Genomic DNA, 57,671 nt, shown 5'->3' on the forward strand with positions numbered 1-57,671 from the left:
CGTACAGGAAGGTCTGGGTCATAATTTTAAATGGCTGGCTATTCTTTTTGCTATATCCGGATTAATGGGATTCGTACCATCCTTTCAAATTAACCAGTTATCTGCCGTTATTCAGACTCAGTTGTTTCCGGATGTCAGCTGGCTTGAAAGTCAGACATTTTCCTGGGCGTTGGGTATTGTCCTTGCTGTATTTGTTGGCTGTGTGATCTGGGGTGGTTTAAAGCGTGTTGCGGATGTCGCCAGTGCCTTAGTCCCATTCATGGCAGGTAGTTATTTTGTAATGGCGGTTTTGGCGCTTTTACTGAACGCCGATAAAGTCCCGGTGGTTTTTGCTTCAATCTTTCAGAGTGCATTCGCGCCGGAAGCTGCTTTAGGTGGTGTGCTGAGTGTGATCATCATCGGAGTCAGCCGTGGTGCTTTCTCAAATGAGGCTGGGATCGGTACAGAGGTCATGGCACATAGTGCAGCAAAAACGGATGAGGCTGTTCGTGAAGGGCTGGTCGCCAGCCTCGGCCCTATCATAGATACCTTAATCATCTGCAGTTGTACTGCGCTGGTCATCCTGGTCACAGGTGTGCTGGAACAAAGTGAGGGGATGCAGGGCGTCAGCCTGACAATGGCGGCATTCAAAGCAGCATTTGGCTCAGCCGGTACCTGGCTACTGGCAGCACAAGTCCTGATCCTGTCGTTTACTACGGTTTTCACCTTCTGGTATTACGGTTATAAATGTTTCGTATACCTGTTTGGTGAGAAAGCAGGCGAATACTACAAGTATCTTTATTTGGTTCTTGTTGTTCTGGGTGCCGTTCTGTCTGTAGACGTCGTTTTTCTGTTCCTGATTGGTACCTATGGTTTAATGGCGATTCCAACCATGGTCTCGGGTATTCTGCTTGCACCAAAAGTGAATCAGGAAGTGAAGCGATACTTTGGAGAGGAGAAACATCGGCTGTCCGCTGACACAGCAACTCAACAGACAGACTGAATCAAACAGCCCCTTCTGATGTTTCCGATGGGGCTGCTCTTGATTTCCCGGGGTGCATTACGGCCATTCGTTGCAATTATCCCCGGCAATGGGGAGAAGCAACGACACTTCTACACGCCTCCCAAGCCATTTCGAAATAAGAGCTAAGACTCAAAGCGACTCCTGAACGACCTTGACTTTCGCTTTGAACCACCGCCCCCCCAGCACACATACGGCCAGACCAAGAAATATCAATCCGGCTCCCAGAATTTCTGATTCTGCCATTCGCTCCCCAAGTACCAGGGCCGCGGTGATCATGCCAACCACAGGAATCAGCAATGCAAAAGGCGTCACTGTGGCAGCAGGATAGCTTTTAAGTAAATACCCCCACAAAGCAAACGCCAAAAGTGTTGAGATATAACTGACATAAGATAACGCCAGCCAGGTTTCAATCGTTGAACTCATAAACAGTGAAATGGGATCGGTTGTCTCAGTCAGATAAGAAATGATCAGCAAGGGAGTCGGAGGAATCAGGCTAACCCAGACCATAAAATGCAGCAGGTTCACCCCCTGCATTCGTTTCATGATGCTATTAGAAATTGCCCAACAGAATGCAGCGGCGAGGATCATCATGAGGCCCAAGGCCGTGATATTTTCGCCACTCTCTATAAAAAAGAAGCCGAATCCAATACTTGCAATCAAAATCCCTACCGCATGATGTTTACCAATCGCTTCTTTATAGAGCAGAACACTCAGGCCAATCGTAAAAAACACCTGTGCCTGTAACACCAGCGAAGATAATCCAGCCGAAGCATCTGCTTTCATGGCTATAAACAGCAGTCCAAACTTCAAAACACCAAGAAAAATCCCGACCCCCAGCACGTTGAATACAGACGTTTTCGGGAATGGGACAAAGAAAACGGCCGGAATCGCTACCACAGCGAAGCGTAGTGCTGAGAACAAAATTGGCGGTAACGTTTCAAAGCCGATTTTAATCGCTGAGAAATTCACGCCCCAGATCAGCACAACGAACAGCGCGACAGCAATATCTTTAGACTTCATGCATCCATCCCTTGATTGAACGGCTTTATGAACAACAGCATCAGGCTTTATGAACTACAAACTCACCCTTTCCGACGGGTAACAAACAGGATGTCAATGTGTCTTTATTGCTTAAATATGCCATAAAGTCCTCCAATTCATGACGGTGAGAAATGGCGTTATCACACACCAGCACCCCACCAGAAGACAGTTTGCTCAAAAGCACATCGATATACGATAAATACGCAGTACGATCGGCATCCAGGAAAATAAAATCAAATATCTGTTGGCTGTCCCGAATGAAGTCCTCAGCGTCAGCCTGCACCTGCACGATTCGATCCTGAAGTTCTGCACGAACAAAATTTTCTGCTGCCATTTCCGCTTTATCTGAAAGCTTCTCCACCGTCACAACTTTTCCCGATTCCGGAATCGCAGAGGCCAGCCAGAGTGTTGAATAGCCATTTGAAGTGCCAATTTCCAAAATCTGTTCAGCCTTGGCAGACTTCACCAGTACCGCCAGAAACTCCCCCGTATCACGGGTGATATTGAGCAGTTTTTTCGATTTTTCGTTTTCAGTTGCATCGTGCTGAACACCCAGCGCTTCTAGCTCTTGAAGTAGTTCTTCTAACGGCATAATTCCTCCTGAAAGCTCAACCCTGACGAGGGTGACCTGATAAAGCGACCCCGATATGAATGAAAGACCATATCAGGTGAATGCATTCAGAGCAATGCAGAGCAATCGTATGAGAGATAAGTGCACGCGGCGAATTGGCTGCACCAATTCAGTCGAAATGATCCGGAGAGGTTCAACACTAACGGAATCGTTCGTATCAATGATATGGCATCATTGTATTGACTTGAACAGTTAAAAACCTTCACTCGAAGCCAGCTTCAGCATCACAAGGCAAAAGACAAGAGAGCTTGAACATAAACCGCCATTGAACCTCCTCACATAGAACCGCAAAGCGTTAGCCAATTAACATTGAAAAACAATGTGTTATGAGAAAATCACAGCAGAAATCACAGCCCTTCAAGTTTTCAGCAGGTAGCGCCTGCTGAAGTAAAAAACTGAAAAATATATCTCACAATAACAAATTTATATCTATTAACCTCAATCAATATCATTATATAAATTCAAAAAGATGAAATCATATTATATTTATCACTATTATAATCAAAACTCCCAGTTGATTACGGGCATTCATTGATTATCATGTAAATAACATGTTTAATAATAACGACCATTACAGCTTTAGATCTCATTTCCAAATGATTAAAGTTAAACATATTGATTCAGCTCATTGATTAATTGAATATCAGGCCTCTGAAACACAACTGCATCAACATTCATTTTTGGAGATCATCCCAATGACAACCACCGAACTATTTATAGCATGGTTTGCTGTAATGTTCCCGCTTGTAATCAGCCCAGGCCCCGCAAATATCGTATTTGCAATATCTGGCGCAAAATCAGGATTAAAACGCTCTCTACCTTTGGTTGCTGGGATTGACCTGATTTTTCTCGTCTATTCAATCATCATCGGATTTGGCTTTGGGTTAACATTACAAAAATACCCACAATACTTCCAAATCATTCAACTTGCAGGTGCAACTTATTTAATTTATTTATCATATAAATTCATCAAACCGACACAAAAAAAAGATACAGATAAAAAGGATGAGAGTCAGAAAACTTTTTTCAGCTTCTGGGATGGCATTGTCATTCAACTGCTAAACCCGAAAGGTTTAGTCATGCTCGTACTGATGTTTTCTCTGTTTACGACACCAGAATCGTCCATGCATACAACCTTATCTTTGATCGTTTGGTTGTGTATTTTAAATGTGTCTGCACACATTCTTTGGGTCATTTTCGGTTCTCATATTTTATCCAGATGGAGCAGTGGCAGAAGTGAGAAACTTCAGTCTTTTTTCTACGCTTTCAGTCTGATTTCGGTTGCTGTCTGGATCATATTCGATGCTATCAATAAATAGGGAGAATCAAGTGAGCATTATAAAAGTTGCAATTGTGGGAATGGGCTCAAGAGGCCTCACATTACTGAGCAGATTTATCTCTGCTTCTCTTGAGGACCAGTCCATCAATCTAGAAATCACGGTCTTCGATCATAAAACAATCGGTGTCGGTGAACATGATATCACTCAACCCGATCACCTGCTGCTCAATACTGTTGCAGGTCAGTTAACGATGTTTCCGGAGTTGGACAGCGAGATCTATGGCACCCGGCTTCAAGGCCATAGTTTTCTCGAATGGTGCCACCGGAACGACATTCGAATTGATTTAAACAGCCACCAGAATCAAACTCAAGGTCAGCCAGTCTCAAAAGGCGACTTTCTCCCAAGAAGACTTTTGGGAAGTTACTTGCATGACTCATATCAACAAATGATTCAGCAAGTTCCAGATAACTTAAAACTCACGGTTATTCATGAAGCAGTCGTGGATATCGAAGTATTCAACGACCGCTATCTTGTGATCACAGAAAATGAACAGATAGAGACTGATGCGGTTTGTTTAACGCTTGGCCATACGGGTAGCCAAAAAATCAATCACAATATTGGGTACAGAGACAGAGACGCTTTAAAATCAATTCAAGCAAATGAAACAGTTCTGGTAAACGGTCTTGGCTTAACCGCAATGGACTTAATCGCAGAGTTGACCTTAGGTAAAGGCGGAAAAATTATTCGTGAAAACCGAGGTTCTTCTGTTATCTATCAACCTTCTGGTCATGAACCCAATATTATCGTCACTTCGAACAATGGCATCCCCTTTCGAGTCAGACCTGAAATTCGACAAGATGACTCTCCGAATGAAAGCTATTTTTTGAAAGATAGAATTAGCCAGCTCAAAGAAAGTCATCAAGACATTGATTTCTATCGTGACATTTTCCCTTATCTCAAACTCGAGATGAGAGTTTCTTATGTCATGTGCCAAATGTCATCTTCAGACAAGATATCGTTCAAACAAACGCTCAACACTTTACATGAAAAAAATTATCTTGAGATCAACAGTTTGATTGAGTCCATTGAAAGTGATTTTGAGCCTCTGAACTTTAATGATGTATTTACACAAAAACCGGAACATTGCCAAACACAAGATGAGTACCAGGCATGGTTCTGTCATTTCATTGAGCAAGATTTAGAACAAGCCTGGCAAGGTTTCAATGTCAGCCCTCTGAAAACAGCCATTGAAACCTTGAGAGATCTACGGGATTTAATTCGTAACGTCGTGAACTTCAACGGCTTGAGTCAAGAATCAGAGAAAGAGTTTTATACCCGATTCTACCCATTGTGTAACAAATTAGTGGGTGGCCCACAACGAGAGCGACATGAAGATATTCTTGCGCTTATCAACCATGGTGTTGTCAAGGTCACGCAATCGAACCATTATCAAGATAATGTTTTAACAACAGCATTTGGCCAAACCATTCACATTGATCATGTGATAGATGCCTATGTCAGTCAGAGTGGTCTTGAATCTTCAAGCTCGCCTTTGCTTCAGAATCTGAATCGAAAAGGTTTAGTGACTGCGAGAAATATAGGCAATAGTATGAGTCCAGTTCAAGTCAATCATCAATATAAAGTCACAACTTCAAATGGAGAAAAAATTCATAGGCTTTGGTGTATCGGTCCGAATATAGAGGGTGTCACTTTTTATAATCATTATGTTCCAACAGTAGGGAAATTAAACAGACCATTTTCCGAAGCAGATATGGTCGTAAAGAGCATTCTCTCAGAATTGTCTAATATTTAACGGTCATTATGTGAGGAAACATGATCATTAACAATCCCATGGAGTTGGTTTTTGACGATCTATATTTAGAGAATAAAACCATTATCGATGATTCAAAACTATTTATTAAGCTTGAAGGCCACAATATTGGTGGTTCTATCAAAATTAAGCCTGCAATTAAAATGATTGAGAAATTTGAAATGCAAGGTTTAATCAATGAAAACACTGAATTTATTGAAAGCTCATCTGGAAACCTGGGCGTCGCATTAAGTATCGTTTGCGCAATCAAGGGCTACAAGTTTAATTGTGTTGTTGACCCGAACATACAACCAACCACAGAGAACCTCATCAAATCATACGGGACTCATTTGATTAAAGTCACTGAAAAAGATTCGAATGGTGGTTACCTGAGTTCCAGAATCAACCTGATCAAAAGTATTTGCAGGGACAAACCAAATTATATCTGGGTGAATCAATACGAAAACATTGATAATGTTGAAGCGCATTATCAGCTCACAGCTAAGAGCATCTACAACAACATCAAAGATGTGGATTATATTTTCGTTGGTTCTGGCACGACAGGAACGCTGGGTGGCATCAGTCGATTTTTTAAACAAAAGAAACCGAATGTAAAAATCATTGCTGTCGATTCAATTGGATCTGTCACATTTGGTTTTCCATCTGGCTCCAGAAAAATACCGGGGTTGGGCACAAGTCTTGAACCGCCCATTGCGAAATTCTCATTGTTTGATGAAATCATACATGTACCAGAAGTCGATACGATCCGTATGTGTAATAACATGGCAAAACAAGGCCTTCTTTTCGGTGGTTCAACTGGCACCATTCTCAGTGGTGTCGAGAAATATAAAGATTTCATCCCAAAAAACAGCACTGTTGTTGCCTTATCGCCGGACTATGGTGAGCGGTATCTGGACACCATCTATAGCAACAATTGGGTTTCGAAACATTATCAATAAGGAGTTCCCATGAATTTACCAACATTTAAAGTGATTGACTCAGCAACCATCGGAAACTGGTTATCGGATAACAGTCAGAAGATCCTTGATATCGTCGCAAATAGCTATCTCGATTTCTCTAATGGTGATACCACCTGCCCTGACAGCTATTTCTTAAGATTTCCAGACAACAAGAATAACCGCATCATCGCCATGCCGGTGTCAATCAATACTGGCGAGAAATATTCAGGAATCAAATGGATTGCCAGCTACCCTGAGAATGTCAATCAAGGATTGGACAGAGCGTCCGCTGTTTTTATTCTCAATTGTGGTGAGACAGGATACCCGCTTGCCTGTTTAGAGGGGTCTCAAATTTCGTCATACCGGACAGCAGCTTCTGCAATTTTAGGCGCTAAATTTCTTCACAAAACGCCGGGCGTTATCGAGCAATTAACCATTGTGGGTACTGGTTTAATTGCGCACTCAACCGTCAAACTGTTTACTGAATTAGGCTGGCAGATCAAGTCGCTGAATCTTGTTGATCTCAATACTGACAGAGCAAAATTATTCTCAAACAAGGTCGATATCGAAAACATCACCATCAACACCGACATCAACAGTGGAAAAGGTTCTGATATGTGGCTGTTCACAACATCAGCGACTGTGCCTTATGTAGAAGACTTTTCCTTATTTGAGAACAACCCAACTATTTTACACATGTCTTTAAGAGATTTGTCGACGAATATTGTGTTCAATAGCCAGAACTGTACTGACAACATTGACCATGCTTTAAAAGCAAATACTTCTTTACATCTCGCAGAACAAGAATCTGGAAATCGGGATTTCATTCAGCATGATATCGTGGATATGATGAATGGTTCTGCAAGTCCTGACTTTTCAAAACCCAGAATCCATGCGCCTTTCGGGATGGGAATTCTGGATTTAAACGTGGCCAAAAATATATACCTCGATACGGATGACTGTGTACAGATTGAAAACTTCTGTCCAACCCCTTATGTCCTTTAATTTCTGGATGTGCGAAATCAAAATCAGCTGAATCATCAATCGGGCAGCGTATCATCTGAACATTGACATTCGATCAGATAACCCGGTTAAGTGACGCCCATCAGTCTGTAATTGTCAACACTTTACTTCAGACTCGTAGATACCGATCAAGGCTCAGACAGTTGGCAGACTGACTGAGCCTTGCGCTTTCAATGTTCACGCTTGATCTTCTCTGATGAATAGAAATTTCATCGCAATCGCTGAAATTTCAGAGAATAACCGGATAAAAAAAGGCTGCACAAGGCAGCCAAGCATCACAACTCATTGGGCTTATCAGCCCATTCTTATACCGTTCAACATCTATCTGCACTGGCAGATGAATGTATCAGAGAGATCTAACGACCAGATGAGTGATTTAATTAAATTTAGTGCTGAAATAAATTGATTTAATTTATCTTTTTACACGGTGTCACGGACTTTTCCTGATAACCACACATCACCGGATAAGTGTTCGCATGACGGATATCCGGCGCTTCAGTCAGTACATGTGACTTATAATGTCGCCATGTATATTCAGCCATTCGAACACAATAGTCCGGAGTCGAATCGGCATGACATAACGCTCTGGCCCGAAACAAAGCTGTCATTTCGACCCTGCACTGATGAACCTGTGTCTCCCCCTGATACAACTGCGTACATAACAGCAATTGATCGTCTTTCGCAGAGACAGACGCTGCCCCGACTTCGCGGATAATATCCCGCCAATAAATTTTGGATGATGCGCAAGCACTGAGAAAGCAACAAAGCTGCAAAACCAGTAACCACCGAACCCACATGACCATTCCTTCCTTTCGCTTTAACCCTTTAAAAAAGCGACCGTTAAGGAAAGGTTCATAAATGCTGAACGCCGTAAAAAAGCCATGCTTCCTGCATGGCTACTCTGAAACTCAAATACTTCATCTCTTTCAGGAATGACGCATCACAATATGGCTCTGATCTAATTCGCCATATGCTTTTTTGAATTCTTTCCAGGCTGTTTTCGGACCAAGAATGAAAGATAAAAAAGAAACACCACCCACCAATAAGACGCCCCCGACAACCGGCCCGACAATGAAACAATAGAACGCCAAAAAAGGCAGATAAATGGTGTAACGGAGTGCCATCAACAATAAAGCTCTGATGGCGAAGATTGTGTTCATCATAATGATTACTCCTGACATTAAAATTGAGCGCGCTCATTTATGCTAATTTGAGCGCGCTCAATTTTCAAGTCTCCCACTGATACTTTTTTGCCAATGCGTTATCATGGTGGCAAAGCAAAGATCTCAGTTGAGCACAGTCAGAGATGAATAAAAGAGAGCAGACCCGTCTTAGAGTTCTTGATGCAGCCTGGCAACTGTTTCGTCAGAATGGATATCACGACACAACCACCCGACATATTGCTGAGCAAGCTGGCGTTGCTGCCGGAACCGTGTTCAGCCACTTCCCGACCAAACTGTCGCTGCTCAAAGCAGGTCTGATGCAGCAAATAGAAACAGTGCTCATGACAGCAAAAGCAGAAGAACCCAATACCCATCCACAAGGCAAGCTGCTCCATTACGCCAGTCACCTGTACGTGTTTTACTGTAATGAAGCAAACTTCAGTCGGGAGTTATTTCGGGAATTAATCTGGCAACAGGATGAATTTGAGCAACAGCTGAACGCTTTTCGTCATCAGCTTTTTGCACAGACAGAAAATCACAATCCGGAACTGTCGGCTGTCATGATGGACTGTTACTTCATGACTTTAATTACCGGGCTGAACGCAAATCAACCCGACGCATCTGTGATGCTGAACCAGTTGCAACGCAAATTACAGGTGTTGCAGATTAACGAAGGGCCTGACGGCGCGCATGCGCCACCGCAATAAGGCGCTTTTCCAGCACAGATTGCTTCGCAGCGGGCGCTTTCTCAAGTTCACGCAATAACCGGGTGATTTCAGTATCCAGATAACGGGCATTTTTCGTTCTGACCAGGGAGCGAATCACTTTTTCAGCATTATCCGGTAACGGCTGTTCGAGCGCCCAGCGATAGCTGTAACCGGCCATGCCCGGCTTCACCGAAGACCCGCTTTCAGCACGGCGAGCTGTCTTGGTTTTTTGCGGAGCCTGCGCATCCCCTGAACGGCCTACCCGAGCATAATATTTTTCTGTCACAGGTGAACCAGCAGCCGGAAGTTTCCCTGTCTGATATAACAGTGGCCCGATGGTTCCTGCCTGTTCAATGGCCGCTTCTCTTACAAAGGCGCTGGCATTTCGTTTGCCCTTTTTCTCGATATCCGTGTAATAAACAGCGGCATAATCTTTCGCACGGGTCAGCGCCACATAGGCAAGGCGTCGTTCTTCTTCCTGATCGGTTCTCATATCCGTCGCAGCAGGATTTCGGTATGGGAACGTATCTTTATCCCAGAACGGCAAATACACCTGCGCGTACTCACATCCTTTTGCTCGGAAAATTGTCGTGACCTGAATACTGTCGGCTGTGGCCGACTGAGTCGTTCGCTCCGCACTGACATGCTTCGACTGAGCTGAATAAAATTCGAAATACTGCAACGCTTTTTCACAGGGCTGATCCATGGTTTCCAAGACGGTAGAAACCGCATCCAGCCGATCGATCGCCTCTTCGATTTCACTGGCTGTCGCTTCCGTTTTCCAGATCCAGCTGTCCAGGCCACTTTCCCGTCGGTACTGCTCAAAGACATCAAAAGCCTTCTGGCTTCCTTTGCGTTGCAGGCGCTTCATCAGATCCAACCGCTCCGTCAGATGATCCAGCTTGAGGTTCGGATTGGCTTGACCATGACGCTCAGTAAACCCGACCCAGGCTGAGCTGTCCATTTTGGCCAACTGGTCACACAATGGCTTCAGCGCCTTATTCGGTACATAACAATGAGGGAAAGATAGCAGGCTGAACATCAGTGCAGCTCGTTCCTGCGCCGACATCTGTCCAAATCGCCCGACGGCCAGTTGCATCACTTCCATCAATAAGCGGACTTCCCGGCTGTTTGCCAGCACAGACGGCACCGGCATCTGGTATGGAATTTGTTTACTGAGAAACGCCAATTCAAACAGCAGTGTCTGCGACCAGCGCCGGACCAGAATTGCCACGTCGCTGGGTTGACCGCCTTGTTCAAGATGGGCCTGTATCGCTGTCACGATTTCTCCGACCTGACGGGGTGAACCAATCAGATTGACCTGAGTATCTGTAACCGCATCCGCCGGAACCGTCAGAAAGTCAGAAAAACGCGCCTGGTTGTGAGCAATCAAATGACTGGCAGCCAGTGCCAGACTGTGTCCAAAACGGAATGTCTGCGACAGGGTGTACACTGTCGCTGGTGCGAAATCCCGTTCAAAATTGAGCATAAACTGGGGCGCACTGCCCCGCCAGGTGTAGATGCACTGGTCCACATCGCCAACGGCCACCAGCTGGCAACCTGTGCCCAGTAACAGTTTCAGTAGCCGGTACTGTGCATTGTTGATGTCCTGAAATTCATCCACCACGAGAAGACGGCACTGATACTGATACCGCGCTCTCAGTCCGCTATTTTGCTCCAATAAACCAACCACGGTCACCAGCCAGTCATCAAAAAACAGCAACCGTTGTGCCTGCCGGAGTTGCTCGAAGGCTTGATAAGCTTGCAGAATAAAGCGGTAATCATTGTTAATCCCGGCCATCGCAAAGATTTCTGCCGGGGGCAACATATGCGCTTTCACCAGACCGACGAAACTCAGCAACAGCTCCAAGGTCTTCGGCTCTTTCAATTGCTGCTGTTTACTGAATGCCGTTTCTTTTCCGGCCATCTGACGCAGCACCTGTTTCGCCAGACTTTTATCGTTCTCCCCCGGGTGGAAGTCAATCCTATACCCGGATTCCGCCAGAAAACCCGACTTGTTCAGAACACTCAGACAAAAACTATGGAAGGTATGAACTGGTACAGACTGCTCAACACCCACCTGTGCCAGCTTACGCTGAAAGTCACGCCGGATATCACTGTTAAACATCAGCACCAGCATTTCATGAGCAGGTCGCTTGATCAGCTGTGCCTGAATCAGGCCAACCAGCGTTGTAGTTTTACCCGTACCTGCACCGGCAATACATAAGGCATTTCCTTCTTCATGCTGAATAAAACGCTGCTGTTCAGAAGTAAAATGCATGATGAATACGCCATGGCCAGAAAGATGAAGGGACGCGATTTTGCCATAATTTCATGCCAGACACGAACCCCTGCACCGTCTTTGCGATTTCTGCTGAATTTTCAGGGATTGCCGGAATATCCATCAGTCAGAAAAACACCAAGGCAAACGTTTGCTTTTTTGCTGAAAGGCAAAATGACTTCTGCTATTATCTGCCTCGCTAACAGGAGGTTTCGCCCCCTGCCCGTAATTTTCATCGAATTGACTCTTGAAATAGGAACTTCACCATGAGCCTTGCTGATCAAGTTCTCGCTGTAAATGATGATCTCCCAATCCGTACCGACCAGCCGGTCCACAGCGGTAAAGTACGCTCTGTTTACTGGTTGACAGAAGCTGACAGCCAACGCCTGATCCAGGAGAAAGGTTATGATGTCAGCCCGGATGCGCCACTGGCTATCATGGTGATCAGCGATCGCATTTCCGCTTTCGATTGCATCTGGCACGGTGAAGGGGGCCTGAAGGGCGTCCCGGGCAAAGGTGCTGCCCTGAATGCCATTTCAAACCATTGGTTCCGTCTGTTCCGCGAGCAGGGTCTGGCTGACAGCCATATTCTGGATATCCCGCATCCGTTTGTCTGGATTGTCCAGAAAGCACGCCCCATCAAAGTTGAAGCCATTTGTCGTCAGTATATTACCGGTTCGATGTGGCGTGCGTATGCCAATGGCGATCGTGAATTTTGCGGTATCGAAGTGCCGGATGGTCTGCAAAAAGATCAGAAACTGCCAGAGTTACTGATCACACCTTCCACAAAAGGCATCCTGCACGGTATTCCGGGCGTACCTGCAGTTGATGATGTGAATGTCACCCGCACCGATCTGCTGAACAATTTCGAAGCTTTCAACTTCAGCAAACCTGAAGACATTGACCACTATGAAACCCTGCTGAAACAAGGTTTTGGCGTGATCAGCGATGCACTGAGCAAACTGGATCAAATTTTTGTCGATACCAAGTTCGAATTCGGTTATGTCACTGATGCCAGTGGCAACGAAAAAATGATCTACATGGACGAAGTCGGCACCCCGGACTCTTCCCGCATCTGGGATGGCCCTGCCTATCGAGCAGGCAAAATTGTTGAAAACTCAAAAGAAGATTTCCGTCAGCTACTGCTGAACCACTTCCCTGATCCGGATATTCTGCTAAACAAAGATCGTATGGATGAACGTGAGGCACTGGCCCGCGATAACGCTTTACCGGAAGACGTGCTGATGCAGGTGTCCCGTATCTATACCGGGATCGCAGAAAAAATTACCGGTGAAAAAATTGTGCTGGGTGGAAACCCGAAAGCAGAAATCATCACCGTACTGCGCAATGAATATGACCTCATTGACTAACAATATTCCTCTCGTTGTATACCTTCAGGGCAGCTTCGGCTGCCCTTTTTAATTCCCGCAATATTCTTCACTGGCGACAAATGTATTCCTCCTCACAAAACTATTCTTTAAAAACATTCATGCATCACAAATACAAATTTTTGCTATTAAGGCTTTTTTGCTGTGGCACGACAATAGAGAGACAAAAACATTCAAAGCAGTAGTTGAGGGACCCCATGAAGTTTAGCCACAAGATCGTTGCCACTTCGTCGGCAATACTGTTCGCCGCGTTAGTGTTACTTTCAGGTATCCAGTACGTTCACACCAGGGATGATGTCAACAAGCTGGTCAGCAGCAGCATCAATGAGATCGTTTCCGGGGTCAACCAAACGCTGGTGACCGAAATTGCCAGCCGGACCAAGTTAGCCAATATCACAACCAGTCTCATCGAACACGACTTCTCGCCAGAGAACATTCGCACCGTCATTACGCAATCCGTTTTAGCGAACACTTTTGAACTGACGGGTGTCGGATTTGAGAAAGATGGTTCATACATCATCAGCGATCCAAGCTGGCAGCCTTCCGCCGGTTGGGATCCTCGCAAACGTCCTTGGTATACACAGGCCAGAGACGCCGGACAGATGATTATCACATCTGCCTATCGTGACTCGGTGACTAACGAGATTCTGGTGTCGTTTGCTGCACCCATCAAACACCGTGGCGAGTTTGTGGGGGCCATTTTCTTTGACGTCAGCATGAGTAAACTGGCTGGTCTCATCAACCAGGCATCCCTGTTTGATGCTGGCTATCTCTTCCTGATGTCCGGGAAAGACACCATCATTGCCCACCCGGATAAAAAGAATAACGGAAAGACACTTTCTGAAACCTATCCAGGATTACAAGTCACAGGTAAACCACTTGATACCCAGTTGGATAATGAATCGGTGAACGTCAGCTTCCATAAAGTCGATGATCAAAATCTTTACATTGGTGCTGTGCTGAAAAATGACATCGCCTTTGCTGCCGTCAACCAAATTAAACAAAATGCAATTATCTACTCTTTGCTATTCATGGCTTTTGGTTGTGTTGCGGTGTTCCTGATGGTGAAACGCCTGATGCGTCCACTGGATGTGATTAACCAGGCCATGAGAAGCATCTCTTCCGGTCAGGCTGATTTAACACAGCGTCTCAATACCAATGCAGAACCCGAATTTGCCACGCTGGCACAAAGCTTTAATCAGTTTGCAGAACGGATGCAGCAACAGATCATTCGCTCACAAGCCTTAAGCCGTGACATCATGCAAGGCACAGAATTAACTGCCGAGGGTGCGAACCGTTCCGCTGAAGCGATGAACCGTCAGCTACAGCAACTGGAGCAACTGGCCACCGCCATGAATGAAATGGCATCCACTTCCGCCAATGTCGCAGATAATGCACAAAGTGCCGCTTCTGCGGCTTCTGCTGCCGAAGAAGCTGCGCAACAAGGCAGCAATGTTGTCTCCCGTACATCCGTCTCCATTCACGATTTGTCAGATCAGATTGATCAGGCTGTTGATGTGGTCAAAGAGCTGGAATCAGCAACCGGAAATATTGAACGAATTCTTCAAGTGATTAACGATATTGCCGACCAGACCAACCTGCTGGCACTGAACGCGGCCATTGAAGCAGCAAGGGCCGGTGATTCAGGTCGCGGCTTTGCCGTGGTCGCAGACGAAGTCCGTACACTGGCACAGCGCACACAACAGTCTACAACTGAAATCCGTCAGATGATTGAACAGCTTCAGGCGGGCGCAAGTTCTGCAACCAGCACCATGGCACTGAGTAAAAACACCGCCAGCAGCACGGTTGCCATGGCACAGGAAGCCGATGAAGCCCTTTCAAGCATTCGAGAAGCCATTCAGCAAATCAATGATATGAATATACAAATTGCTTCTGCGGCTGAGGAGCAGAGTCTGGTGGCTGAAGACATCAATGGCAATACCATCAACATTAAAGATCTGTCGGTTCAGGTTGCTGAAACTGCCAGTGAAACCAGTGTTGCCATGGAAACGCAGATTCAGAATGTTCGTGAACAGAATGAGCTGATGAGACAGTTTACGGTTTAAGCTGTTCTTTGCCGCCAGATAAAACATCTGGCGGCATCATTGTTCTAGTCAGGACTGGCCAAGATAGGAATTCAGAAATTATTTCACTTCAGCCTCTTTGGTAAATATATGATCCGCATACTTTTTACCGCCGATTTCATAAGCGTCAGGAATTTTCTCCTGTAACGTGAAACCACATTTTTCCAGCACTCGTTCTGATGCAATATTGCCTGCCGTGACGACCGCTTTAAATATATCGATCCCGCATTCATCTTTCGCCCAGTTGATTACAGCACGCAGAGACTCTGTCCCATACCCTTTGCCATAAAACTCAGGCATGAACAGGTAGCCCACTTCTGCAATGCCATCGTCGAGAAAGAAACCGGTAATTCCAACTTTTTGATGCGTCTGCTTTTCTGTGATCACCAGTGTCAGCCAGTTATCACTCTCTGGCGTCCAGCCCTTCAGTCGTGCTTCAAACTTGGTTTTCAATTCTTCTTCAGAAGGTGCATCAAAACATTTTTCAATCACAACAGGGGTTACATGCAACGCATAAAAAAGTGACCAGTCCGCCTGTGTGATTGGTGTCATGATCAGTTGCGGGGTTTCTAGTTTCATCCGTGACTTCCTCACCTATTGTTTCAACTTTGTTTTATTTTTCATTCAGAATACTTATCATAGAAACACAAGTTCCTACCAGAGCATCAAAGTAAAGAAAGTTAATATAATCAAAGAGCTGATTAGAGAAAATATAGAGAGCTTTTTGCAAAGCAACTGGATGTAATACAAAGGTGACTCAAAAGACAGACGTCATGAGATTCACATCTGTCTTAAACAGATCACGCTTCAGCAATCGTTTGAGTGATCAGTGTATCGAATAGCTCAGACTGCCCCGCAGGAATGAGTTGCCGATGCGTCGCTCGACGTTTATCAGCATCGTACAAACGCTCAATCAGCCAGCCCGTCAGGTACATTTGAGATAAACATCCGCCGGCTGTTGCCACATTCCCATTCACAACCAGTGGCTTATCCAACACACAAATACCTTCCGCTTCCAGGGCTGGCTTCGCATCTGGGTGGGTTGTTGCCGGAACATCATCCAGAAGACCCAGTTTAGCCAGAAAGAAAGCGCCAGCACAGATCGAACCAATCAATTGCTGATTCGGATTCAGTTTTAAAGCCGACATGAATTCAGTATCGTTCAGTGCTGCAGGCACACCTTGATAGCCGCTGCTGAATAAAACCGCATCAGCTTCAGTCACTTCACGAACATGGCCATCTGTTTTAACTTCCATGCCCAACGTAGATGTATGAACTGACTTCGTACCCAAAACTTTGACCGTCCAGTCAGATGATTTTCTCCCCAGAATATCGCGCAACAAGAAAAAATCGACATCGGTAAAATGATCAAAAATCACAATCGCTATCTGATACATCGCATTCCTCCAGACTCAAATGGTGACTCATATTCTTCGGTTTAATTTCAATAAAACTTAAAGCGGCTCTTGCCTTGACAGCACACTGAAATCACACATGCCCATCTTGGATGACCATGCCGCGGTTTTAAGCCTTCCTATTTACAGTGATTGCTTCAGAAAAGAGAACGCTTCACAGGTTTTGGTGGGGATAAACTCAGTCACCTCATAGGTCGCAAGCCCATGTTGACGGAAAGGATCAGCCAATAACACTTGCTCTAAATCTGCACGACTGGCTGCATTCGCTAAAATGACACCGCCAGTTCTTGGTTCTTTTCTGCCTGAAGCCAGAAAAATACCGGCAGCATATTGCTGATCCAGATAAGCGATATGGGTGGGCAGGTGTTTTTCTATTTCACTGAGCGAGCAAGTGTATGTCAGTGACACAACGAACATAGGCTTCCTTATTGAGGTAACTGGTTCAATAGCAGATCACAATCGCAGGGCCATAAAAGCTCAGATTCTTCGAAGCCTCATCGCCAAAATAAATGTAACAAGTTGTTTATAAAGAGTGACCTTACCACGAACGCACTCAAATGCATATTACTCTGCACTGCAGAATACTTATACTGGCTATACCAGCTTCCCCCTGAAACAAAAACACAAAGGCCAGCAAATGCTGGCCTTTGAATTACTTCCTGTCTGTCTTTTTATTTAAGGGGTCGTTTTCGCAGTTCCTGATGAAGAAGAGGCTTCACCTAAATCCGGCGCTTTCTGGCCTTTACGTTTCAATCGCTCCTCCCAGTAATCTGCACCTTTGATGCCTAATTTCACTGGATCGAATACGTATTCTGTCACACCGGCTTTCTTCTGCGCTTCATAGTCTTTCAGAGCTTTCAGAGCTGGTTTCGCCATAAAGAAGATAATCAGAATACCAATGATATTCAGCCAAGCCATCAGGCCCACACCGACATCACCCATCGCCCAGGCCAAGTCTGCCGTTTTTACTGCACCGTAGAATACAGATGCCAGCAATACCAGTTTCAGAACAAAAATCAGGCCCGGTACATGAATGGTACGGTGGATGTACGCAACATTGGTTTCCGCAATGTAGTAGTACGCCAGAATCGTTGTGAATGAGAAGAAGAACAATGCAATGGCAACAAATGGTTTACCCAGACCAGGCATTGCGGTTTCAATCGCCATCTGCGTAAATACCGGGCTATTCGCGGCAATATCAGCAGGCAGGTTCTGAATCAGGAATGCACCTTCAGCACCGTGCACGTTAAATGCACCGGTAATGATGATCATAAAGGCCGTCGCACTACAAACCAGCAGTGTATCGATATAGATTGAAAACGCCTGAACAAAACCTTGCTGTGCCGGGTGATCAACCTGAGCTGCCGCTGCAGCATGCGGGCCTGTACCCTGACCGGCTTCGTTCGAGTAAACACCGCGTTTTACACCCCAGCCAATCGCCGCACCAACACCCGCCATGGGCGTGAAGGCATCACCAACAATCGTCGCAAAAACATGCGGAACCATATCAATGTTCAGCAGAATAACGACGAAAGCCATCACGATGTAACCCAGCGCCATGAAAGGCACGATAATCTGAGTAAAGTGTGCAATACGCTTCACACCACCAAAGATGATGATCGCCAGAACCAGACACACAATTGCACCAGAAATGATCTTCGCAGAACTGAATGTACCTAAAGTGGTTTCGATCATCTCACCAGGGCCAAAGGCCGCAGCAACTGCATTACCGATACTGTTAGACTGAACACCAGGCAGAAGCAAGCCACATGCAATGATGGTAGCAATCGCAAAGATCCATGCATACCATTTTTGTCCCATCGCTTTTTCAATGAAATAAGCTGGGCCACCACGGAACTGCCCTTCATCTTCCTCTTTGTAGATCTGAGCCAGCGTTGACTCATAGTAAGCCGTCGATGCGCCCAGGAAGGCAACAACCCACATCCAGAATACGGCACCAGGACCGCCAAAACCGATTGCGGCTGCAACACCAGCAATGTTACCTGTCCCGACACGGCCAGAAAGTGATACCGCCAGTGCTTGGAAAGAAGAAATACCTTTGTCTGAACTCTGACCTGAGAACAGCAATCGAAGCATCTCACCAAAGTGACGAACCTGCATGAAACGTGTTGTGATGGAATAGAATAAACCGGCACCCAAGCAAAGATAAATCAGTGCAGGACTCCAAATTATCCCGTTTATAAAATCGACCCATGACTGCATGAGAGTCTCCCTCGTTTTTTAGTCTATTAGTTACGAACCCGTTGCTATAATAAGCAGATTGTAACTTAAATGTTAAGATGTTTATTTTTCCTCCAATCAAACCAGAAAAATAGATAATCATATCGAATTATAGGGAAAACAAGGTTTTTATGTTCTGATTCCAACCATGGAAAGACTTAAACTTCAAAATGAAGTTCTTCTCACTGTTGTTACACTTGCAATCCACACCCCTTCACGCTGAAAAAATATCAAAAATGTGCTCTAAGTCAGCATAATAACTCACCAAAAAGCCAATCATACGCACATAAGTGCACAGCGAGCTATCCTATGAGCATAAATCATCTGTTGGAAGGTGGCTGTAGAAAATTCGATTTTTCATCAAAATCAGTCAAGTGTCTTAAATCAAATACATTGTTTTAAGTCATCGATGACAGTTGAACCAGACGCTGCGTATACTCGGCTTCAGGCTGATGAAACAGCCGCTGAGTAGGTCCTTGCTCAACCACATGACCGTCTTTCAGCACCAAGGTGTAATGACAAAGCGATTGCACAACATTCAAATCATGACTGATAAACAGATAGCTCAGCCCATATTTCATCTGTAACGCTTTTAGAAGGTTCAGAACCTGAAACTGTACTGTCCTGTCCAGAGATGAGGTGGGTTCATCCAGCAAAATAAACTCAGGCTTGAGCACCAGCGCTCTTGCAATCGCAATCCGCTGACGCTGGCCACCAGAAAACTCATTGGGATAACGAAACCGGGTTGCCGGGTCCAGCTCTACATCTTTCATGGCCTGACAGATCATGGCGTCTTCCTCGTGCTCTGACAGCTGCTGATGCACTTTCAGCCCTTCACCAATAATCTGTGCGACCGACATACGCGGGTTCAGCGCTGAAAACGGGTCCTGAAACACCACTTGCAACCGGCTCCGGTATGGCAACATCCCTTTGCGATTCAAAGCGCTGATTTCCTGACCGTCATACCGAATACTGCCTTCGCTATTGAGCAACCGGAGAATGGCCATCCCCGTTGTCGATTTCCCTGATCCACTTTCACCCACCAGCCCCACACTCTGACCACGCTTTAAGACAAAGCTGACATCGGTCACTGCTTTGATATGTCCGACGACGCGTTTCATCACACCGCCTTTGATCGGGAACCAAACGCGAAGCTTATCCACTTCAAACAGCGCATCAGGATCGCCCTGAATCGGCACAGGTTCGCCCGGTGGATCAGCCGCAATCAGACGCTGTGTATATGGATGTGAAGGTGCGGAAAAAATCATCTCCCGAGTATTGGTTTCCACCAGTTTCCCCAATTGCATGACAGCAACCCGATCTGCAATCTTTCGGACAATGCTCAGGTCATGAGTAATGAACAGCATGGCCATGCCCATTTCTGCCTGCAATTGCTTTAGCAGCTCCAAAATCTGCGCCTGTACAGACACATCCAGTGCAGTCGTGGGCTCATCCGCAATGAGCAGGTCCGGCTCATTGATCAACGCCATCGCAATCATGACACGCTGTCGCTCACCACCGGACAGTTCATGTGGGTAGGCATACATCCGTTGTTCTGGGTTTCGAATTCCCACCTTTTTCAGCCAGTTCAGTGCACGCTTTTCAGCCTGTCGCTGGCGAATCCCCCTGTGTATTGCCAGTGTTTCACACAACTGGCGGCCGATTTTATGAAGCGGATTCAGCGACATCATGGGTTCCTGGAAAATCATCCCGATTTTCCCGCCACGTAATCCTCTGAGCTGACGTTCGCTGCACTTCAGCGTGTCCTGGCCATCATAAAGAATCTCTCCTTCCAGATATCGGGCTGACGCCTTCGGCAGTAAACGGAGAATCGCATTCGCAGTCACCGATTTTCCAGAACCGCTCTCCCCGACCAGCGCCAGCGTTTCTCCGCGTTTGATACTCAGGCTGACTTTATCGGTCACCGGGCGAACAGGTTTGCCATTCACAAACCCAACAGACAAGTTGTGAATTGTTAACAATGCATCACTCATAGCACTTCCTGATAACTACTGTTGATGAGGGTCGAAAGCATCACGCACCGCTTCGCCAATGAAAACCAGAAGACTCAACATAATTGACAGCACGACAAAAGCAGACAGCCCCAGCCAGGGGGCCTGAAGATTGGTTTTTCCCTGTGCCAGCAGCTCACCAAGTGAAGGCGAACCGGCAGGCAAACCAAAACCGAGAAAATCCAGCGAAGTCAGGGTGGTCACTGAACCACTGAGAATAAATGGCATCATCGTCAGAGAAGCGACCATGGCATTCGGCAACATATGACGCAGCATGATCCGCTGGTCATTGACGCCTAATGCCTGTGCAGCACGGACATAGTCCAGATTCCGGCACCGCAGAAATTCTGCGCGAACCACACCCACCAGCCCCATCCAGCTAAACAGCACCATAATGCCAAGCAGCCACCAGAAATTCGGCTCAACAAAACTCGAGAGAATGATGAGCAGAAACAGCGTTGGCATCCCCGACCAAATTTCAATAAACCGCTGTCCAAACAGATCCAGCCAGCCACCGTAGTAACCCTGTCCGGCACCGACCATCACGCCGACGACGGTCGAAATCAATGTCAATGCAAAACCAAATAAAACCGAGATCCGAAAGCCATAAATAATCCGGGCCAGAACGTCGCGTCCTTTATCATCCGTCCCCAGCCAGTTCACTCCGTCAGGCGCTGAAGGCGCAGGGCCAGATAAGTTGTAATTAATCGTGTCATAGTGGAACCGAATCACAGGCCAGATCATATAACCGTCTGCATGGATCAAGTCCTGAACATAGGGATCGGTGTAGTCTGCCTCCGTTGCAAATTCGCCGCCAAATTCAGTTTCAGCGTACTGTTCGGCAATCGGGAAATACCAGCCGCCTTTAAAGCTGATCAGCAAAGGCTTGTCATTGGCGATGACTTCTGCAAATAAACTGATCAGAAACAACACCGCAAAAATCCAGAGTGACCAGTAACCCCGCCGGTGCGCCTTAAATCTCGACCAACGCTCCCGGGTGAGTGGGTTCAGTGAAAACATCGAAGATAATTTGAGAAACTTCATACTACCTGGCCTCGAAATCAATACGTGGGTCGACCAGGGTGTAAGTCAGGTCAGAAATGATATTCATGACCAGACCCAACAGGGTCATGATATAGAGTGTGCTGAATACAATCGGATAATCACGCTGAATGGTTGATTCAAATCCCAGCAAGCCGATCCCTTCCAGTGAGAACATCACTTCAATTAACATCGAGCCAGTAAAAAAGATACTGATGAAGGCGCTGGGAAAACCCGCAATAATAATCAGCATGGCATTCCGGAATACATGCTTATATAAAATGCTGTGATCATCTAACCCTTTCGCCCTTGCCGTCACCACATACTGTTTGTTGATTTCATCCAGAAATGAATTTTTGGTCAGCATGGTCAGCGTGGCAAAACCACCAATGACCATGGCAATAATCGGCAGGGTCAAATGCCAGAAATAATCCCCGATTTGCTGATACCAGGTGAGCTGATCAAAATCTGCAGAAAAAAGTCCCCGTAAAGGAAACCAGCTAAAATAATTGCCGCTGGCAAAGAAGATAATCAGCACAATAGCAAACAGAAAACCGGGAATTGCATAGCCGGTAATCACCAGTGCACTGCTCCAGATATCAAAACGGGTGCCATGATTCACCGCTTTCGCAATCCCGAGTGGGATGGAAACAAAGTAAATGATGAGCGTGCTCCACAGCCCCAGTGAAATCGAAACAGGCAGGCGTTCGATAATTAAGTCAATCACGTTGCCGCCACGGAACAGGCTTTCTCCGAAATTAAAGGTGGCGTAATTTGTCAGCATGTCGACATAACGCTCCCACATAGGCTTATCAAAACCAAATTGCTTTCTGATCTCAGCAACCACTTCAGGGTCAAGTCCGCGTGAACCGCGATAGCCACTACTGCCATTCCCGTTTTGCTGAGTGCTCTCCGTGGACTTTACTTCCTGCCCGCCCCCTGTAAATCGCTCCATAATGCCGGAACGATGACCTTCCAGTTGCGCCACGGCCTGCTCTACCGGTCCGCCTGGCGCAATCTGAATGACAAAGAAGTTAATGGTGATAATGGCCCAGAGTGTTGGTATCACCAGCAAAAGCCGCCGGATAATATATGCCGTCATACTGCTTACCTGCTCTCAACCGATGATTAACGACGTTTTTCCGGCAGTTTGGCTGCCTTGGCTGTATCCACCCACCAGGTATCGACACCCAATGCATATTTGGGCCTGACCGCTGGACGGTCAAACTTATCCCAGGTCGCAATGCGGAATGTGCTCAGATACCACTGCGGAATCACAAAAAAGTTCCACTGCAATACTCGGTCCAGCGCAGGGCCAAGCGCTGCCAAGGCTTCCGGATCTTGCTGATGGGCAGCAATTTGTTCCGTCAGTGAGTCAATGGCCGGATCCTGCACGCCGGCAGTGTTATAAGTGGAGTCCAGATATTTGCTGTTCCAGACAATGAGTAAGTTTTGCGTGGGGTATGGATTTGCACTGTAACCGGAGGACACCATATCAAAATCACGATCACGAAGCCGTTTAATGTACTGCGTGGTATCGACCGTCCGGATTTTCATGTCGATGCCCAACTGTTTCAGGTTCTTCTGTAATGGAATTGCGATCCGTTCCGTGGTCGGGCTGTAAATCAGCAGCTCAAACGCCAGCGGCTCACCGGTTTTCACATTTGTCATCACCTGATCTTTCAATGCCCAGCCCGCTTCTTTGAGCAATGCAAAGGCTTTGCGGGCCTGCTGACGAATACGGCCAGAGCCATCTGTCACCGGTGGCTGATAGGTTTCCGTGAAAACACGTGGTGGGATCTGCTCTTTTAAGGGCGCCAGATATTTTAATTCCGCTTGGGTGGGTAATCCTTTGGCTTCATAAGGCGTATTCTGGAAGTAGCTCCGGGGACGCGTGTATTGATTATAAAAGAGGGTTTTGTTCATCCACTCAAAGTCCATTGCATAATTGAGTGCTTCACGAACTCTGACATCCTGAAAGACAGGACGCTGCGTGTTAAACACGAACCCTTGCATCGCCTGAGGAATCTCGTGCGGGATTTCTTCTTTCTTGATGTAACCGTTCTCGAAGTTGGTTCCCTCATAAAGCGTGGCCCAGAACTTCGCGACATTTTCCTGCCGGAAGTCATACTCACCCGCTTTAAAAGCTTCCAGCGTGACCGTGTCATCCCGGTAATAGTCATACCGGATCGTATCGAAATTATGACGCCCGACATTCACGGGCAAATCGGCCGCCCAGTAATCTTTCACTCGGGAGTAAGTCACACTCTGCCCGGCCTGATAACTGGTAATTTTATAAGCACTGCTGCCAATCGGTGGCTCTGTTAAAGGCTCGCTGAGTTTTTTGTCTTTCCAGAAATGCGCTGGCAATACATTCATGCCCTCAACCAATGAGAACAATTTTTCCCGATTGGGCACTGACATTTCTATGCGAACAGTCAGGGGAGAAATCGCAGTCACCGATTTCACGTCTTTATAAAAGACACGAAACTGCGGCACACCTTCTTTCATAAATTTGTCGAATGTAAAAGCCACATCTTTCGCGGTAATCGACTGCCCATCGTGAAAACGGGCCTTTGGATTCACATCAATTTCCATCCAGGAAAAATCATCTGCGTAACGGGCTTTCTGGGCAATAAGCGGGTAATAACTGTCGATTTCATCGTTGGCTGGGGCAAACAGTGTGTCATAGATTTCGTCAGCCCCCGCTACAGAGACTCCCCGGGATGCATAGCGATTAAAGCTGTCATACGTGCCAACTTCAGCATAAGTTATACTGCCGCCTTTGGGCGCGTTGGGATTCACATAGTCAAAATGTTTAAAATCCGGCGCATACTTCGCTGTCCCGAAGCCGACTAAACTGGCGCTCTCAATCACCTCGACTGCGAAGCTGTTCGCACTCCCCAACAACAAGCCGGCCAGCAATGGCAAGCCACGTTTGAATCGGTTCTTCATATCCCCTCCAAAACACCTCAACCACAATTTTTCACCATTCAGGAAAATCGTTTTATTTTCATTATTGTATGAATGGTCAATAACATCTAGCCGACATGTACCACAAATATACACCATAAGAAAATAGCCAGCGTGAATCACTGGGCATATCATCAAAGTTATTTTTAGGATTTACCTCCCCGTTCTGCAAATCAGTCCGGCTCACCACCTCAGTATCGGTGTCAGCTCAGGACAAGAATCCCTCTCTGATCAAGCAATCTGATCCTGGGAACGAAAGCAATCAAAACTGCACTTCGAGCGAATAAATTGAGAAGAGAGATGTATACCGCGCCGCAATGCATCAGATCACCTCATATTCGTGTCAATTTTTGCGTTTTTCTTGAGCAATCATCCGCTTCTGACCAAGATCAGCGGGTTAAAAGCCAGCGAATAATCATTAAATTACTCAGATCTATGTTCTGATACTCGGAAGTAGTGCTATACTCCCCACCCTGACATGTGACAACAATTGTTCATATAGAGAAAAACAATGGCAGATCTATCTAAATACAGAAACATTGGTATTTTCGCGCACGTAGATGCGGGTAAAACCACGACCACTGAACGTATCCTGAAGCTGACTGGTCAAATCCATAAGACCGGTGAGGTTCATGATGGTGAATCAACGACTGACTTCATGGAACAGGAAGCTGAACGTGGTATTACTATCCAGTCGGCAGCGGTAAGTTGTTTCTGGAATGATCACCGTCTGAACGTTATCGATACTCCGGGACACGTTGACTTCACCGTTGAAGTTTATCGTTCTCTGAAAGTACTGGACGGTGGTATCGGTGTATTCTGTGGTTCTGGTGGTGTTGAGCCTCAGTCTGAAACCAACTGGCGTTACGCGAACGAATCAGAAGTATCTCGTCTGATCTTCGTCAACAAACTGGACCGTATGGGTGCAGATTTCTTCAACGTTGTAGACCAGGTGAAAAACGTACTGGGTGCAACGCCACTGGTCATGACTCTTCCTATCGGCCGTGAAGACGATTTCGTAGGTGTTGTAGACCTGCTGTCTCGTAAAGCCTTCGTTTGGGATGATTCTGGTCTGCCAGAAAACTACGAAATCAAAGATATCCCAGCGGATATGGTTGATGACGTTGAAGCTTACCGTGAAGAGCTGATCGAAACTGCTGTAGAGCAAGATGACGATCTGATGGAAGCATACATGGAAGGTGAAGAGCCTTCTATCGAAGACCTGAAGCGTTGTATCCGTAAAGGTACACGTGACCTGGCCTTCTTCCCAACTTACTGTGGTTCTGCATTCAAAAACAAAGGTGTTCAGCTGGTTCTGGACGCAGTTGTTGACTACCTGCCAAGCCCAACAGAAGTTGATCCTCAGCCGCTGACCGATCCAGAAACAGGTGAACCAACTGGTGCAGTTGCAACTGTATCTGCTGACGAGCCACTGCGCGCACTGGCGTTTAAGATCATGGACGACCGTTTCGGCGCCCTGACCTTCATCCGTATTTACTCTGGCCGCATGAAGAAAGGTGATACCATTCTGAACAGCGCCACTGGTAAAACAGAGCGTATCGGCCGTATGGTTGAAATGCAGGCTGATGAGCGTAACGAACTGTCTGAAGCACAAGCGGGTGACATCATCGCTGTTGTTGGTATGAAGAACGTTCAGACTGGTCACACTCTGTGTGATCCGAAACACGAATGTACTCTGGAACCAATGATCTTCCCAGAACCAGTTATCTCAATCGCAGTATCTCCTAAAGATAAAGGCGGTTCTGAGAAAATGGGTATCGCTATCGGTAAGATGGTTGCAGAAGATCCATCTTTCCAGGTTGAGACTGACGAAGATTCTGGCGAAACCATCCTGAAAGGTATGGGTGAACTTCACCTGGACATCAAAGTTGATATCCTGAAGCGTACTTACGGCGTAGAACTGATCGTTGGTCAGCCACAGGTTGCTTACCGTGAAACCATCACTCAAGCGGTTGAAGACAGCTACACGCATAAGAAACAGTCTGGTGGTTCTGGTCAGTTCGGTAAGATCGACTACCGCATCCGTCCAGGGGAGCCAAACTCTGGCTTCAAGTTCACCTCATCTGTTGTTGGTGGTAACGTTCCTAAGGAATTCTGGCCTGCAATCGAAAAAGGCTTCGCTGGTATGATGGGTACCGGTGTTCTGGCTGGCTTCCCAGTGCTGGACGTTGAAGTTGAGCTGTTCGACGGTGGTTTCCACGCAGTTGACTCCTCTGCTGTTGCGTTCGAAATCGCTGCGAAAGGTGCATTCCGTCAGTCTATGCCGAAAGCAGGCGCTCAGCTGCTGGAACCAATCATGCACGTTGACGTATTCACCCCAGAAGATCACGTAGGTGATGTTATTGGTGACCTGAACCGTCGTCGCGGTATGATCAAGAACCAGGAAGCTGGTACTACTGGCGTACGTATCAAGGCAGACGTACCTCTGTCTGAAATGTTCGGCTACATCGGTCACCTGCGTACAATGACTTCTGGTCGTGGTCAGTTCTCTATGGAGTTCTCCCACTACTCTGCTTGCCCAGCAAACGTTGCTGAAGCAGTGATTGCAGAAGTAAAAGAGCGTAACGCGAAGAAATAATTTTATTTCTTAACGGACGTATAAAGAACCCCAGTTTCGGCTGGGGTTCTTTTTATTTGTATCAATTATTTATTGCGGATGACTCACTGCATTCCAACAGAAAACGCATCAAACCATATTGCTGCAACCAAACAAGCTGCTCAGGCCGCTTCACCAGAAAACGACCGCTGTAATTCATGCCATTCGCAAACAAGCCTTCAATATTATTTGCCGAGCGCGGCAAAATGAGCAACCACCGCTCAGTCAGCAGAATATTATGCGGCTTACAGACTTCACCACCGGCTTCAATCAGCGACAAGCGACGCATCCCTTGCAAATAGGCTTCATACAATTCATCTGTCGTCATCGCTTCAACCAGATACAGACAGTGCTTGAAAGGGAGCTTCCCCCCGGCAATGACTTTCTCCAGCGGGATATCACTGCGGACCAATTGCAGGTGACGATGTGGCTGGCTGGCACCGGCTAACGGACCACTGTTATAAAACCCGAAGACATCGGGATGCGTAAAGCCGCCTAACCAGGCGTGCCAGTCTTCCCAGCTTAACGGCGATTCCTGTGGAACAAATGCTTTCGAGCAAATTAATAAATGGGGTGAGATCACAGGGAATTTGTTCAGCAAGCACACATGGTGCTCCCCCGCTTCACACACATACATTGATTTTTCATAAGGCAGGAAAGGGTTTTCTGTGGGCTTGGACATCAATCCCTGAAGCTTTTTACCTGCATTCTCTGTGACCACATGACCTAGATAATCGACACCTTGCTCCGAAATCGTTTCCGCTTCCGTCGTTATTGGCATCAGGCTTCCATCTGCCAATGCCTTTTTAGCCACCTGCTCAGCGAGTTTCCAGTTCATATCCGAATCCCTTATTTTTTTACCAAGATACTCCAACTTTGCTTGTGTGTCATAACAGAAAAGGGTGTACAAAAATATTTACGGTTTGAACTATTTTGTCCAAATACGAAAACACGCCCACACCTAGCCGCTGATCAGGAAAGTCGGTAAGATTCCCGCATCTTTTTGAGGATACGTCACTTACAACTGCTTATCTGTGTCTACAGATCACTACTCCTGCAGCTTGGTTGTTTCAGCGTTCGGTCAAACCTGATACGACTCCGACGATATCGGTCTTGTTCGGTCAAACAGATCTTTAGCATCCTCAAAACAATATCGTATTGTCGATATTGCAACAGATAAAAAAGGCGCTTCCATTGGAAGCGCCTTTTTACCACTCTCTGTCCCGTCCTGAAATGCCAGATGCTTTTAAATCAGCTCTGCCATCAGCAGGAAGCAGCCAAACAGAAAACTTAGCCCCAGCGCCATCACACCGCCACCAGCCTGATACACCTCGGTATTGCCACGCTCACCTGACTGGTTTCCATGCTGTCTGACTTTGATTGTCATAGCCATCGGCACAAATATCGCCAGGAACACCAGAATAATCCCAGCATAACTCAGAACCGACAGGAACCGATTCGCCGCCAGCAAGGCACCCAACATTGGCAAAATAAAGGTAACCACGTAAGTCACCGCGCGATTTTGACGGAAGGTATCAGCATTTTGGTCAAACAGCGCCATCGCAACACCCAGAAAGGATGTCAGCAACGCCAGCCCGGTAAATACAGAGAGAATCAACTGCATACCGCCATGGTTCACACTCAGTGCAGCAATCAGTTCTGACACATTTGCAAAACCCACCAGCTGTTCTGATGGCAGATTCCCTACCGCAGCGTACAGCCAGAACAGATAACAGAACAGTGGAATCAATGAACCAAGGATCACCATGTTTCGTAACTGTTTGTGCGACGCTTCCGGGTTGTAGGTCACGAGCGACGGAATCACAACCATGAAACCGAAGCTGGTAAACAGAACGGAACTGGTTTTCACCAACGCCACTTTATTATCGCTCCCCACGGATGCCAGATTGTCCAGACTAATCCCCGGTACCAGTGTCACTAAAGTGATTGCCAGCATCAGCACCATCGCGGCAAAGAGGAATCGGTTCAACCGGTCAATCACCCCAGTACCGGCTGCCACAACCAAACCGGCAATGACGGTAAAGGCTACTTGTGCCTGAGTCTCGGTAAGCGCGAATCCCAGGCTGGCAACCAGTTTTTTCACCAGATCACCCGCCCCGATAATGTACGCCATCAGCAAACACACAAGCAGCGCATACAGCAGGCCATTGGTGACCACCTGACCACCTTTCCCCAAGGTTTTTCGGGCAATGGAATTCATGCCAAGACCGCCCCCAGCTTTGATACTGGCTTCAAGCAGTAAAAGCGCTGCATAGGTGGTTCCCACCCAGATCAGTAGCATCAGTAAAGAGCCCCAGAGCACGCCAAACTGCGCCAATACCATTGGAATGGCGAGCATTCCTGCCCCTAATGCAGTCCCAGCAATAATCAGGGAGCTCCCCAGTAATTTCATATTCAAAATTGTGTCCTTTATTTTTTGGAATGCCAGTAACCCTCAACGGCATTCCGTTTTATGACTCCGCGCAACCCTCAGTGCCGGTTTGTCACTGTGCCGTGTGCTTGTCAAAGCACGCGCTCGTCAGTGACCACAAAAATTCAAAAAAGCTATCAGGCCAGCTCTCTGGCTCGGCTTTCATGACTTGAGGCAAGAATCATTTCGCGATGAATCGTTTCGTACAGTGAAAACGCAATGCTTTTACATCATGAAAATCAGTTTGAATCAAAACAGACTAAACAGATTCAATCGACTCAAAAACAAAGGACGGAATGTAGCGCGCAGACAAGAAAATTGCGGCAAAAAGGATGCGCAGCGACTGATTGTGGCTCTCTGACGGGAAAGTGAGGACGTAGATATCCCGTCCGGCATGATCGCCAGATTCAGGGATCTAAGGTGTAATATCATTCATCGCACTCCTGATACGATAGTTTTTCGGTCATTTTGATGAAAAAGCAAGCACTCGTCCTAAATTTTCATCTCTTACCAGATAAAGGTAAGGCGTTCGGTCAGGTAGCAACTTAATGAGGTGTCACACAAACCACAACCTGCATTTATGAAATTTTTGATTTCGATCTTGAAAAAAGTGGGAGGAAGGTCAATTTGACCTGAAAACTGTGGTGAGACAAAAAAAACCTGGACGTTTTCTGTCCAGGCTGTGTGTTTGCAACGGTGATGCGATTACTCTTTACAATAGTGTTTGTGCAGCATAGCAATAATATCTATCACAGCTGCATTATCCAGACGATAATAAATGGTCTGTGCTTCCCGGCGGGTTTTCACAAACCCTGCCCGACGAAGCCAGGCCAGATGCTGAGACAAAGAGGACTGAGGTATCGGAAATCGCTCATTCAGCTGAGAAACAGAAAGTTCCTCCTCCTGTAATACGCACAGTATCATTAGTCTATGCTGATTTCCCATGGCCTTCAGCAGCTCTACGGCCTGCTCTACATTCGACTCCATTTTGGAATAATCTTGCATTCGCGCCCTCGTATTTACTTCATGTTATTTTTAACTATTTTATGAGACGGTCGATAGTGCCAGAAAACTGCATTCCCGCCAACATTGCAACAACAAAGCCGAAGATTTTTATATTGCCACTCAGTAAATTAGCCACAGCTGGTCCTGGACAAATACCCACAAGTCCCCATCCCAAACCAAAAAGTACTGCCCCTAACACCAGCGGCTTATCAATCACTTTATTGACAGGAATGAAAAACTCGCCGCCAAATACTGGCGTGGAGCGTGTTTTCACTAAAAACTGATATCCCAGGCCGAATACCACTAATGCGCCGCCCATGACGAGAATTAAACTGGGGTCCCACTGTCCGGTAATATCCAAAAAGTTCAGAACTTTATCCGGATTAACCATCTGTGAAACCGTCAGACCTGCTCCAAACAGCAGACCTGCAATTAAGGCGATGAAAAGTTGCATAACATTAAACTCCAATCAGGTGACGCACCACAAAAACAACCACAATCGCCACAGCCATAAAGGTCAGTGTTGCCACGATCGAGCGTGGCGACAACCGACCGATACCGCAGATGCCATGACCACTGGTACATCCCGAGCCAATTCGGGTTCCAGTTCCGACAAGAAAGCCGCCGATAAGAATCACAGGCCAACTTGCATCGATGTTCTCCGGTAAACCTAATCCAAATGGCCCTGCAAGCAGCGGACCGAATATCAGCCCGAGAATAAACATCCAACGCCATTTTGCATTCGGATCACTCACCTGCATCGCACCGCTGACAATACCGGATATCCCGGCAATCCGGCCATTCAGCAGTAACAGCATCAAAGCTGAACCGCCCAGTACAAACCCGCCAATCAACGCACTCCAAGGCGTAAATTCCGTCATGATTTCCTCTCTTTCATCTGATAAACAATGCCGGCCAATCGTCACTTCAGTGATGGACTGACTGACAGTGGAATCTTGATATAGGCTTTGCCGTTATTTTCTGCCGCAGGCATCTGGCCCCCACGAATATTCACCTGAACCGAAGGGTACAGAAGCCGGGGGACATCCAGCGTCTTATCTCGGGTTTCCCGAACCGCAATAAATGCCGCTTTGTCTGTCCCGTCATGGATATGTATGTTATTGCGAGCGCTCTCTGCGACTGTCGTGACATAAGCCAGCTCACGGCCACCCGGTTGATAGTCATGACACATCCACAACTGAGTCTCTGGCGGTAAGTGATGCAGACGGCTCACACTGTCATACAACACGCCCGCATCACCACCGGGAAAATCGCAGCGTGCGGTGCCGCTGTCAGGCATAAACAAGGTGTCGCCAACAAAGGCATTGCCTTCGATCAAATAAGTCACACTGTCATTGGTGTGACCCGGAGTCGCAAGCACCTGCCCCTGTAAGGTACCAATCAGAAACGTTTCTCCGTCTTCAAATAAATGATCGAACACGTCGCCATTTGCCGTTAACTCGGTATCATTGATGTTGAAAACCAGCTTAAATGTCTTTTGTACCTTGGTAATCCCTTCTCCGACACCGATCTTGCTGTTCAGTTGCCGACGTAAATAGTGCGCAGCCGATAAATGGTCTGCATGGGCGTGTGTCTCCAGAATCCAGTCCACGGTCAGGTCATTTTCTTTAATGAAAGCAAGCTGCTCATCTGCAAACGCCGTCCAAACTTTGCCGGAGTTTGCTGCAAAATCGAGCACGCTATCAATAATGGCCGCATGTCCACCTTGCCTGTCGTAAACGACATAACTTATGGTGCTGGTATTCTCGTGATAGAAAGCTTTGATCAATGCATTCATGGTTATTCTCCCTTTGCATTATTTTCTATATATCGTATATTACACATGTACGATTTAATTTAGCAAGTTTTTGAGGTAACGATGATCACCATTTTGATGGGTTCAATTGCCATCGGACTCAGTTTAGGCGTCCTTGGCTCCGGGGGTTCAATTCTTACAGTCCCGGTACTGGCCTATGGCCTAGGCCAGACAGAAAAGCAAGCCATCGCCAGTGCCCTGCTTATTGTCGGTCTGATCAGCAGTGTGTCTTCTTTTTCTGGCATCCGACAGCGTCTGGTGCACTGGCCGCTGGTTTGGTTGTTTGGCTTGCCCGGCATGGTCGGTACATACCTTGGCGCATGGTTCGCCAGCTTTACCACCGGCATCGTTCAGATGACGGTCTTCGCAACAGTCATGCTGGCCGCCGCCTGGCGTATGTTTAAACCATCCAAAGCAGCACCAGAGACACGTTCAGAACCATCAAACTGGCTAACCGGCTTTCAGGGGTTACTCGTTGGTGTACTCACCGGCTTTGTTGGAGTCGGCGGTGGCTTTCTGATTGTCCCCGCACTGGTTCTGCTCAGTGGCCTGGCCATGCGAACTGCGGTTGCCACCAGCCTGGTGATCATTGTGATGAACTCTTTCATCGGATTCCTGAAATATCAGCAAGTGCTGACTGAGAGTCAGACACAACTGAACTGGCACATCATCATGGTCATGACGGCTATTGGCATTGCAGGCAGCCTGACGGGTCAGCGCCTGTCCGGTCGGTTACCCCAGCAAAAAATCAAAAGTGCTTTTTCAATCTTCCTGATTCTGATGGCAGGGTTCATTTTGTACCAATCCCTGCCTGCTTTATTTCCTGCATTCACCCTCTGATTGATAAGGAGTCAGACGATGCTTGTTAATGGACGAAAACTGGCCGAACACGCCAAAGAAAATATCCGGGAAATCAGCTGCCATGAACTTGCAGTCTTGATGAATAAAGACATGATTCTGATCGACGTCAGAGAACAGCATGAGACAGACAGCGGTCTGCTGCCGGGCGCAGTGCATATGTCCCGGGGTGTCCTGGAGATGCAGCTGGACCAGCATCCTGCGGTTGCGCATCATCTCGATCCGTTAGCAGTGATGGCTCAGCAACCGGTCTACCTGTATTGCCGCTCCGGTGCCCGTTCAGCGCTTGCTGCTGAATCACTGCGCCGAATGGGATTCTCACAAGTCTATTCGCTGGCTGGTGGGATCCAGGCCTGGCAGGAAGCCGGTTTCCCTGTGGTCCGTCTTCAAGCACGTTGAGCAGGAAAATCATCTCAGGAGCGCATTTCTTCCTGATTTCCTCTAAAGTGGAACAGCACTCATGAGGTTCTGCATTCCGGGTGCCTGTCGTCAAGAGATCAGTAGTCAAGAGATAAACAGCCAAGTTTTGAGCATTCAAGCTTTAAGTATTCAAGAAAAGTAATATGGTGGAAAAGTAATGACCAAAATCGTAATTATCGGGGGAGTTGCAGGCGGCGCATCCGCTGCTGCCCGTGCAAGACGTTTAAGCGAAGATGCACAAATCATCATGTTTGAGCGTGGCCCTTTTATTTCTTTTGCCAACTGCGGCCTGCCCTATCATATCGGCGGAGACATTCCTGAACGCAGTAAACTGCTGTTACAAACACCGGAAAGCTTTAAAAGCCGTTTTGATGTCGATGTCCGCGTCATGAGCGAAGTCATCGCAATCAATCGGACCGACAAAACTGTGACCGTCCGAAACGGTCTCTCCGGCGATGAATATGATGAACAATACGATTATCTGATCCTCAGTCCGGGGGCCGCTCCAATCATTCCGGAGATCCCGGGTCTCTCGAATCCACTGACTCATTCCCTGCGTAATATCCCGGATATGGACAACATCATCTACGCCATTGAGATGAATCAGGCCGCGCATGCAACAGTTGTCGGTGGCGGCTTTATCGGCCTGGAGATGATGGAAGCGCTGCATCAGCGTGGCATCAAAACCACCCTGCTGGAGTTAGCGGATCAAGTCATGACGCCCACTGATCCTGAAATGGCTGGATTTGTGCATCAGGAAATTCTTGAGCAAGGTGTGGATCTTCGACTGGGCACCGCATTGACTGCCGTCGAATATAATGGCCGTGAGCCTGTCGCCAGTGTGGATGCCGGTGAAGATGACAGCGGTCAGCATCTGCTGGGGCACTTACAGCTCACCCTCAGTACCGGTGAGACCATGCAGACCGATTTATTGATCATGGCCATTGGTGTCCGTCCGGAAACTTCCCTTGCCAGCGATGCAGGGCTGACACTGGGTCCTCGGGGCGGCATTCAGGTTGATACACAAATGCGAACTAGCGATCCGGCTATTTTCGCTGTAGGCGATGCCATTGAAACACTTGATTTTGTCACAGGTGACCCTGTGCTGGTTCCGCTCGCCGGGCCGGCGAATCGTCAGGGACGCATGGTCGCGGACGTCATTTTCGGCAAAGATGAGCACTATCAGCGAACACAGGGAACCGCCATTTGTAAGGTCTTTGATCTGGCCATTGCATCCACCGGCATGAACGAAAAACGTCTGAAGCAAGCACATATTCCTTATGAGAAGGTCTATGTGCATACCGCCAGCCACGCGGGTTATTACCCGGGCGCAGAAGCCGTTTCCCTGAAGCTGATGTATGCACCAGACAGCGGAAAAATTCTGGGCGCACAGGCAGTCGGTAAAGATGGGATTGATAAACGCATCGATATCCTGGCGGTGGCCCAGCGAGCCGGCATGACCATCGAACAGCTTCAACATGTTGAGCTTTGTTATGCACCACCCTACGGCTCAGCAAAAGATGTGATTAATCAGGCCGCCTTTGTTGCCTGCAATATCCGCAGCGGCGACATCCGTCCTGTGCATTATCACGAATTGGGCGATCTCAGTGAACATCAGATCCTGCTGGATGTCCGTAATCCGGGAGAACTGGATGCACAGGGAGCCATTCTGGGTGCCATCAACATTCCGGTAGACAGCCTGCGCGAACGTATGGATGAACTGCCAAAGGACAAAGAAATTCTGGTTTACTGTCAGGTCGGACTGCGCGGCAACGTGGCTTGCCGACAACTGAATCACCGGGGTTACACAACGAAAAATCTGGTTGGCGGATACCGGACCTATCGCATCGCACAGCAATAGTTCAGTAGCACCTGCACTCAATCAGGGAATTTTATTCCTGATTGGGTGCTTCCCTGCCTTTCCCCTGAGCGGCTTCCCGCAGGTTTACTCGCCGTCAATCCAGAGTTTGTGAAAATCACTGTAGCCTGTTTTCGTCACCTGAATTCCTCTGACCTGACAGACGTTCAGGATTTCTTCTTTGCCAAAGAAAAGCGGCAAGTATTGGCGTGAGGCCAGCAAGTCCTGCTCAATGTTCACGAAGGCGTCAGCAGGTGATTGCCGCGACACCGCCTCATCCACCAGCCGTTGATGCTGTCGCCAGGATTCAGGTTCGGCATACAAAAAACGCAGGCCGGAAGAAGCCAGCATCCATTCATACACGCCATATTCATGGGGAAGCTCCATCACTTCTTCCAGAAACAGCACATCAGCCTTGTCTTTCATCAGAGACGGATCGCTGATGTCCTCCAGTTCGATTACTTCCAGTTCAAGCCCGGTCTCTCTGATCGCACTGTGCAGCCAGTGTGCCAGCTTCGCTAAATGAGGAATCGTCCAGCGAGGTTCAGTCAGCACCAGTTTTCCTTTCAGCCTGAGGTCAACAGGCCGTTCTGCATCTGAAGGCGCTGAAAATGAAGGTTCTGAAAATGACAGTCCGGAGACAACATTGCCGCCATCAAAAGTATGTCTTTTCGCCGCAATGTAATCCATAAGTCGCTCCAAATCTTCAGGCAGGATCGCTGCATCCTTCCGAAATCGTGCCGTCAGATAAGAAAACGACTGGAGCGTATAGGTTTCCTGAACACCATCATCCTGGTTCTGCTGCCCCAGATATTCAATAAGCTCTCCCCCTTGATGGCTCAGCGTGATCCGATCCAACAACGCGGATTGCCTGAAATAAGACGGATGAATATTCAGCACCAGCTTATCGTCATCCCAGGCTTCAAGACAAAATGGGCCTGTCCCCACAAACGCCGGGCGACCATTGGCATAATATCTGACATCTTGCGTCACAATAGCCGCATGGTGGATGGCAAGGGCGTGGAGAAAAAGCGGATTTTTTGCCCTCAGCCGAATACGTAAGCTTTTGGCAGATAAACGCGTAACCGAAACGATCTGACTGAACAAATAACTCACAGGTCCGGTTTCAGTCACCAGACGCTCAAGACTTGCAATCACATCCTCAACCGTCAGGAATTTATCATCATGGCGTCGGATATCAGTGCGAATCCACAGGGTCACATCATTTTCACAGGTTTCCCAGGCGTGAGCGATTCCCGGCAGCAATCTGCCCTGCTGATCCTGAATCAGTAAGGTGTCATAAACACTTTTGATGACTTGCAGTTCGGCAATCCGGTATGTTTTGGCGGGATCAATCGTATCGACCCAAGGGTATCGGGTAATCAACAATTGGTTATTGGCTTCGTTCCAGTCGTTCTGCTTTTCGGTCACGAGAGATAAAGCTCGCACAGCAGTACAGCCATAAAGTGACAGTAACTTAGACACAGAGCCAAAGTGACCACTCGCAATTTCCGGTTGAAGCACACTGCAAATCGCCTCTTGCAATGACACTTTCACCCGGAGTGTACTTGCTTTACTTCTTCCGACAGATGGGAACCAGTCAATCCAGCCGGCTTCGCACAGCTTACTCATGATGGTCGACGTATTGCGTCTTGACGTAGACAACACGGCTTCTAATTCTTCAACAACAACAGAATAGACCGTGTGGCATTGATATTTGGAAAGGAGTTGGTTCAACCTTCTGAGATTCGCTTCACTCACAACATTCTTAGCCAGAAATACGCAAGGGGAATGCATCATAAAGCAAAAAGTCCCCAATGGGTATGGGGACTCTGAAAAGATCATTAGAAATGGTAGCTTAAGCCCAAAGACAATTGCTGGAACTCAGGTTCAACCGACAACGATGCGCCAGCAACATTCAGTATATCCAGCTCAGGCTTCAGGTAATCCCAGCTCGCCCGAACTTTCAGTTGTTCATTGAAAGCATACTCAGCCCCCAGACCAAACATCAGCGTGGTGTCACTGGTCGAAACCGTTGTATAGCCAGAATAACCATAGAGACTGTTTGATGCCGTAAAGTCAGCACTGAAGTGTGCCAGACCCGCTTTTGCAAACACAGCAAATTGCTCGGTCAGCGGCAGTGACAGTTTTGGCTGAACCGCAAAATAGGTCATGCGATCCACAGTGAGCGTTGGCTCTTCTAACGCATCAATCCCACCGACCGTTACTTCGACCCCGAGGTATGGATTAAAGTTATACCCGGCGAACAGGCTACCGCTCATCATGCGTTCATCGGCATCGTATGACTGGGAACCTGACATGCCAAGAATATTGCCGTTTACATCGACACTGTTGATTTTTGTCTGACCGAGACTTGCCCCGATATAAGTTTCTGCCTGTACAGAAAAAGAAGACACGCAAACTGCAAACACTGCGAAAGGTAAAATATGTTTCATTGTTCATTGCCCTGTTTATTTTGATATCTATCCACTGCGCTTCCTTGGGCAATTCAGTGACAAAGCTCCGTTTGCTGAATAGGTCGCAATCATGCAGAAAATGAACAGGGGAAAACAGGAACAGATACGGCGTTTTTTTTCTCGTTTTTGTCACTATCCTCTTCATTGTGAAACAATTAATTGCAGCAACCTTTCGACCTGAATGTCATTTCCTCTTGAAACCAGATCAAAAAAGCTTACTCAATTGCTTGATATTCAATCAGATTTATTTATGTTGTTCGTTTACTCTCTGGATCCCGAACCGCACGTTTCTTTACGGGGTTCACAACACTTCCGCCAGAAAGCACCGCCACGATTCTCCACATGGCTATAAGCACTTTCAGGCAATTGAACATGTTACGTTTACGATAATGATGGATTTATGAATCTTAAAAATCAGCCTGAATCCGAAGCAAACCGTCGACCATTAGCGGTCAGGGACGTCGCCCTGACCAAACGCATTGCCGTCTGGTTAAGCCGTAAAAACATCACGCCGAACCAAATCTCGCTCATGAGTATTGGCTTTGCTGTAATCGGTTTCGCCGCCCTGCTCTGGTATCAGCATGCATCCCATGCTGTGCTGCTCTTGCTGGCTGCTGCCTGTATTCAGTTTCGCCTGCTGTGTAATCTGTTCGACGGCATGGTCGCCGTGGAAGGCGGTAAAAAAACACCCGCCGGGGAACTGTTCAACGATGTGCCGGACCGTATTGCCGATCCGCTGTTTATCATTGCAGCCGGATTTGCAACCCATTCAGCCTTCGGCATGACGCTGGCCTGGAGCAGCGCTTTGATTGCGGTACTGACTGCCTATGTCCGCGTTTTGGGTGTCAGTATGGGCTGCCCGGCTGATTTTCGTGGCCCGATGGCCAAACAACACCGGATGGCACTCCTGACGGGAAGCTTCATTCTGTTGTTTGTCAGTCGTGTCTTTCACTGGCTGCCGAACATCCTCAGTTATACGCTGGATACCGCACTGGCAATCATGCTTATCGGCACCGTGATCACCACCTGGCGCCGTCTGACAGGTATCTATCGCTTTAAAGCCCGTGAGCACAGTGCTGAAACGGCCGGAGACACAAAACATGACTAGTATTCCTCCGCATTCATTGCATCTGATGATCGCCATTCTTGGCGTGCTGGTGCTGGGCACACTGGTGTATTTATGGAAATCCCGTGCCCATCCAGACCGGGATTATCTGGAACTCAAACTTCGCATCCGTTCCTGGTGGTGGATGATTGGCATCGTTTTTGTCGTACTTTATCTGCCCCTCACCTACACCCTGTTTTTTGTCGGTTTTCTCAGCTTCATGGCCCTGAAAGAGTTTCTTTCGATCGTGCCAACCCGAATGACCGACCGCCGGGTGATCTTCTGGGCATACCTGTCGATTCCGTTTCAGTACTACTGGCTGTCAATCGGCTGGTACGGCATGTTCATCATTTTCATTCCGGTCTATGTCTTTTTGTACCTGCCAATGATGATGGTACTAATCGGCGATACCAAAGGCTTTATCCGCTCAGCAGGGATTATTCACTGGGCCATGATGCTGACGGTGTTCTGTATCAGCCACATGGCCTACCTGCTGGTCCTGCCGAGTAAAAACCCGGATGCCGGATCACTGGGTATGCTGTTGTTCTTGCTGGTCTTTACCCAATTCAACGATGTATGTCAGTACGTCTGGGGGAAATCCTTCGGCAAACACAAAATTGTGCCCAAAGTCAGCCCGAACAAAACCTGGGAGGGTTTTCTCGGCGGCAGCGCAACCGTGATTTTAGCTTCATATTTTGTCGCACCGTATCTGACTCCCCTGACCTCATTTCAGGGGCTGGTGGCCGGGATGATCATTGCGCTCAGTGGCTTTATCGGTGATCTGGTGATTTCTTCTGTGAAGCGTGACCTGCAAATTAAAGATACCAGTCAGTTCATTCCGGGGCATGGCGGCATTCTGGATCGCATCGACAGCCTGATGTTCACCGCACCGCTGTTTTTCCATTACATCTATTATCTCTATTACTGAGGAAGCTATGGCTCACTTACTCAAGGTGTTATTCGTTTTCTTCATTGTAAAGCCCCTTGTGTTTGTGGGCTTAGGGCTGAATATCATTCAGCGGCAAAACCTGCCCGCAGATGGCCCGGTTGTTGTGGCTGCCAACCATAACAGCCATCTGGACACACTGGTCCTGCTGGCCCTGTTCCCGATTTCGATCATCCACAAAGTCCGCCCGGTTGCTGCGGCGGACTATTTTCTGGCCAATAAGCTGGTTGCCTGGCTGTCGCTCAATGTGATTGGCATTATCCCGCTCCGTCGTTCCCCTTCCCCCAGCCAGCGTGAAGCTGTTTTGCAGGAATGCCATCAGGCACTGGAACGCGGTGAGATTCTGATCATCTTTCCTGAAGGCAGTCGGGGTGAGCCGGAAATCATGAGCGGGCTGAAAAAAGGTATCTACCATCTAGTGAAAGACCATGATCGCTGCCCGGTCACACCTGTCGTCATGCGTGGACTGGGGCGTTCCTTGCCCAGAGGCACAGCGATGTTCGTACCTTTCAATTGTGATGTCGTGATTGGCGAACCCATCGACCATTTTCAGGATGCCGATGACTTTGTCAGCACCATGCAGGCACGCTATCAAGCCCTGTCAAAGCACTGCATCACGCAAACGGGGGAAGATCATGACGGTGCCTGATCAGTCAGGGCTGTTCATCGGCCAGACATTGTCGCTGGCCCTGATTGCTCTTTGAGCTGAATTCAGGAAAAATCTGCCACCTGTCATAAAAAAGCACTTCAAACGACTTGTGTCTGAGAAACCGGTTTTGAAATCAGTAAGGAATAACACGTGAAATTTCCCGTTGCCGCAGTACTGGCCTGTTTATGTACCCCACTCGTGTTTGCAAAAGAAAACCTTCATGTCGAACTGCTGCCACCACAAACACAGGCTGAAAAGCAAGCGGTCAAAGACATCAAAGCCAGTCATGTGAATCAGACCCTGACCAAGCTTTCAAATCACTTTTTTCCGTTTGATAAAACACTGAATCTTGTCTATGGCAAAGATGAAGGGCCTTTGTACAACCCGGAAAATCATACAATCTATATTCCCTATGATTTTTATACAGAGTCCCAGCACTATTTTTCTGAGAATAAATACGAAAAGAAATATGGAAAATCTGCAAATGACGGAGCGCTGGATACACTGTTACATACCCTGCTGCATGAAGTGGGTCATGCTTATATTGAGGACAAACAGATTCCAATCCTGGGGAAAGAAGAGGACGCCGCCGATAACTTTGCGACCATCATTCTGCTGAACTACGTGGATGGTGGCGATGAAATCGCTATCAGCGCTGCGGATATGTTCGCATTCGAATCGGCTGACCGCCCAGATTACTATGACTTCGGTGAGTATATTGATGAGCATAGCTTTGACTTACAGCGTTACTTTTCAACGCTTTGCTTAGTCTATGGCAGCAACCCAGAGAAATATCAATATCTGCTGGATGAAGTCGAAAAGGATTACCTGAAAGACCGAAAAGACTTCTGTGCCGAAAATTTTGATGTTGTGAACGATAACTGGCATCGTTATTTACCGTCTGACAAGCAGTAATCTGCCAATCATTATCAACGGGTGACCACGTCTTTATCCTTCCTTCCGGACAAAGACGTGGTCACCCGTTGGAAAAACATAAAATGGCTGAGTGATCCCCTTCCAAATGAGACTCACGAATCACGCTGCTCCCATTCACTTCGAAGCACCCCATACTTCACAGAGTCGTAATATTCCCCTTGATAGTAACGTACTTTGCGCAACCTCGCTTCTTGCTGAAATCCCAGTTTTTCAGCACAGGCCATCATTCGGGGGTTGCCGGACCAGGTCGTCAGGCCGACCCGTTCAATATCAAGCTTCGCAAACAAATGACTGACCCATTGAGGCAAAGCCAGAGAAGCCAGACCTTTTCCCCAACAGCTTGAATCATAAATGATCACACCAATTTCCAGCCACCGCGTCGATTCACACTCCCAATAATAACTCACTGAGCCAACAGGTTTCCCATTCAGCACGATAAGCTGCATTGTTCTTCCCTCGCACAGACGAATAAACGTACTTTGGGAAAAGTCGGCGAAGGATGGCGTGGTATAGGGAAAATAGGGGCCGTTAAACTTGGTCCAGGTTTCATCTGAAGTCACCAAATGGTAGAGCGTCTCCAGCTCAGTGTGCTTTGCTGGCCGAATCGTCACCTCGTTCTTTTTCATTTCACTTCCTGTGTCGTTCAGCAACAGATGTGTTGTCAACGCTCGAACCGTCATGTGCCACTGTAAAGCAATAAGTTATTTTCGATGCACAGCTTCGTATATCGCTCATCTCGTGACCGATTTCCGAACATAAAATAATGCAATCAGAAGCCCCAAAGCAAAACTCACAATATGGCCGGGCTTTGGAAGGTGATTCTCTGCATAAATAATATCTAAGACGAATGCCGGAAAAATCACCCAACCTAAAACGAAAGCAGTTATTTTCGTTCTCAGCTGACCCGAGGCATACAAAACAACGCCAGCGGCAGCCAGCGCTAATATGCCTTGAGAGCCGCCTGTCCCGAGATTCCAGGGTGCAGGCACAGTAAAAGTACTCACAAAAGTCCCCGCAGAACCCGCCAGAAACCAGATGGATACAAAGACAAAACGGCTCATCCGAGTCTCAAGCAAACAACCCAAGACAAACAATGAAAGCACGTTGTAAAACATATGAAACTGTTTCACATGAATGAATTGTGACACCAATAACCGCCACAACTCAAAGTTCAACAGATGTTCCAACGTATAGCCACCATAAGGTTCCAGCTCCGGAACTTTAATCTGTCCAGCGAGCGTCCCTGAAATTGTGTCATTCACCGCGAGGGACACAATAAATGTCGAAATACACAGGATAAAAGTTACGTAAGGGAATTGCCTCGATAACATCTGTTTATTCCATTCTGCAATTGAGCCACATGCACTCTCCTTGCTTGCACTCAGCAATTTATCACCATTAGCAGCCCACATCCCCGACACAGATAAAGCTCACATCTGCTGAATTACCCCAAGCGTTGCACGTATCCAGATAATTCACTCTGATACGTGATTTCGCATGATAAGCCGCAAGAACCGCTGATAAAGTAGCCTGATATCTGGGTGAAGTATTGTCCATTGCAAAACGCCCTGTCACGTTGCATCCCTGAGCAACATTATTTTCCAACTGAAAGATAATGATCTCTTTATTTGCATTTGAATAGGGGATGTACCCGGTGATAACACCGGATTGAGAAGCTGCATTCACTGAAAATGATGTGAGTGCAAGCAGTGCTAAAATGACTTTCTTCATATCAACTCCAAATCGTTACATAGGTTGTTATCCGCATTTCAATCCAATAACTGACATGGTGCCTGCCCATCATCCCATGTCATGCGTTCTTTCGAAGCAAATATCTGCTGAACAACCATTGGCGTCCAATATCAGTTTCATCTGACCGATGAAGATAAAATCTTTACATGTCACTAAATATTTGTATATATGTGTCGCCTTCATTCATCAGTTATGACACAAAATAAAAACAATGAAAATACTTTATATCATCATGCTTGTCATTTCACTATCCGGCTGTTCAAGTATTATAGCCCGGGTGGGTGAAAATCATCAGAATGGGAATGAATACGCCGGCGTAAGTTACGCTGTTGAAAATGCGGCCAATTGTAATTTTTCATTATTTGTGAATGCACCCCCTGCGATCATACTCATGCTGCCGATATCCATCGCTGATATTCTGGCATCTGCGGTCATGGACACCGTGCTTTATCCAATCGATGCATGGGTTGAAAATAACAACCGTCACAAATCGGCGCTATGTCGCGCGACCCTGCACACAAAATAGTATTCAGCACAGCAATCAAAGACAGAAAAAACAAAAGAACATCTGAATGATGTTCTTTTGCTTCTAAAACCATGCACTGACTTCAGCTTTTGTTCTGTATCACTTCTAAAGCTTTTTCTAAAGATGAATCCAAGCCGGCATCTCTCGCACTTCGCTCGAAAGGACTTACAGCAATATCTGGTTTGACACCAAGGACTTCAGCATTCTCACCATCACTGTTTTGATAATATTCATTGCTCATTTCATAAAACCAGCCATTGGGGAGCATGCGAGGAAAAGTATCGGAAGTTGCACCGCCTGTTGACTCACCAACAATCCGCACTTGAGGAAGCGTTGTCATTGCCAGTGCGAATGATTCCCCCGCACTGAATGTCCCATTTGCAGTAAGTAAAATGACATCTCCCTGATAACGGCGTGCACGCGCTGGCTTTGCATAAACTGAATGACTGGGCCATAAACTCCCTTCAAAAGCCGTACTGATTTCCCATACCAGATGCTCCTCAGTCAGAAAACGTTTGATGAGTTCAAGCGCTTGTAAGTCATAGCCACCTTCATTATCTCGAATATCAATGATCAACGACTCTGTTTCATTCAAATTCACGAATACGTCATCGAGTAATTGATTAAATTTGTCGTTTGCATGAGATATATCCTGCCTTTCTATACCAGACAAATCGATATAATTGACAAAGTGAGATACAGATAAATATCCAATTGATTGACTACCCTGTTCAATCATTCCCCAATTCAGTCCCAGATCCTGATTTTGAGCACGCTGAAGAAATGCAGTTCCAGTCTGGGCATTCATATACTGGCTTATATTTTCGATCATTTGTTGACGTTGATTTTCGACATAATGATCAATCTGTTCGCCACTTAATCCATCAGCAATCGCTTCCTGTATCAGCAGTGCACTCAAATGTGGTTTTGCTTCATAGCTAATCGGCTCCTGAGCAAGGTCAAAATATAAACGCGTGTGCCCGTCACTTAATTGCTTCAGTATTTCAGAAAAGACAGCGAGCAGCCCAGCCTCATCCTGATTAGACAAGTCGTGATAATACTTCTCGTCAATCTGCCCCCAATCAATATTGCGTTCTTTGAAAAAAGCATAATGCGCTTTCATATCCTGCCAAAATACACGAAACACTTCTTGTGCATTAAACTGATAGCTTGGGTCGTCAATGGTCGGAATCATCCCATCCGTACAAATTTCGTCCAAATGATGAATGTAATTGTAGGAGACAGGGGCTGTATCATAGGGCCGACGATAAATCAGTGTGTCGTCGAGACGGATGCTATTTTTTTTCATTAAATCAAGTGGATCTAGGGTGATACTCTGAAAACATGAATTTGCTGTCACTTGCCAGGTTTGAACATCATCAGCCGATATTTTCTTTATTTCCCCATACAACGGCGAATACCACAGACCTTCAATTTGAGCATCTGAATCTGGCGGACTGTCAGAATTACAACCCATCAATGCAGTACACATCAGTGGTATCGATAAGTAAGCGCTGAAATGCATTATCTATTTCCCTTCATTTTGTAAAAATGTCAGGAAAATTCTAATGTTTCTGCGTATCAATTGATGTCTGTACTCTGTCTGCTTTCTGTCTCTTCTTTGTCACGCTTTACAGCACACTTTAATCAGTGAATTGAATCACAAATCGCGCACCGCCCCACTGACTGCTTTCAACCATAATTGACGCCTGATGCTGATGGAGTATTTCCTGTACAATCGCAAGTCCTAATCCGACACCACCGGTTTCCTTCGATCGGCTTTCATCCAGACGGTAAAATGGCTGAAAAATTAACGCTCGCTTTTCTTCTGGTATCCCAACCCCATCATCTTCAACGATTAAATGCGTCAATCGATCAGATTGACTTAATGAAACATAGATGTGTTGCGTCGCATATCGGTCCGCATTAAATACCAGATTATTGATGACGCGCTGAATGCCAATCGTTGATGCAGAAATATAAATCGGCACCTCACAACTGAATGAAATTGACTTCTTACAATGCTGACTCAGCGTCTGAACTTGATTTTCAATCAATTCGCTTAAGTTAACATTTGATAAATCTGCCGGTGTTGCCAGTAACTCATATTTGCTAAATTCAAGAATTTCAAAGATCAGTGATTCCATCTCGTCACAATCTTTGAATAAATTTTTGATACTCTGCTTTGTACCGACCGGCAGTTCATCCAGCTCAATGAACTCCAGTTTCAATTGAAGCCGAAATAATGGTGTTTTCAGCTCATGAGATATCGCCCGGAGCAAATTTCTTTGTCTGGTAAACATTAACTCAAGTTTTTCTGCCATATGGTTAAAAGTTTGGTTCACACGACCCAGTGCTTTGAAACCCGTATCGACTCGGCTGGACAGATCTCCATTCGCAAGCCGCTGACTTGCCTTTTCCAGCAGACTTAGTCTGTACTGAAGCCATAGCGTATAGACAAAGAAGCTCAGAATAATGAGCGTCAGTGGTAAAATAAACTGAATCAGCGTTAAAATGAATTCCGCGTTTTCATCCACACCCAGTGCGGAAAATTGAATGAGTTCTTTATCTAATATTTTTGCTGTGACGGTCTGTAACTGTTCATCATGAATATTTTCGACTTTTATTTTTGGTGCAGAGGCAACCCCATCGATTGTTGCCAGTGGCTTAATGGTTAAATTGGTATTGACAGAAATTTTCTCCAGAAGATCATACCACTGTGTTTCTGATAACGAAGGTCGTGCGGCATCAAGCGCGTAAACATAAGCCAGATAATCTAATGCGACATCTTTTTTTAAACTGGTGGAAAAGTGTTGTGTGGCAACCGATGACAGCCATGGATAAATCTGAAAAAAAACAATAATAAATAAAATGGCTTTTAATGTAAATCGTACTAGTAACATGCTTCCTGCTTATCATTGACGAGTAAATATCCCTTGCCCCTGACGGTGATAATAAATTGATAAGGCAATTCATCACCAATCTTTTTCCTTAAATTCATCACTTTATTATCGATTGAACGGTCTAGCCCATCAAAATCCCGACCAAATAGCTGTCTTGAAATATCATCACGTGTCACGATATTATCAGCATTTCTCGCAAGTAAACTGAAAAGTGTAAACTCACTGTCTGTCATTTCCAGGTTTCTTTCATCTTTATAAACCGAACGACGTGGAAAATTTAATTGAAATGGCCCGATCGACAACTGTTCAGAAGGCTGGTTACTCTGGCAATGGGTCGAAAGTCTGATTAAATTACGCAATCTCGCAAGAATAATTCTTGGATTTACCGGTTTTTGAATATAATCATCAGCTCCCATTTCTAGCAACATGATTTGATCGATGTCATCTTCACTCGCAGTGAGTACAATAATTTTCCCCTGAAACCGGTTTTGAAGCGCCCGGCAGACACAAATCCCATCCACTTCGGGCAACATCAGATCAAGTAACACAAAATCTGGCTGATGTTTCAAGGAATACTCAAGCCCCGCTTTCCCTGAGTGTTTCAGGCAGACGCTAAAGCCATTTTTTTCGAAGAAAGCACTTAACAAAATTGCCAGCTCAACGTCATCTTCGATGATGACTAAATGTTTATTTTTATGATTTTCTTTCATTGCAAATTCATAATGTACAAATACATCAATTCCCTGAAATGGCTCTATGCCACTTTTTTGCCCAATTCATCTAAAACAATTTATCGAAATCAGTCAGTGCTAGCAATGCGCTTTACTGACACCGTCATCATCCTGAACGTTCCACTACAGGCACACTGCTTTAACATAATCAATCGCACGCATAAATACATCATGACATTTGAACCTGACTGGTTCCCGGAGATCATGCCAGAAAAATTCAAAATCATGTCCGCCATCGTCAAGTGTATGAAATATCCAGTGGCAAGGTAAAAAGCCGCACTCACAAAGAACAAAATGCCACAATTGGTTCTGATAGCCACTTTCCCAAAGTCCCAGATAACCAGCAAAACGAACATCATGAATGCCCGACTCTTCAGCAAGCTCTCTCAGGGCTGCAGATTCAATTGAACAATCGCTAAATTCCAAAGTGCCTTTAACCAGTTGAACACCAGCGAGTGGATGTTTAAATAGCAAAATTTCTAAGCCATTGACACCACTTCGAAGAACCAACGGACAAACTTTCACTTGTCGTTTGCTTCGCCAACTGTCTACGAATTTCTCCACGTTTATCACCCCGATTCGTCTGATGATAATGAAGTTGGATCACAAGACGAAAAATCTTAAGAAGCATCGTTTTAAGAAGCATCGTTGACTTGCTGACGGCTTAACCACTCCTGAGCAGCTGCACCCATGGTTACCCCTTCAGATGCTTTCATCCATTGCATGAAAGCACGATCAAATTTAAAGTTCTCCCCACACTTAGATTTAAAATATCGACGGACATTCTGTGTCGATTTATACGAGCGAGTAATTACCGTATTATCATCAATCTGATTCTTGTGCCAATCCACCTTGGTCATTCGATTCACTTCCTTTGTAACCTGAATGATATCAATCATACTGATTTCAATAAGATTCAGAATAGTTAAAAACAGCTGAAATACCAAAAAAACAAAATTTACTTTCACTCACTGCGATGTGCATTTTTATAACTCTGACTCACCAACCAAACTGATATCACAATTAACACCACATATAATGGCCAGCCTAAAATCACCGTATAGGCTGCTAAGTCACGTTCTGAAACTGAATCTCTGCTGAGTAAAAAAATACACTTCACTAAGTTACTGACAATCCAAATTGAACTCACTTGCTGCCAAGTCGTTAAGCTGGGCACGTTCATGGTTTCTCTGCTTTCTTTTAACGAAGGTGTAGATACTTCCGCAATCAACATGGGTATTGGCTGTTTCAGTAAAGAAAATACAATAAACACGACTGCCGTACTTAATGACCCCAAAGCAATCTTAAACAAAACAGCTTCTGCAATCAGACCTCTCGGCACAATGGCAATAATGAACAACTCGATGAGTCCAGACAAAGCAAAAGCTAAAGAAATGAGCCCTAAGTCTCGACGCAAGAACGTCATCACCACGCCATAGACTGATGCTGCAGCCACAGCCCATCGTAAATCAGCATAATGATATACCACCAAATAGAGCAACGATGGCAACAAAATTGTCAGCATCGAATCTCGACTTGTGATTAAACGGAATACAATCTGATACACAATGCCTCCATTCTTCTTGACTCTCATATCCTTTGGGAGTGGCTGTCCGGTTATTGACGATGAACAGGCATCGTACTTCCTGCCACACTGATGAATGTGACTTAGCCTATCTCAACATACCTGCACTGGCATACGACACTTTGATGCCACAACCCCGTCATTCAGGCGACAGTAGGTACGTTATTCACTACAGGAGGTACTTTTGCCAATGAAGCTGCCCTTTCAGCGCAACCTGATAATCCTCATAGCCACAAGACGAATAAAGCTTTTTAGCTGCAACATTGGCGTCATCGACTTCTAAGGTCATTTTTACATAATCGTTATCACAGCAGTATTGCTCAATGCCTTGGAGTAAAACCTTCCCGACACCTTGACCACGAGAGTCTTCAGACACCATGAAATCGTGAATATTGAGTACTTTCTTCGCCCTGTAGCTTGAAAATGATTCGAAACAGACCGCAAATCCGGCCGGTTTGTTGTCTACAAAACACATGAAACCGTGAAAATAAGGAAGCGTAAATAATTGGCTCACAATCGTATTTTTAATCTCTGCTGATAGCTGTGACGCATACTCGTGAAATAAGACTTCAAATTGAGAACGATGACTCATATTTTCATTTTCTACATAAACAACTGTGGTATTCAAGTCCATTTCTCCGTCAATTTAATGAATATGGCTGTCTTGGTATTTCACTTAGATTTATTGTACGAGCCACGCACCGTTTTCCTTCAATATCAACAACTTCCCCCTCTGTTATTTGATGGCAGTCTTGCATCCAGCGAATGAATGCTTTTTGCATGGCTGTGGTGCTGATCATGCCCATAACTCGCGCGATTGTATCTGACGGAATAATAACAAGGCTGCCTGTCCCGTTATCTCACATCACGACCAGCTTGAACGTAGATGTGGAGAAAAAATATACGTCTGGGGCACTTTCCACTGTTTTTTTCTGCTGATTGAATCGATAGCGCATCTGGATTTAAGTTTCTGCGTGCAAGTGACTCTCCTTTGAATGCCTCACCCCTTTCGAAGGGGTCAAACAGGTTATGATTCATGCGTATGTACGCCACGATTATTGGTATTTAGCCGACGTGATAAATTCGCCAAATGTCTCACACCACACAATGACCGTATTGTATCCCGATAGGTCGATATCTTGCGGTACTTCCACAACAAAATTTTCGAAAGTCTTTACATCCCCCACAAGAGCCATCTCATTTTTCAGCCGTTGAAAATCAGCTTCGGTTTCGACGAACGCCGGAGACACATACAACTTATAATCCGGGCCAGGCGCAAGCTGCCCCATGAATGTGATGAATTCAGCAGTCAAGGATACTTGCCCTTCTCCCCAGTGAAACGTATCGCTATCTTTAAGGTCTTTTCTGAACGTGGCTGAATACTGTGCTTGAGATGAGATTTGAATCACTTCAGCTTCAGTGGGTGCTGGCGGAGCAATCAGGATAGGCAGCAGATATATCCCAAGCACAAAACCAAGTACCCCCACAGACAAATGAGTCACCGAGAGTGTCATGAATGTTTTTAGTTTCATAAGTCAGCTCATTGTTAAAAAAACTTAGTCTAACCGGGATGTCTGAAACACAAAACCCAGCATGACAAGAATAGGCCAGTGTTGGCAGAAAGCTCACCTGCTCAGAGGCATGCTTCATCAGGGTTTCTGTTCATCAATTTTATGAATTGTTCCAAGAGAAACCGCAACCAGTTTTTCTTCCCCATCGGCTTGGGCATAGACCTTACACTCACATGTCGCTTGACGTTTTCCTGCGTATAAAACTGTTGACCTGGCGACCAATCTATCTCCGATTGCTGGCCTAACATAGTTCACTTTATATTCTGAAGTGACACAGCGTCCTAGTACTGATGCTCCGGCAAAGGTAATACAGTTATCAGCCAAATAGCTAACGACACCACCATGCGCAAACCCATTGTTTTGCTTGAGATCGTCTCTCATCTCAAGGCTCAATTCAGCAGTTCCAGCCTCATAAGCTTCCAACGTTGTTCCCAAAAGTAAACTGAAAGACTGCTGTGACAGAATCTCTTTCCCTTTATCTAACATATTGCTCAATCTTCAGCTCCTTACTGATCATCCGGAAATCCAACAAATGGCATGGACTCCCTCTAATCAAAATTGACCACATGACTTCTGCATCGCGCTTGATCATTAAGTCCATGAGCGGACTGTATTACTAAATCAAATTCATTCTATTTGATCTGAAGTCATACTTCTGACTAGATCCAACAAATTCACGCTAATCCGTCGGACACAAATACGACCCGACCAACGGCACTTCCACTCTTTCAGCCGTTAAACTGCCTTCGACTTCAATACCCAAAGGATTCGATGAAATTCTAGATTCTTCCACCGGCACGATCGAGTTTTGAATGTAGTATTGATAAATACCTTCCTCTTCAGGATATGAAAACTCCATTCCGGATAAAGTTTCGGTTTCTTCTTGCCGGAGTGCAAAACGACTACGGACTACAAAGTGATCAGAATGCTCTTCAACGTGTTGTTCAAGCAATTCAGCAAAGTCTTCGTAGCATTCAAACAGCAACATCTCATAATCGTATTGTGATCGATTGTCTCTGTTCAGTAACGGCTTGAAATATACATATGGCTGGCAACGAGTTTCACCTTGATAAAGCAGTTCGATACCTTCTTCGTTTTGCTCAGCGATGCTGAAATCACTTTTGCTAAGAATTAATGTTTGATCAAAATTGATCAGGGTAATGGTTACATCATCCATCGTTCATCTTCTTCTACTTGGCCGATTTGAATTCGATTGTTTTGACGCCGACCACTCTCGGCTACTCATCAATAGAAAAGCTTTCCCACACTTGGAAAGTCTGACTCAGTCATCATCGAACGTCTCCATGTCAAAATCTGTTGATGGCATTGATTGAGCCAAACTTAGCTTTAGTATCCACGGTGAGGATCATCGAGGCAAGGAGTTGATCCACTAAACAATCACGCGTTCTAAAGTCCTCTCGACGTTTGTCAATATGCGACCTAAAGCGTCTATCCCGGTATTGCCGGTATTGAGCCACTTGTTATGCAGTTGGTTGCCATAAATGCAACTATTTGGTGTCAAAATCAAACTATCGCTTGGTGGCAACTGTCTTTGTTGAGACAATACTCATCGTTATTTCTATACCAACGGACAACCATGAAACTCTTAGTTCGCAACCTTGCTCGCACAACAACCGAACACGATATTCGCAAACTGTTTTCTGAATACGGTGCAGTCGCTGAATGCACTCTCGTTTTAGATCAGGAAACTGGTTTATCGAAAGGCTTTGCTTTCGTCGAAATGCCTGACGATTCAGAAGCAAAATCTGCGATTGCAGCACTGAATCTGACAAGCGTTGCCAAAAGCAAGATTCGAGTCAAAACAGCTCAATAAAACAGAGTCTTAAACCAGCTGAAAATGCTGGTTTTTTATTGCCCCCAAAACTGCGTAACGCCTGGCAAAGGGGGGGCAACACATGACCATTCAACTCAAACACAACAACCCGAATCACCGCTATTCAAAGCGACGGGAAACACCAAGCCCTGACAGTCCCTTTTGAGCCGTTGCTATGTGTTTACTCTACGTATTCTTGTTCAAACACTATCCCGTTAAATGTATGCGTACAACACTTACAGAATGGTCGTAATGTTGACTCGTTTACTTCAGGATTAGTCACTTTCAGAATACCCAGTTCATCGACATATAAGCCATTATAATAGCTACTTTCACCAAGACGAACATAGTCTTGAGCACTATCAACTTCTAATGATACCAGCCAGTAGATGGGTTCTTTTTTATCAAGCCTCGAAGCTGCTTCACTAAACACCACATCCCACTCATTTCCTACTTTAGAAAGAAGAAACTTAAACAGTGGCGTGTAATCTAAACCTCGTCTCACTCCTTTTCTCATCCCAAAAGCCGTATCTTTTCTTCGACTCTCTCGATAATCACCACCATGACAATGATGAACACCATGAGTTCTGGTATTAACCTTTCGATATAAAGGCTTCTTCTCAAACTTTTTCACTTCAGCCTCTCGAACACAGAATGAATGACATGGACTCCCCCCTACTCAGGCTTTGCCACACTTGGAAAGTCAGACTCTTAATCACCGGAGGTCACCCTATCACAATTTATTTATAGTATTGATTTATCGTAATATATTTTTAGCTGTCACGGTGAGGGTTATACATCTACACCCAATTAAGGTGTAAGCGTGAGCAACGCTGTCACGAAACTAAACCATTATGCCTTAAACGCCGAACCTAAGCTTGAACTGAATGAAAATACCAAATGTTGGGAATCGCTCTTAAATACTTTATTATACTTTAGCTTTATTCCACGGACTTGAGTACGCTGATATTAAATAGCTTTCTAAGGGATCGATTACTTCTTTTGCATACATCCCAAAATAGATATCGATTTTCCCATGCTTTTCAATCGCTTTCATCGTTTCAGGAAACATAAGCTCTTCCCAGTGTTTTGTTGGTGCTTTTCCTTGAAGTGACGACCTCAAGCCTCCTAAATGCTGCTTGAATCTTTTACGTAGACTAGGATTCTCCGCGCGCAAACCGTATAAGCCAAAATACAAGGGAATAATATTGTCACCCTCTTTGATTGTCCATGCATACACACCAGAGCCGACCCTATCAACCGATGAACATCCATAGTCGTTAATACTAAAGCTGTGACCATCAAATGTAATACTCAACTTCGGTGTTGGGAAAAAACCGTGTTTGATTGGCTCAAATTCCATTTTATAGCTCCTTTTTTAAGAGAGTTTCCTTAACATGTCGATAGTTTTCGTATTGTTTTGAATGTGAGCATAACGAATGACATGGACTCCCTCTCATCAGACTTTGCCACACTTGGTAAGCCAGATCCCGTAATTACCGGAGGTCACCATATCACAATCTGTTTATGGCATTGATTTAGCCAAACATAGCTTCAGTATCCACGATGAGATTAACCAAGACAAAGTGCGACTCTAAAAATAATAATACGACCAAAAGTCCTTGAAACTTTGCAAACATGCCATCCGCCATCATCGGTATGGAAGCCTGGCAGGGCAAAGGTGCCTGTCCCGATATTTGTCCCGATATTTGCAATGGTTTTCAAGTAGCTGTCCCCGTCATGAACTGTAAAAATCTCTCGTCTTTTCCTCTTTTGATCAGCAAGCAGAGCAACGGCCACCTTATCTACGCATGTCTACGCAAAAGGAAAGGTCCAAAGCCGCTTTAATCACATTGTTCAACAAAGGCCCAACGAGATGCGCTTGTCATCGTTCCGTTCAGTTTCACTTTTTCTTTCGCTGCAATTTCAGTAATGCCGAGTGATTGTGCGTTCGCTTTCAGATATTTACCAAATTGTGCATTCCAGGAGACAGAAGGCGGTACTTTCTTATTCTGGTGAAAACCACCCATGTAATTTTCAATAATATCAGTGGTTAATACAGATGGAAGTTGCTTTTCATGCATCTCAGCAAGGACATCCATTAATCGGTTCGTATCTACAGAAATATGCTCAGCCATCATTACCTGCCTGTTCTTGATGTACATTCACGTTTCCTCAACAGATTTCACCACACTGGATCAGCCTGACGAAGAAATCTTTGGTGGTCTTCATATCACAATCGGCCAACGTATTCATAAAGCTGAATACAACTTCAATGTCCGACTGGGAGGCGCATCTCGCCTTCTCTTCAGTAACCGCCCTCTTCCGTGACTGTCCCGCCGTTCACCATGAGTTCTGGTATTAACCTTTCGATATAAAGGCTTCTTCTCAAACTTTTTCACTTCAGCCTCTTGAACACAGAATGAATGACATGGACTCCCCCCTCTTCTGGCTTTGCCACAATTGAAAGTCTGACTCTTAATCACCGGAGGTCACCCTGTCAACATCTGTTGATGGCATTGATTGAGCCAAACAGAGCTTCAGTATCAGCGGTGAGGATCATCAAAGCAAGGTGCAGTAACTTAGAGCGTCTGTCTTGGTATTACCGGAGGGTCGGGCTCAAGTCAGAACCGTTCTGTACATGGCGATGATGTTCGCCATGCAGTGTAACCCTGTTTTAAACGCACCTATCAACGACTTCTGGCTGAAGGAAAACCCAAAAAAGTGGCGATAATCACCTGTGTCAGGAAGATGGTTATCATCCTAAATTTTATGTTGCGCGATGGCGTCTTATGGGGTTCTATCCACTTCGCCTTTAGCGAAAATACAAAAACAAGCGCGTTGTAATTTGTGTCAGGTGACTACACTTGTTAAGCATTTATTTACGAATTCTACCGCCCCAAAGCCACCACCAGAACCCTTCACAACGAAGTAATAGCTTTTACCAGGAACCAATGGCAAAGGTTTAAAAGCCTCATCAAACCCCTCTGGTAACTGCCCATATCTAATGCTCGCTACTTTCTTATAATTCCCATTTATTTCCCATACAGGTTCGTTATAAGCGAAGCCTTCACCTTTTGGCTCTGCGACGAGTACATAGTCAATTTGTGGAAGCCCTTTTAAAAATGCAACATCTACATTGCATTCGCTATCAATTTTTACGTCTAGCTCTATCTCATATGAGCAAGCAACTAAGAATAAACCGACGATGATTACAGAAAAGTACTTAGACATACGTAACCTATGCATAACGAATTGCATGGACTCCCTCTACTCAGACTTTGCCACACTTGATTCGTTTAACTCCATCATTACCGAAGCCACCATGTCACCACCCGTTTATAGCATTGATTCAGCCAAACACAGCTTAGTATCCACAATACCTTAAAGTGTCTGTCCCGGTAATCCCGACTCGCTTTGGCAAAGGCAAATAATTTGCTTTGCAGAAGTCATCATAAGATGCATATATTGAAACTTCTGATTTATCATTACTAGTCAAAGCTTTCTCCATGAGGCATAACGCCGCGTTAAGGGGTGAATGCCGCAAAAACCAGCTTTCTGCAGACCACTTTCACCACCAAAACTCACCGCAGACCAAAAATGCCACGCGGCATGAATCCCACTTGAACGCCTTGTTAGGTGGCTAGCTCAATGCGGTAGTATTTAAGTAAACTATTAAGCTCTATTTTTATAGCTTCCTCTGCGGTACTTTCGATTTTTAGTAATAACGCTTGTCTAGAATTTGATAGCTCTGTCGTTTGGGATTTTAACGAAAGATCATAAGCAAGTGCCAAGCAACTACTCTATGCGTAAGAATCTGACTGTCTCAATGCAATTTCTAAAACTTCATCAACTAATCTAAAGGAATCCACCTTAGATATTATGCTTTCCGCAAATTCCATTCTCAGTCTACATACAGACCATTCATCAAATTCCAAATTATCAAGAGCGACCTCAAGTTCATTCTCGAACTGTTCAATGTCCAATATGTTCTCCTGCCACATAACGCCGCGTTAAGTGGTGAACAACGCTAACCACCGAACCTAAACCATAACACCTTAAACACTTAACCGAGTTGAACTAAAATAGCCAAGCGTTGTGAATCCGCCTTAAACGCCTTGTTATGTTCGTGCTCGAAGGTTTAGTGCGATTACATCAAGTTGTCCTATTTCATTGAAATTCAACCGATAATGCTTGTAGCCTTCATGGTCATTAATAATTTCTGACTGAACATGCTGTATAAGCCAAGAAGAACCATGAATTTCATAACAACAGTCATCCCTTTCTCCCTCATGTAAGTCAAATACCATTTGCCACTTAAATGCTACGATATCTGAAAAATGAAGCTTGACCGCTTTCTCTTGCCAATCTCTAAACTCAACTAGAAAGTCGCCCTCTTCCTGATGGATACTTGGGTACACTGCATCAACTGTGGAAAACTCCAAGTTAAGTAATTTTATTGTTTCCATGCATTCTCCAGCCCAAAGAACATAACGAATGACATGGACTCCCCTCATCAGGATTTGCCACACTTGGAAAGTCTGACTCAGTAATCACCGGAGGTCACCATGTCATTATCTGTTTATGGCATTGATTTAG

Annotated in this window: 60 protein-coding genes and 2 pseudogenes (2 of these 62 cut by a window edge); 20 read left to right on the plus strand and 42 right to left on the minus strand. The window is 45.9% G+C overall.

What is annotated here, in order from left to right; genetic code table 11:
- Positions 1-982 carry the 3' portion of an alanine/glycine:cation symporter family protein gene (locus EA58_RS00695; RefSeq protein ID WP_051641812.1) on the plus strand. Its footprint begins 404 nt before the window's first position, so the window shows 982 of its 1,386 coding nt (coding positions 405-1,386); its start codon lies beyond the left edge, outside the window; it ends in the stop codon at positions 980-982.
- A 150-nt stretch (positions 983-1,132) separates the two neighbouring features.
- Here EA58_RS00695 and EA58_RS00700 read toward each other — a convergent pair whose 3' ends face one another.
- A complete protein-coding gene (locus tag EA58_RS00700) occupies positions 1,133-2,023 on the minus strand; it encodes an EamA family transporter (protein ID WP_036747713.1) in 891 nt (296 codons plus the stop codon).
- A gap of 40 nt (positions 2,024-2,063) precedes the next feature.
- Positions 2,064-2,636, minus strand: a complete 573-nt coding sequence (locus EA58_RS00705; RefSeq protein WP_036747714.1) for an O-methyltransferase — start codon at positions 2,634-2,636, stop codon at positions 2,064-2,066.
- Between the two features lie 734 nt (positions 2,637-3,370).
- Here EA58_RS00705 and EA58_RS00710 point away from each other — a divergent pair.
- Genes EA58_RS00710 through sbnB form a run of 4 tightly spaced genes read left to right on the plus strand, consistent with a single transcriptional unit; the run spans position 3,371 to position 7,729 of the window.
- Positions 3,371-3,994 carry a LysE family translocator gene (locus EA58_RS00710; RefSeq protein WP_036747716.1) on the plus strand — a complete coding sequence of 208 codons (624 nt, stop codon included), beginning with the start codon at positions 3,371-3,373 and terminating at the stop codon, positions 3,992-3,994.
- A 10-nt stretch (positions 3,995-4,004) separates the two neighbouring features.
- The gene (locus EA58_RS00715) at positions 4,005-5,768 is read left to right on the plus strand and encodes an FAD/NAD(P)-binding protein (RefSeq protein WP_161781006.1); all 1,764 of its coding nucleotides are present in this window, start codon (positions 4,005-4,007) and stop codon (positions 5,766-5,768) included.
- A gap of 20 nt (positions 5,769-5,788) precedes the next feature.
- The gene (gene sbnA / locus EA58_RS00720) at positions 5,789-6,724 is read left to right on the plus strand and encodes a 2,3-diaminopropionate biosynthesis protein SbnA (RefSeq protein ID WP_036747720.1); all 936 of its coding nucleotides are present in this window, start codon (positions 5,789-5,791) and stop codon (positions 6,722-6,724) included.
- Between the two features lie 9 nt (positions 6,725-6,733).
- Positions 6,734-7,729 (plus strand): 2,3-diaminopropionate biosynthesis protein SbnB, encoded by a 996-nt coding sequence (gene sbnB / locus EA58_RS00725; protein WP_036747723.1) that lies wholly within the window; start codon positions 6,734-6,736, stop codon positions 7,727-7,729.
- A gap of 425 nt (positions 7,730-8,154) precedes the next feature.
- Here the strand turns inward: sbnB and EA58_RS00730 are convergent, their stop codons facing one another.
- Positions 8,155-8,544, minus strand: a complete 390-nt coding sequence (locus EA58_RS00730) for a hypothetical protein (protein WP_036747726.1) — start codon at positions 8,542-8,544, stop codon at positions 8,155-8,157.
- Positions 8,545-8,673: 129 nt separating this feature from the next.
- Entirely contained in the window at positions 8,674-8,910 is a 237-nt protein-coding gene (locus tag EA58_RS00735; RefSeq protein WP_051641813.1) for a hypothetical protein, read from the minus strand.
- 143 nt (positions 8,911-9,053) lie between these two features.
- Between EA58_RS00735 and EA58_RS00740 the strand changes: the two genes are divergently transcribed.
- Positions 9,054-9,617 (plus strand): TetR/AcrR family transcriptional regulator, encoded by a 564-nt coding sequence (locus EA58_RS00740; RefSeq protein ID WP_036747729.1) that lies wholly within the window; start codon positions 9,054-9,056, stop codon positions 9,615-9,617.
- Here EA58_RS00740 and EA58_RS00745 read toward each other — a convergent pair.
- Positions 9,577-11,898, minus strand: a complete 2,322-nt coding sequence (locus EA58_RS00745) for an ATP-dependent helicase (RefSeq protein WP_036747732.1) — start codon at positions 11,896-11,898, stop codon at positions 9,577-9,579. The genes EA58_RS00740 and EA58_RS00745 overlap by 41 nt on opposite strands.
- Before the next feature lie 266 nt (positions 11,899-12,164).
- Here EA58_RS00745 and EA58_RS00750 point away from each other — a divergent pair, with 266 nt between their 5' ends.
- Both EA58_RS00750 and EA58_RS00755 read left to right on the plus strand, forming a co-directional pair.
- Positions 12,165-13,268 (plus strand): phosphoribosylaminoimidazolesuccinocarboxamide synthase, encoded by a 1,104-nt coding sequence (locus tag EA58_RS00750; RefSeq protein WP_036747735.1) that lies wholly within the window; start codon positions 12,165-12,167, stop codon positions 13,266-13,268.
- A 215-nt stretch (positions 13,269-13,483) separates the two neighbouring features.
- A complete protein-coding gene (locus EA58_RS00755; protein ID WP_036747738.1) occupies positions 13,484-15,352 on the plus strand; it encodes a methyl-accepting chemotaxis protein in 1,869 nt (622 codons plus the stop codon).
- A 78-nt stretch (positions 15,353-15,430) separates the two neighbouring features.
- On the opposite strand, the gene EA58_RS00760 is transcribed toward EA58_RS00755, so the two are convergent.
- The 8 genes from EA58_RS00760 to EA58_RS00795 all read right to left on the minus strand — a co-directional run bounded on the left by EA58_RS00760 (position 15,431) and on the right by EA58_RS00795 (position 25,034).
- The gene (locus tag EA58_RS00760) at positions 15,431-15,949 is read right to left on the minus strand and encodes a GNAT family N-acetyltransferase (protein WP_036747741.1); all 519 of its coding nucleotides are present in this window, start codon (positions 15,947-15,949) and stop codon (positions 15,431-15,433) included.
- Between the two features lie 221 nt (positions 15,950-16,170).
- Positions 16,171-16,767 carry a DJ-1/PfpI family protein gene (locus EA58_RS00765; protein WP_036747744.1) on the minus strand — a complete coding sequence of 199 codons (597 nt, stop codon included), beginning with the start codon at positions 16,765-16,767 and terminating at the stop codon, positions 16,171-16,173.
- A 141-nt stretch (positions 16,768-16,908) separates the two neighbouring features.
- A complete protein-coding gene (locus EA58_RS00770; RefSeq protein WP_036747747.1) occupies positions 16,909-17,202 on the minus strand; it encodes a YciI family protein in 294 nt (97 codons plus the stop codon).
- A 258-nt stretch (positions 17,203-17,460) separates the two neighbouring features.
- Complete coding sequence (locus EA58_RS00775; protein WP_036747750.1) at positions 17,461-19,008, minus strand: alanine/glycine:cation symporter family protein; 1,548 nt, start codon at positions 19,006-19,008, stop codon at positions 17,461-17,463.
- A gap of 416 nt (positions 19,009-19,424) precedes the next feature.
- Positions 19,425-21,020 (minus strand): ABC transporter ATP-binding protein, encoded by a 1,596-nt coding sequence (locus EA58_RS00780; protein ID WP_036747753.1) that lies wholly within the window; start codon positions 21,018-21,020, stop codon positions 19,425-19,427.
- A 15-nt stretch (positions 21,021-21,035) separates the two neighbouring features.
- Positions 21,036-22,082 (minus strand): ABC transporter permease, encoded by a 1,047-nt coding sequence (locus EA58_RS00785; RefSeq protein ID WP_051641814.1) that lies wholly within the window; start codon positions 22,080-22,082, stop codon positions 21,036-21,038.
- A 1-nt stretch (position 22,083) separates the two neighbouring features.
- The gene (locus tag EA58_RS00790) at positions 22,084-23,181 is read right to left on the minus strand and encodes a microcin C ABC transporter permease YejB (RefSeq protein ID WP_036747756.1); all 1,098 of its coding nucleotides are present in this window, start codon (positions 23,179-23,181) and stop codon (positions 22,084-22,086) included.
- A gap of 26 nt (positions 23,182-23,207) precedes the next feature.
- Positions 23,208-25,034, minus strand: coding sequence for an extracellular solute-binding protein (locus EA58_RS00795; protein ID WP_036747760.1), 1,827 nt, complete (start codon positions 25,032-25,034; stop codon positions 23,208-23,210).
- 529 nt (positions 25,035-25,563) lie between these two features.
- On the opposite strand from EA58_RS00795, the gene fusA reads away from it, so the two are divergent.
- Positions 25,564-27,651 carry an elongation factor G gene (gene fusA, locus EA58_RS00800; RefSeq protein ID WP_036747762.1) on the plus strand — a complete coding sequence of 696 codons (2,088 nt, stop codon included), beginning with the start codon at positions 25,564-25,566 and terminating at the stop codon, positions 27,649-27,651.
- Between the two features lie 61 nt (positions 27,652-27,712).
- Here the strand turns inward: fusA and EA58_RS00805 are convergent, their stop codons facing one another.
- The 6 genes from EA58_RS00805 to EA58_RS00830 all read right to left on the minus strand — a co-directional run bounded on the left by EA58_RS00805 (position 27,713) and on the right by EA58_RS00830 (position 32,903).
- On the minus strand, positions 27,713-28,507 hold the full coding sequence (locus EA58_RS00805) for a DUF4922 domain-containing protein (RefSeq protein WP_036747764.1): 795 nt from the start codon (positions 28,505-28,507) through the stop codon (positions 27,713-27,715).
- 408 nt (positions 28,508-28,915) lie between these two features.
- Positions 28,916-30,088: an amino acid permease gene (locus EA58_RS00810; protein WP_036747766.1), complete on the minus strand. Its 1,173-nt coding sequence runs from the start codon at positions 30,086-30,088 to the stop codon at positions 28,916-28,918.
- Between the two features lie 717 nt (positions 30,089-30,805).
- Positions 30,806-31,105 carry an ArsR/SmtB family transcription factor gene (locus tag EA58_RS00815; RefSeq protein ID WP_036747768.1) on the minus strand — a complete coding sequence of 100 codons (300 nt, stop codon included), beginning with the start codon at positions 31,103-31,105 and terminating at the stop codon, positions 30,806-30,808.
- A 34-nt stretch (positions 31,106-31,139) separates the two neighbouring features.
- Positions 31,140-31,559: a YeeE/YedE family protein gene (locus EA58_RS00820; protein WP_036747771.1), complete on the minus strand. Its 420-nt coding sequence runs from the start codon at positions 31,557-31,559 to the stop codon at positions 31,140-31,142.
- Between the two features lie 4 nt (positions 31,560-31,563).
- Positions 31,564-31,986, minus strand: coding sequence for a YeeE/YedE family protein (locus tag EA58_RS00825; protein ID WP_036747774.1), 423 nt, complete (start codon positions 31,984-31,986; stop codon positions 31,564-31,566).
- Positions 31,987-32,027: 41 nt separating this feature from the next.
- A complete protein-coding gene (locus EA58_RS00830; protein ID WP_036747776.1) occupies positions 32,028-32,903 on the minus strand; it encodes an MBL fold metallo-hydrolase in 876 nt (291 codons plus the stop codon).
- A gap of 81 nt (positions 32,904-32,984) precedes the next feature.
- Here EA58_RS00830 and EA58_RS00835 point away from each other — a divergent pair, with 81 nt between their 5' ends.
- The 3 genes from EA58_RS00835 (at position 32,985) to EA58_RS00845 (ending at position 36,060) form a co-directional block, all read left to right on the plus strand.
- Positions 32,985-33,761: a sulfite exporter TauE/SafE family protein gene (locus tag EA58_RS00835; protein WP_036747778.1), complete on the plus strand. Its 777-nt coding sequence runs from the start codon at positions 32,985-32,987 to the stop codon at positions 33,759-33,761.
- Between the two features lie 18 nt (positions 33,762-33,779).
- Positions 33,780-34,178, plus strand: coding sequence for a rhodanese-like domain-containing protein (locus tag EA58_RS00840; protein ID WP_036747779.1), 399 nt, complete (start codon positions 33,780-33,782; stop codon positions 34,176-34,178).
- Between the two features lie 178 nt (positions 34,179-34,356).
- Entirely contained in the window at positions 34,357-36,060 is a 1,704-nt protein-coding gene (locus EA58_RS00845; protein ID WP_036747782.1) for an FAD-dependent oxidoreductase, read from the plus strand.
- A gap of 84 nt (positions 36,061-36,144) precedes the next feature.
- On the opposite strand, the gene EA58_RS00850 is transcribed toward EA58_RS00845, so the two are convergent.
- Both EA58_RS00850 and EA58_RS00855 read right to left on the minus strand, forming a co-directional pair.
- Positions 36,145-37,857, minus strand: coding sequence for an ABC transporter substrate-binding protein (locus EA58_RS00850; RefSeq protein ID WP_161781007.1), 1,713 nt, complete (start codon positions 37,855-37,857; stop codon positions 36,145-36,147).
- Between the two features lie 44 nt (positions 37,858-37,901).
- Complete coding sequence (locus EA58_RS00855; RefSeq protein WP_051641816.1) at positions 37,902-38,513, minus strand: outer membrane beta-barrel protein; 612 nt, start codon at positions 38,511-38,513, stop codon at positions 37,902-37,904.
- A 421-nt stretch (positions 38,514-38,934) separates the two neighbouring features.
- Between EA58_RS00855 and EA58_RS00860 the strand changes: the two genes are divergently transcribed.
- From EA58_RS00860 to EA58_RS00875, 4 genes are all read left to right on the plus strand, one after another.
- The gene (locus EA58_RS00860) at positions 38,935-39,642 is read left to right on the plus strand and encodes a CDP-alcohol phosphatidyltransferase family protein (protein ID WP_036747788.1); all 708 of its coding nucleotides are present in this window, start codon (positions 38,935-38,937) and stop codon (positions 39,640-39,642) included.
- A complete protein-coding gene (locus EA58_RS00865; protein WP_036747791.1) occupies positions 39,635-40,567 on the plus strand; it encodes a phosphatidate cytidylyltransferase in 933 nt (310 codons plus the stop codon). The genes EA58_RS00860 and EA58_RS00865 overlap by 8 nt, the downstream gene beginning before the upstream one ends.
- Positions 40,568-40,574: 7 nt before the next feature.
- A complete protein-coding gene (locus EA58_RS00870) occupies positions 40,575-41,234 on the plus strand; it encodes a lysophospholipid acyltransferase family protein (RefSeq protein WP_036747794.1) in 660 nt (219 codons plus the stop codon).
- Positions 41,235-41,384: 150 nt separating this feature from the next.
- On the plus strand, positions 41,385-42,149 hold the full coding sequence (locus EA58_RS00875; protein WP_036747797.1) for a DUF4344 domain-containing metallopeptidase: 765 nt from the start codon (positions 41,385-41,387) through the stop codon (positions 42,147-42,149).
- A gap of 113 nt (positions 42,150-42,262) precedes the next feature.
- Here the strand turns inward: EA58_RS00875 and EA58_RS00880 are convergent, their stop codons facing one another.
- From EA58_RS00880 to EA58_RS00890, 3 genes are all read right to left on the minus strand, one after another.
- Positions 42,263-42,796 carry a GNAT family N-acetyltransferase gene (locus EA58_RS00880; protein WP_036747798.1) on the minus strand — a complete coding sequence of 178 codons (534 nt, stop codon included), beginning with the start codon at positions 42,794-42,796 and terminating at the stop codon, positions 42,263-42,265.
- Between the two features lie 105 nt (positions 42,797-42,901).
- Entirely contained in the window at positions 42,902-43,582 is a 681-nt protein-coding gene (locus EA58_RS00885; protein WP_235199517.1) for a rhomboid family intramembrane serine protease, read from the minus strand.
- Entirely contained in the window at positions 43,569-43,901 is a 333-nt protein-coding gene (locus EA58_RS00890; RefSeq protein ID WP_036747800.1) for a hypothetical protein, read from the minus strand. The genes EA58_RS00885 and EA58_RS00890 overlap by 14 nt, the downstream gene beginning before the upstream one ends.
- Before the next feature lie 232 nt (positions 43,902-44,133).
- On the opposite strand from EA58_RS00890, the gene EA58_RS00895 reads away from it, so the two are divergent.
- A complete protein-coding gene (locus EA58_RS00895; RefSeq protein ID WP_081819512.1) occupies positions 44,134-44,448 on the plus strand; it encodes a YceK/YidQ family lipoprotein in 315 nt (104 codons plus the stop codon).
- Positions 44,449-44,530: 82 nt separating this feature from the next.
- Here EA58_RS00895 and EA58_RS00900 read toward each other — a convergent pair whose 3' ends face one another.
- From EA58_RS00900 to EA58_RS00945, 11 genes and pseudogenes are all read right to left on the minus strand, one after another.
- A complete protein-coding gene (locus tag EA58_RS00900; RefSeq protein WP_036747802.1) occupies positions 44,531-45,973 on the minus strand; it encodes a S41 family peptidase in 1,443 nt (480 codons plus the stop codon).
- 118 nt (positions 45,974-46,091) lie between these two features.
- Entirely contained in the window at positions 46,092-47,351 is a 1,260-nt protein-coding gene (locus EA58_RS00905; RefSeq protein WP_036747804.1) for an ATP-binding protein, read from the minus strand.
- Positions 47,342-48,061, minus strand: coding sequence for a response regulator transcription factor (locus EA58_RS00910; protein ID WP_036747806.1), 720 nt, complete (start codon positions 48,059-48,061; stop codon positions 47,342-47,344). The genes EA58_RS00905 and EA58_RS00910 overlap by 10 nt, the downstream gene beginning before the upstream one ends.
- Before the next feature lie 144 nt (positions 48,062-48,205).
- Positions 48,206-48,646 (minus strand): NUDIX hydrolase, encoded by a 441-nt coding sequence (locus EA58_RS00915; protein WP_235199519.1) that lies wholly within the window; start codon positions 48,644-48,646, stop codon positions 48,206-48,208.
- 71 nt (positions 48,647-48,717) lie between these two features.
- Entirely contained in the window at positions 48,718-48,942 is a 225-nt protein-coding gene (locus EA58_RS00920) for a DUF6434 domain-containing protein (RefSeq protein WP_036747927.1), read from the minus strand.
- Positions 48,943-49,046: 104 nt separating this feature from the next.
- Positions 49,047-49,649, minus strand: a complete 603-nt coding sequence (locus EA58_RS00925) for a DUF3159 domain-containing protein (RefSeq protein ID WP_036747928.1) — start codon at positions 49,647-49,649, stop codon at positions 49,047-49,049.
- 187 nt (positions 49,650-49,836) lie between these two features.
- On the minus strand, positions 49,837-50,301 hold the full coding sequence (locus EA58_RS00930; protein ID WP_036747811.1) for a GNAT family N-acetyltransferase: 465 nt from the start codon (positions 50,299-50,301) through the stop codon (positions 49,837-49,839).
- A 41-nt stretch (positions 50,302-50,342) separates the two neighbouring features.
- Positions 50,343-50,500 (minus strand): annotated as a pseudogene (locus tag EA58_RS21490) (ISAs1 family transposase); the annotation flags it as partial.
- A 222-nt stretch (positions 50,501-50,722) separates the two neighbouring features.
- Positions 50,723-51,199 (minus strand): DM13 domain-containing protein, encoded by a 477-nt coding sequence (locus EA58_RS00935; protein ID WP_036747813.1) that lies wholly within the window; start codon positions 51,197-51,199, stop codon positions 50,723-50,725.
- A gap of 117 nt (positions 51,200-51,316) precedes the next feature.
- On the minus strand, positions 51,317-51,724 hold the full coding sequence (locus tag EA58_RS00940) for a PaaI family thioesterase (RefSeq protein WP_036747816.1): 408 nt from the start codon (positions 51,722-51,724) through the stop codon (positions 51,317-51,319).
- 193 nt (positions 51,725-51,917) lie between these two features.
- On the minus strand, positions 51,918-52,415 hold the full coding sequence (locus EA58_RS00945) for a hypothetical protein (protein ID WP_036747819.1): 498 nt from the start codon (positions 52,413-52,415) through the stop codon (positions 51,918-51,920).
- Positions 52,416-52,835: 420 nt separating this feature from the next.
- On the opposite strand from EA58_RS00945, the gene EA58_RS00950 reads away from it, so the two are divergent.
- Positions 52,836-53,072 carry an RNA recognition motif domain-containing protein gene (locus EA58_RS00950; RefSeq protein WP_036747821.1) on the plus strand — a complete coding sequence of 79 codons (237 nt, stop codon included), beginning with the start codon at positions 52,836-52,838 and terminating at the stop codon, positions 53,070-53,072.
- A 181-nt stretch (positions 53,073-53,253) separates the two neighbouring features.
- Here EA58_RS00950 and EA58_RS00955 read toward each other — a convergent pair whose 3' ends face one another.
- From EA58_RS00955 to EA58_RS00965, 4 genes are all read right to left on the minus strand, one after another.
- Positions 53,254-53,706 carry a hypothetical protein gene (locus EA58_RS00955; RefSeq protein WP_036747822.1) on the minus strand — a complete coding sequence of 151 codons (453 nt, stop codon included), beginning with the start codon at positions 53,704-53,706 and terminating at the stop codon, positions 53,254-53,256.
- Between the two features lie 294 nt (positions 53,707-54,000).
- Positions 54,001-54,435, minus strand: coding sequence for a GIY-YIG nuclease family protein (locus tag EA58_RS00960; protein ID WP_036747824.1), 435 nt, complete (start codon positions 54,433-54,435; stop codon positions 54,001-54,003).
- Positions 54,436-54,644: 209 nt separating this feature from the next.
- On the minus strand, positions 54,645-54,797 hold the full coding sequence (locus EA58_RS21650; protein WP_161781009.1) for a hypothetical protein: 153 nt from the start codon (positions 54,795-54,797) through the stop codon (positions 54,645-54,647).
- A gap of 119 nt (positions 54,798-54,916) precedes the next feature.
- On the minus strand, positions 54,917-55,237 hold the full coding sequence (locus EA58_RS00965) for a hypothetical protein (RefSeq protein WP_152547891.1): 321 nt from the start codon (positions 55,235-55,237) through the stop codon (positions 54,917-54,919).
- Positions 55,238-55,683: 446 nt separating this feature from the next.
- Here EA58_RS00965 and EA58_RS21225 point away from each other — a divergent pair.
- Positions 55,684-55,919: pseudogene (locus tag EA58_RS21225) on the plus strand (hypothetical protein); the annotation flags it as partial.
- A 6-nt stretch (positions 55,920-55,925) separates the two neighbouring features.
- Here EA58_RS21225 and EA58_RS00970 read toward each other — a convergent pair.
- From EA58_RS00970 to EA58_RS00980, 3 genes are all read right to left on the minus strand, one after another.
- Entirely contained in the window at positions 55,926-56,306 is a 381-nt protein-coding gene (locus EA58_RS00970; RefSeq protein ID WP_152547892.1) for a hypothetical protein, read from the minus strand.
- A gap of 401 nt (positions 56,307-56,707) precedes the next feature.
- Positions 56,708-56,866 (minus strand): hypothetical protein, encoded by a 159-nt coding sequence (locus tag EA58_RS21655; RefSeq protein ID WP_161781010.1) that lies wholly within the window; start codon positions 56,864-56,866, stop codon positions 56,708-56,710.
- A 327-nt stretch (positions 56,867-57,193) separates the two neighbouring features.
- Positions 57,194-57,541, minus strand: a complete 348-nt coding sequence (locus EA58_RS00980) for a hypothetical protein (RefSeq protein WP_036747832.1) — start codon at positions 57,539-57,541, stop codon at positions 57,194-57,196.
- 99 nt (positions 57,542-57,640) lie between these two features.
- Here EA58_RS00980 and EA58_RS21795 point away from each other — a divergent pair, with 99 nt between their 5' ends.
- Positions 57,641-57,671, plus strand: partial view of an IS110 family transposase gene (locus EA58_RS21795; RefSeq protein WP_036747834.1) — the start only. The gene runs 251 nt beyond the window's last position; 31 of the gene's 282 nt are visible here — the first part of the coding sequence; it begins with the start codon at positions 57,641-57,643; its stop codon lies off the right edge, out of view.

The sequence above is a fragment of the Photobacterium galatheae genome (genome assembly GCF_000695255.1).
In the GTDB taxonomy this organism is placed as follows: Bacteria; Pseudomonadota; Gammaproteobacteria; order Enterobacterales; family Vibrionaceae; genus Photobacterium; species Photobacterium galatheae.

Excerpts from the sequence above, each read along its gene's own strand:
- sbnA (WP_036747720.1), top strand. The coding sequence starts at position 5,789 with ATGATCATTAACAATCCCATGGAGTTGGTTTTTGACGATCTATATTTA.
- EA58_RS00780 (WP_036747753.1), bottom strand. The coding sequence starts at position 21,020 with ATGAGTGATGCATTGTTAACAATTCACAACTTGTCTGTTGGGTTTGTG.
- EA58_RS00945 (WP_036747819.1), bottom strand. The coding sequence starts at position 52,415 with ATGGATGATGTAACCATTACCCTGATCAATTTTGATCAAACATTAATT.
- EA58_RS00880 (WP_036747798.1), bottom strand. The coding sequence starts at position 42,796 with ATGAAAAAGAACGAGGTGACGATTCGGCCAGCAAAGCACACTGAGCTG.
- EA58_RS00920 (WP_036747927.1), bottom strand. The coding sequence starts at position 48,942 with ATGACCAAGGTGGATTGGCACAAGAATCAGATTGATGATAATACGGTA.
- EA58_RS00730 (WP_036747726.1), bottom strand. The coding sequence starts at position 8,544 with ATGTGGGTTCGGTGGTTACTGGTTTTGCAGCTTTGTTGCTTTCTCAGT.
- EA58_RS00840 (WP_036747779.1), top strand. The coding sequence starts at position 33,780 with ATGCTTGTTAATGGACGAAAACTGGCCGAACACGCCAAAGAAAATATC.
- EA58_RS00980 (WP_036747832.1), bottom strand. The coding sequence starts at position 57,541 with ATGGAAACAATAAAATTACTTAACTTGGAGTTTTCCACAGTTGATGCA.
- EA58_RS00865 (WP_036747791.1), top strand. The coding sequence starts at position 39,635 with ATGACTAGTATTCCTCCGCATTCATTGCATCTGATGATCGCCATTCTT.
- EA58_RS00830 (WP_036747776.1), bottom strand. The coding sequence starts at position 32,903 with ATGAATGCATTGATCAAAGCTTTCTATCACGAGAATACCAGCACCATA.
- EA58_RS00835 (WP_036747778.1), top strand. The coding sequence starts at position 32,985 with ATGATCACCATTTTGATGGGTTCAATTGCCATCGGACTCAGTTTAGGC.
- EA58_RS00895 (WP_081819512.1), top strand. The coding sequence starts at position 44,134 with ATGAAAATACTTTATATCATCATGCTTGTCATTTCACTATCCGGCTGT.
- EA58_RS00890 (WP_036747800.1), bottom strand. The coding sequence starts at position 43,901 with ATGAAGAAAGTCATTTTAGCACTGCTTGCACTCACATCATTTTCAGTG.
- fusA (WP_036747762.1), top strand. The coding sequence starts at position 25,564 with ATGGCAGATCTATCTAAATACAGAAACATTGGTATTTTCGCGCACGTA.
- EA58_RS00735 (WP_051641813.1), bottom strand. The coding sequence starts at position 8,910 with ATGATGAACACAATCTTCGCCATCAGAGCTTTATTGTTGATGGCACTC.
- sbnB (WP_036747723.1), top strand. The coding sequence starts at position 6,734 with ATGAATTTACCAACATTTAAAGTGATTGACTCAGCAACCATCGGAAAC.
- EA58_RS00885 (WP_235199517.1), bottom strand. The coding sequence starts at position 43,582 with ATGTGGGCTGCTAATGGTGATAAATTGCTGAGTGCAAGCAAGGAGAGT.
- EA58_RS00950 (WP_036747821.1), top strand. The coding sequence starts at position 52,836 with ATGAAACTCTTAGTTCGCAACCTTGCTCGCACAACAACCGAACACGAT.
- EA58_RS00740 (WP_036747729.1), top strand. The coding sequence starts at position 9,054 with ATGAATAAAAGAGAGCAGACCCGTCTTAGAGTTCTTGATGCAGCCTGG.
- EA58_RS00700 (WP_036747713.1), bottom strand. The coding sequence starts at position 2,023 with ATGAAGTCTAAAGATATTGCTGTCGCGCTGTTCGTTGTGCTGATCTGG.
- EA58_RS00770 (WP_036747747.1), bottom strand. The coding sequence starts at position 17,202 with ATGTTCGTTGTGTCACTGACATACACTTGCTCGCTCAGTGAAATAGAA.
- EA58_RS00820 (WP_036747771.1), bottom strand. The coding sequence starts at position 31,559 with ATGCAACTTTTCATCGCCTTAATTGCAGGTCTGCTGTTTGGAGCAGGT.
- EA58_RS00805 (WP_036747764.1), bottom strand. The coding sequence starts at position 28,507 with ATGAACTGGAAACTCGCTGAGCAGGTGGCTAAAAAGGCATTGGCAGAT.
- EA58_RS00965 (WP_152547891.1), bottom strand. The coding sequence starts at position 55,237 with ATGTACATCAAGAACAGGCAGGTAATGATGGCTGAGCATATTTCTGTA.
- EA58_RS00930 (WP_036747811.1), bottom strand. The coding sequence starts at position 50,301 with ATGGACTTGAATACCACAGTTGTTTATGTAGAAAATGAAAATATGAGT.
- EA58_RS00850 (WP_161781007.1), bottom strand. The coding sequence starts at position 37,857 with ATGATGCATTCCCCTTGCGTATTTCTGGCTAAGAATGTTGTGAGTGAA.
- EA58_RS00760 (WP_036747741.1), bottom strand. The coding sequence starts at position 15,949 with ATGAAACTAGAAACCCCGCAACTGATCATGACACCAATCACACAGGCG.
- EA58_RS00790 (WP_036747756.1), bottom strand. The coding sequence starts at position 23,181 with ATGACGGCATATATTATCCGGCGGCTTTTGCTGGTGATACCAACACTC.
- EA58_RS00845 (WP_036747782.1), top strand. The coding sequence starts at position 34,357 with ATGACCAAAATCGTAATTATCGGGGGAGTTGCAGGCGGCGCATCCGCT.
- EA58_RS00935 (WP_036747813.1), bottom strand. The coding sequence starts at position 51,199 with ATGAAACTAAAAACATTCATGACACTCTCGGTGACTCATTTGTCTGTG.
- EA58_RS00815 (WP_036747768.1), bottom strand. The coding sequence starts at position 31,105 with ATGCAAGATTATTCCAAAATGGAGTCGAATGTAGAGCAGGCCGTAGAG.
- EA58_RS00705 (WP_036747714.1), bottom strand. The coding sequence starts at position 2,636 with ATGCCGTTAGAAGAACTACTTCAAGAGCTAGAAGCGCTGGGTGTTCAG.
- EA58_RS00745 (WP_036747732.1), bottom strand. The coding sequence starts at position 11,898 with ATGCATTTTACTTCTGAACAGCAGCGTTTTATTCAGCATGAAGAAGGA.
- EA58_RS00765 (WP_036747744.1), bottom strand. The coding sequence starts at position 16,767 with ATGTATCAGATAGCGATTGTGATTTTTGATCATTTTACCGATGTCGAT.
- EA58_RS00900 (WP_036747802.1), bottom strand. The coding sequence starts at position 45,973 with ATGCATTTCAGCGCTTACTTATCGATACCACTGATGTGTACTGCATTG.
- EA58_RS00905 (WP_036747804.1), bottom strand. The coding sequence starts at position 47,351 with ATGTTACTAGTACGATTTACATTAAAAGCCATTTTATTTATTATTGTT.
- EA58_RS00825 (WP_036747774.1), bottom strand. The coding sequence starts at position 31,986 with ATGACGGAATTTACGCCTTGGAGTGCGTTGATTGGCGGGTTTGTACTG.
- EA58_RS00960 (WP_036747824.1), bottom strand. The coding sequence starts at position 54,435 with ATGGAATTTGAGCCAATCAAACACGGTTTTTTCCCAACACCGAAGTTG.
- EA58_RS00855 (WP_051641816.1), bottom strand. The coding sequence starts at position 38,513 with ATGAAACATATTTTACCTTTCGCAGTGTTTGCAGTTTGCGTGTCTTCT.
- EA58_RS00970 (WP_152547892.1), bottom strand. The coding sequence starts at position 56,306 with ATGTCTAAGTACTTTTCTGTAATCATCGTCGGTTTATTCTTAGTTGCT.
- EA58_RS00710 (WP_036747716.1), top strand. The coding sequence starts at position 3,371 with ATGACAACCACCGAACTATTTATAGCATGGTTTGCTGTAATGTTCCCG.
- EA58_RS00860 (WP_036747788.1), top strand. The coding sequence starts at position 38,935 with ATGAATCTTAAAAATCAGCCTGAATCCGAAGCAAACCGTCGACCATTA.
- EA58_RS00755 (WP_036747738.1), top strand. The coding sequence starts at position 13,484 with ATGAAGTTTAGCCACAAGATCGTTGCCACTTCGTCGGCAATACTGTTC.
- EA58_RS00940 (WP_036747816.1), bottom strand. The coding sequence starts at position 51,724 with ATGTTAGATAAAGGGAAAGAGATTCTGTCACAGCAGTCTTTCAGTTTA.
- EA58_RS00795 (WP_036747760.1), bottom strand. The coding sequence starts at position 25,034 with ATGAAGAACCGATTCAAACGTGGCTTGCCATTGCTGGCCGGCTTGTTG.
- EA58_RS00870 (WP_036747794.1), top strand. The coding sequence starts at position 40,575 with ATGGCTCACTTACTCAAGGTGTTATTCGTTTTCTTCATTGTAAAGCCC.
- EA58_RS00910 (WP_036747806.1), bottom strand. The coding sequence starts at position 48,061 with ATGAAAGAAAATCATAAAAATAAACATTTAGTCATCATCGAAGATGAC.
- EA58_RS00750 (WP_036747735.1), top strand. The coding sequence starts at position 12,165 with ATGAGCCTTGCTGATCAAGTTCTCGCTGTAAATGATGATCTCCCAATC.
- EA58_RS00775 (WP_036747750.1), bottom strand. The coding sequence starts at position 19,008 with ATGCAGTCATGGGTCGATTTTATAAACGGGATAATTTGGAGTCCTGCA.
- EA58_RS00785 (WP_051641814.1), bottom strand. The coding sequence starts at position 22,082 with ATGAAGTTTCTCAAATTATCTTCGATGTTTTCACTGAACCCACTCACC.